Source organism: Pseudoflavonifractor sp. An44 (assembly GCF_002161675.1).
Classification (GTDB): domain Bacteria; phylum Bacillota; class Clostridia; order Oscillospirales; family Oscillospiraceae; genus Enterenecus; species Enterenecus faecium.
Genome location: NZ_NFIH01000003.1, coordinates 114,655 through 172,325, shown reverse-complemented (window position 1 = coordinate 172,325; position 57,671 = coordinate 114,655). Strand labels below are relative to the sequence as shown.

At 59.1% G+C, this 57,671-nt stretch carries 50 protein-coding genes and 1 riboswitch (2 of these 51 only partly in view); of the genes, 11 read left to right on the top strand and 39 right to left on the bottom strand.

Features of this window, described 5'->3' with window-relative positions:
• Together B5F98_RS02710 and B5F98_RS02705 are read right to left on the bottom strand one after the other, a co-directional pair.
• Positions 1-1,356, bottom strand: partial view of a HAMP domain-containing sensor histidine kinase gene (locus B5F98_RS02710; protein ID WP_087369502.1) — the 5' portion only. The gene continues 903 nt to the left of window position 1, outside the view; 1,356 of the gene's 2,259 nt are visible here — the first part of the coding sequence; the start codon lies at positions 1,354-1,356; its stop codon lies beyond the left edge, outside the window.
• Complete coding sequence (locus B5F98_RS02705; RefSeq protein WP_087232287.1) at positions 1,353-2,051, bottom strand: response regulator transcription factor; 699 nt, start codon at positions 2,049-2,051, stop codon at positions 1,353-1,355. The genes B5F98_RS02710 and B5F98_RS02705 overlap by 4 nt, the downstream gene beginning before the upstream one ends.
• 227 nt (positions 2,052-2,278) lie before the next feature.
• Here B5F98_RS02705 and rfbA point away from each other — a divergent pair, with 227 nt between their 5' ends.
• The 3 genes from rfbA to B5F98_RS12900 all read left to right on the top strand — a co-directional run bounded on the left by rfbA (position 2,279) and on the right by B5F98_RS12900 (position 4,691).
• Positions 2,279-3,133, top strand: a complete 855-nt coding sequence (rfbA, locus tag B5F98_RS02700) for a glucose-1-phosphate thymidylyltransferase RfbA (RefSeq protein ID WP_087369501.1) — start codon at positions 2,279-2,281, stop codon at positions 3,131-3,133.
• Positions 3,134-3,350: 217 nt separating this feature from the next.
• The gene (locus B5F98_RS02695) at positions 3,351-4,187 is read left to right on the top strand and encodes an HAD family hydrolase (RefSeq protein WP_087369500.1); all 837 of its coding nucleotides are present in this window, start codon (positions 3,351-3,353) and stop codon (positions 4,185-4,187) included.
• Between the two features lie 348 nt (positions 4,188-4,535).
• Positions 4,536-4,691: a hypothetical protein gene (locus B5F98_RS12900; RefSeq protein WP_158096655.1), complete on the top strand. Its 156-nt coding sequence runs from the start codon at positions 4,536-4,538 to the stop codon at positions 4,689-4,691.
• A 36-nt stretch (positions 4,692-4,727) separates the two neighbouring features.
• Here the strand turns inward: B5F98_RS12900 and B5F98_RS12645 are convergent, their stop codons facing one another.
• The 25 genes from B5F98_RS12645 to B5F98_RS02590 form a co-directional block, all read right to left on the bottom strand.
• The gene (locus tag B5F98_RS12645) at positions 4,728-5,648 is read right to left on the bottom strand and encodes a hypothetical protein (RefSeq protein WP_143482210.1); all 921 of its coding nucleotides are present in this window, start codon (positions 5,646-5,648) and stop codon (positions 4,728-4,730) included.
• A 933-nt stretch (positions 5,649-6,581) separates the two neighbouring features.
• On the bottom strand, positions 6,582-7,922 hold the full coding sequence (locus tag B5F98_RS02690) for an MATE family efflux transporter (RefSeq protein ID WP_087369499.1): 1,341 nt from the start codon (positions 7,920-7,922) through the stop codon (positions 6,582-6,584).
• A gap of 68 nt (positions 7,923-7,990) precedes the next feature.
• Positions 7,991-8,761, bottom strand: a complete 771-nt coding sequence (locus tag B5F98_RS02685) for a polysaccharide deacetylase family protein (RefSeq protein WP_087369498.1) — start codon at positions 8,759-8,761, stop codon at positions 7,991-7,993.
• A gap of 177 nt (positions 8,762-8,938) precedes the next feature.
• Positions 8,939-10,252 (bottom strand): alpha-amylase family glycosyl hydrolase, encoded by a 1,314-nt coding sequence (locus B5F98_RS02680; protein ID WP_087369497.1) that lies wholly within the window; start codon positions 10,250-10,252, stop codon positions 8,939-8,941.
• A 99-nt stretch (positions 10,253-10,351) separates the two neighbouring features.
• Complete coding sequence (locus tag B5F98_RS02675) at positions 10,352-10,879, bottom strand: hypothetical protein (RefSeq protein WP_143482720.1); 528 nt, start codon at positions 10,877-10,879, stop codon at positions 10,352-10,354.
• Positions 10,880-11,065: 186 nt separating this feature from the next.
• Entirely contained in the window at positions 11,066-12,520 is a 1,455-nt protein-coding gene (locus B5F98_RS02670; RefSeq protein ID WP_143482719.1) for a hypothetical protein, read from the bottom strand.
• A gap of 14 nt (positions 12,521-12,534) precedes the next feature.
• Positions 12,535-14,163, bottom strand: a complete 1,629-nt coding sequence (locus tag B5F98_RS02665; RefSeq protein WP_143482718.1) for a hypothetical protein — start codon at positions 14,161-14,163, stop codon at positions 12,535-12,537.
• The gene (locus tag B5F98_RS12640; protein ID WP_143482717.1) at positions 14,138-14,287 is read right to left on the bottom strand and encodes an XkdX family protein; all 150 of its coding nucleotides are present in this window, start codon (positions 14,285-14,287) and stop codon (positions 14,138-14,140) included. Before B5F98_RS12640 ends, B5F98_RS02665 begins: the two co-directional genes overlap by 26 nt.
• Positions 14,284-14,616, bottom strand: a complete 333-nt coding sequence (locus B5F98_RS02660; protein WP_087232259.1) for a hypothetical protein — start codon at positions 14,614-14,616, stop codon at positions 14,284-14,286. The genes B5F98_RS12640 and B5F98_RS02660 overlap by 4 nt, the downstream gene beginning before the upstream one ends.
• Positions 14,617-14,624: 8 nt before the next feature.
• Positions 14,625-16,862, bottom strand: a complete 2,238-nt coding sequence (locus tag B5F98_RS02655; RefSeq protein WP_087369493.1) for a DUF859 family phage minor structural protein — start codon at positions 16,860-16,862, stop codon at positions 14,625-14,627.
• Positions 16,863-16,867: 5 nt separating this feature from the next.
• Positions 16,868-17,569, bottom strand: coding sequence for a hypothetical protein (locus tag B5F98_RS13040; protein ID WP_087232253.1), 702 nt, complete (start codon positions 17,567-17,569; stop codon positions 16,868-16,870).
• Between the two features lie 78 nt (positions 17,570-17,647).
• Entirely contained in the window at positions 17,648-18,637 is a 990-nt protein-coding gene (locus tag B5F98_RS13215) for a LysM peptidoglycan-binding domain-containing protein (protein ID WP_143482716.1), read from the bottom strand.
• The gene (locus B5F98_RS02640; protein WP_087232249.1) at positions 18,624-18,875 is read right to left on the bottom strand and encodes a hypothetical protein; all 252 of its coding nucleotides are present in this window, start codon (positions 18,873-18,875) and stop codon (positions 18,624-18,626) included. Before B5F98_RS02640 ends, B5F98_RS13215 begins: the two co-directional genes overlap by 14 nt.
• A 4-nt stretch (positions 18,876-18,879) precedes the next feature.
• Positions 18,880-19,218, bottom strand: coding sequence for a hypothetical protein (locus B5F98_RS02635; RefSeq protein WP_087369492.1), 339 nt, complete (start codon positions 19,216-19,218; stop codon positions 18,880-18,882).
• Positions 19,219-19,254: 36 nt separating this feature from the next.
• The gene (locus B5F98_RS02630; protein ID WP_087369491.1) at positions 19,255-19,632 is read right to left on the bottom strand and encodes a hypothetical protein; all 378 of its coding nucleotides are present in this window, start codon (positions 19,630-19,632) and stop codon (positions 19,255-19,257) included.
• Between the two features lie 59 nt (positions 19,633-19,691).
• Positions 19,692-20,702, bottom strand: coding sequence for a hypothetical protein (locus B5F98_RS02625; protein ID WP_087369490.1), 1,011 nt, complete (start codon positions 20,700-20,702; stop codon positions 19,692-19,694).
• Between the two features lie 18 nt (positions 20,703-20,720).
• A complete protein-coding gene (locus B5F98_RS02620) occupies positions 20,721-21,107 on the bottom strand; it encodes a hypothetical protein (protein ID WP_087369489.1) in 387 nt (128 codons plus the stop codon).
• Entirely contained in the window at positions 21,108-21,830 is a 723-nt protein-coding gene (locus B5F98_RS02615; RefSeq protein ID WP_087369488.1) for a hypothetical protein, read from the bottom strand.
• Between the two features lie 75 nt (positions 21,831-21,905).
• Positions 21,906-22,040, bottom strand: coding sequence for a hypothetical protein (locus B5F98_RS13430; RefSeq protein WP_275532481.1), 135 nt, complete (start codon positions 22,038-22,040; stop codon positions 21,906-21,908).
• Positions 22,037-24,097 carry a hypothetical protein gene (locus B5F98_RS02610; protein WP_087369487.1) on the bottom strand — a complete coding sequence of 687 codons (2,061 nt, stop codon included), beginning with the start codon at positions 24,095-24,097 and terminating at the stop codon, positions 22,037-22,039. Before B5F98_RS02610 ends, B5F98_RS13430 begins: the two co-directional genes overlap by 4 nt.
• Positions 24,094-25,617: a PBSX family phage terminase large subunit gene (locus B5F98_RS02605; RefSeq protein ID WP_158099760.1), complete on the bottom strand. Its 1,524-nt coding sequence runs from the start codon at positions 25,615-25,617 to the stop codon at positions 24,094-24,096. The genes B5F98_RS02610 and B5F98_RS02605 overlap by 4 nt, the downstream gene beginning before the upstream one ends.
• The gene (locus B5F98_RS12625; protein ID WP_158099759.1) at positions 25,607-26,149 is read right to left on the bottom strand and encodes a terminase small subunit; all 543 of its coding nucleotides are present in this window, start codon (positions 26,147-26,149) and stop codon (positions 25,607-25,609) included. The genes B5F98_RS02605 and B5F98_RS12625 overlap by 11 nt, the downstream gene beginning before the upstream one ends.
• A gap of 92 nt (positions 26,150-26,241) precedes the next feature.
• On the bottom strand, positions 26,242-26,520 hold the full coding sequence (locus B5F98_RS02600; RefSeq protein ID WP_087369485.1) for a hypothetical protein: 279 nt from the start codon (positions 26,518-26,520) through the stop codon (positions 26,242-26,244).
• A complete protein-coding gene (locus tag B5F98_RS02595; protein WP_087369484.1) occupies positions 26,517-26,747 on the bottom strand; it encodes a hypothetical protein in 231 nt (76 codons plus the stop codon). The genes B5F98_RS02600 and B5F98_RS02595 overlap by 4 nt, the downstream gene beginning before the upstream one ends.
• 7 nt (positions 26,748-26,754) lie before the next feature.
• Positions 26,755-27,150, bottom strand: coding sequence for a hypothetical protein (locus B5F98_RS02590; protein ID WP_087369483.1), 396 nt, complete (start codon positions 27,148-27,150; stop codon positions 26,755-26,757).
• Positions 27,151-27,314: 164 nt separating this feature from the next.
• Here B5F98_RS02590 and B5F98_RS02585 point away from each other — a divergent pair, with 164 nt between their 5' ends.
• Entirely contained in the window at positions 27,315-27,695 is a 381-nt protein-coding gene (locus tag B5F98_RS02585) for a helix-turn-helix transcriptional regulator (protein ID WP_087369482.1), read from the top strand.
• A gap of 640 nt (positions 27,696-28,335) precedes the next feature.
• Here B5F98_RS02585 and B5F98_RS02580 read toward each other — a convergent pair.
• Positions 28,336-29,655 (bottom strand): MATE family efflux transporter, encoded by a 1,320-nt coding sequence (locus B5F98_RS02580; RefSeq protein ID WP_087369509.1) that lies wholly within the window; start codon positions 29,653-29,655, stop codon positions 28,336-28,338.
• Between the two features lie 192 nt (positions 29,656-29,847).
• On the opposite strand from B5F98_RS02580, the gene B5F98_RS02575 reads away from it, so the two are divergent.
• The 4 genes from B5F98_RS02575 (at position 29,848) to larC (ending at position 33,607) form a co-directional block, all read left to right on the top strand.
• Positions 29,848-30,531, top strand: coding sequence for a 4Fe-4S binding protein (locus tag B5F98_RS02575; RefSeq protein ID WP_087369481.1), 684 nt, complete (start codon positions 29,848-29,850; stop codon positions 30,529-30,531).
• Between the two features lie 337 nt (positions 30,532-30,868).
• On the top strand, positions 30,869-31,636 hold the full coding sequence (larE, locus tag B5F98_RS02570; protein ID WP_087369480.1) for an ATP-dependent sacrificial sulfur transferase LarE: 768 nt from the start codon (positions 30,869-30,871) through the stop codon (positions 31,634-31,636).
• Positions 31,626-32,387 carry a nickel pincer cofactor biosynthesis protein LarB gene (larB, locus tag B5F98_RS02565; RefSeq protein ID WP_087369479.1) on the top strand — a complete coding sequence of 254 codons (762 nt, stop codon included), beginning with the start codon at positions 31,626-31,628 and terminating at the stop codon, positions 32,385-32,387. The genes larE and larB overlap by 11 nt, the downstream gene beginning before the upstream one ends.
• Positions 32,384-33,607: a nickel pincer cofactor biosynthesis protein LarC gene (larC, locus tag B5F98_RS02560; protein WP_087369478.1), complete on the top strand. Its 1,224-nt coding sequence runs from the start codon at positions 32,384-32,386 to the stop codon at positions 33,605-33,607. Before larB ends, larC begins: the two co-directional genes overlap by 4 nt.
• Positions 33,608-34,329: 722 nt before the next feature.
• Here larC and B5F98_RS02555 read toward each other — a convergent pair.
• From B5F98_RS02555 to nifJ, 9 genes are all read right to left on the bottom strand, one after another.
• Positions 34,330-35,052, bottom strand: a complete 723-nt coding sequence (locus B5F98_RS02555; protein WP_087369477.1) for an ECF transporter S component — start codon at positions 35,050-35,052, stop codon at positions 34,330-34,332.
• A gap of 78 nt (positions 35,053-35,130) precedes the next feature.
• Positions 35,131-35,259, bottom strand: a riboswitch (FMN riboswitch).
• A 423-nt stretch (positions 35,260-35,682) separates the two neighbouring features.
• Positions 35,683-36,390 carry a class C sortase gene (locus B5F98_RS02550; protein WP_143482205.1) on the bottom strand — a complete coding sequence of 236 codons (708 nt, stop codon included), beginning with the start codon at positions 36,388-36,390 and terminating at the stop codon, positions 35,683-35,685.
• On the bottom strand, positions 36,380-37,258 hold the full coding sequence (locus tag B5F98_RS02545; protein WP_087369475.1) for a class C sortase: 879 nt from the start codon (positions 37,256-37,258) through the stop codon (positions 36,380-36,382). The genes B5F98_RS02550 and B5F98_RS02545 overlap by 11 nt, the downstream gene beginning before the upstream one ends.
• Before the next feature lie 84 nt (positions 37,259-37,342).
• Positions 37,343-39,076, bottom strand: coding sequence for a SpaH/EbpB family LPXTG-anchored major pilin (locus tag B5F98_RS02540; protein ID WP_206418061.1), 1,734 nt, complete (start codon positions 39,074-39,076; stop codon positions 37,343-37,345).
• An 87-nt stretch (positions 39,077-39,163) separates the two neighbouring features.
• Positions 39,164-42,544 carry a SpaA isopeptide-forming pilin-related protein gene (locus B5F98_RS02535; RefSeq protein WP_158099757.1) on the bottom strand — a complete coding sequence of 1,127 codons (3,381 nt, stop codon included), beginning with the start codon at positions 42,542-42,544 and terminating at the stop codon, positions 39,164-39,166.
• 765 nt (positions 42,545-43,309) lie between these two features.
• Complete coding sequence (locus tag B5F98_RS02530) at positions 43,310-43,912, bottom strand: recombinase family protein (RefSeq protein WP_087369472.1); 603 nt, start codon at positions 43,910-43,912, stop codon at positions 43,310-43,312.
• A gap of 185 nt (positions 43,913-44,097) precedes the next feature.
• Complete coding sequence (locus tag B5F98_RS02525) at positions 44,098-45,756, bottom strand: ribonuclease J (RefSeq protein WP_087232184.1); 1,659 nt, start codon at positions 45,754-45,756, stop codon at positions 44,098-44,100.
• 576 nt (positions 45,757-46,332) lie between these two features.
• A complete protein-coding gene (locus B5F98_RS02520; protein WP_087369471.1) occupies positions 46,333-46,983 on the bottom strand; it encodes a ComF family protein in 651 nt (216 codons plus the stop codon).
• Positions 46,984-47,081: 98 nt separating this feature from the next.
• Positions 47,082-50,621, bottom strand: a complete 3,540-nt coding sequence (nifJ, locus tag B5F98_RS02515) for a pyruvate:ferredoxin (flavodoxin) oxidoreductase (RefSeq protein ID WP_087232178.1) — start codon at positions 50,619-50,621, stop codon at positions 47,082-47,084.
• A 517-nt stretch (positions 50,622-51,138) separates the two neighbouring features.
• Between nifJ and B5F98_RS02510 the strand changes: the two genes are divergently transcribed.
• The 3 genes from B5F98_RS02510 to B5F98_RS02500 all read left to right on the top strand — a co-directional run bounded on the left by B5F98_RS02510 (position 51,139) and on the right by B5F98_RS02500 (position 55,999).
• Positions 51,139-52,662, top strand: coding sequence for a YifB family Mg chelatase-like AAA ATPase (locus B5F98_RS02510; RefSeq protein WP_087369470.1), 1,524 nt, complete (start codon positions 51,139-51,141; stop codon positions 52,660-52,662).
• A 59-nt stretch (positions 52,663-52,721) separates the two neighbouring features.
• Positions 52,722-54,857 carry a glycogen/starch synthase gene (locus B5F98_RS02505; protein ID WP_242961579.1) on the top strand — a complete coding sequence of 712 codons (2,136 nt, stop codon included), beginning with the start codon at positions 52,722-52,724 and terminating at the stop codon, positions 54,855-54,857.
• A 146-nt stretch (positions 54,858-55,003) separates the two neighbouring features.
• Complete coding sequence (locus B5F98_RS02500; RefSeq protein ID WP_158099756.1) at positions 55,004-55,999, top strand: helix-turn-helix transcriptional regulator; 996 nt, start codon at positions 55,004-55,006, stop codon at positions 55,997-55,999.
• A gap of 757 nt (positions 56,000-56,756) precedes the next feature.
• Here B5F98_RS02500 and secG read toward each other — a convergent pair.
• Together secG and B5F98_RS02490 are read right to left on the bottom strand one after the other, a co-directional pair.
• The gene (secG, locus tag B5F98_RS02495; RefSeq protein ID WP_087233403.1) at positions 56,757-56,993 is read right to left on the bottom strand and encodes a preprotein translocase subunit SecG; all 237 of its coding nucleotides are present in this window, start codon (positions 56,991-56,993) and stop codon (positions 56,757-56,759) included.
• A 60-nt stretch (positions 56,994-57,053) separates the two neighbouring features.
• Positions 57,054-57,671, bottom strand: partial view of a lysylphosphatidylglycerol synthase transmembrane domain-containing protein gene (locus B5F98_RS02490; RefSeq protein ID WP_158099755.1) — the 3' portion only. Its footprint extends 453 nt past the window's final position; 618 of the gene's 1,071 nt are visible here — the last part of the coding sequence; its start codon lies off the right edge, out of view; the stop codon is at positions 57,054-57,056.

Here is a 57,671-nt window from a genome sequence, read left to right as displayed (position 1 = left end):
GATGACCACCCAGAGAAACACGGCATTGCTCATCAGCAACACCAGAGACACCAGCATATAGAGACAACCGCCCATTCCCACACGCCAAACCAGGGGAATGGTACGGCGGGCCATCCCCAGAATCTTTTTTATCCATCCCCAGGCCCACCACAGCAGGGTGCTGCGGACCAGGGTATGGCTCTTAAGGCGGGCGCTTACGGTGGTCAGCAGCCCCGCAGTCATCGCGGTCATGGCCGCCATTCCTCCTCCCACCAGCAGTAGCTGGAGCTTCATGGGCATTATCGTATATGTGATATCCATAATGGCTTCTTCCACCAGCCAGCTCACCGGGTAACTGGCCAGGAGAAACAGAGCCACCAGAATCAACTCCCCGGGCAACCGATGGAACCAATTCAAATAGACGCCCTCGGTACCCTTGCGGCATCCGGCGCCCACGCACAGGAACACCAGCATGGCAATGCCCACCGCCACACACACCAGGTTCAGCACCAGCATGGCCACGTTGTGGTTTTTCCACCAGTCCAGACCCAGATAGGCCTTGGCGTAGGAGTCCCCCTCCACGGCCAGGGAGGTGTTCACCCACAGTACCAGGTCCAAAGCCACGGCACCCTCGGTCCAGCCCTCCTCTGCATTGGTGGTCCAGCCCCCGGCATCCAGGTCGTAATGATAGCCGAAGACGTTGGACCTGATGACGTTTTGCACCGATGGGGCATAGGCAAACACCCCGAACTGGGTGGAGATGCGCAGCATGTCGCCCTTACCTTCCCCGTCTAAGTACACCGCTGTCAAATCCACGCTGCTGGGGTCCTCCCGGTACTGCTGCACCGCCGCACTCAGTTCATAGGCCCAGGTATCGCTCTCCACGCGCTGAGGACTGGCAGGCGGGTTGCGGATGGTATCCACCACATCCGCCCACTTGGTGCCCACGTCATTGCGCACGTCCATCTCCAGGTTGGAGACGTAGTACTCCCCCCAGTAGATGCCCTCCGGCTGGGAGGGACGGGCCTGGGTGGTATTCCCCTGGAGGACACCGCCCTCCGGGTCCAGCAGCTGCCAGCGCAGGTTGGTGTTGTTCCACTGGTACTGCTGCTCCAAATCCGACTTCATCTGCTGCTCATAGCTGCTCAGAGACCCCAGCTCCTGCTCGGTGTAGATGAGGTCCAGCAGGTAGCTGATCTGTTGCAGGTCCTGGTTTTCCAGGTAGCGAATGGTGTAGCCCCCCGCTGCCGAGGTCTGGCCCCAGATCACATTGAGATTTACCATCTGGTAGCAGCCCATCACGGCCGCAATGGCAAAGGTCACCACTGCCAGCAGGAACGCCCCCGCTTTCAGCACCGGGTTTTCCCGTGCTCTCATACCATCTTCTCCATTTTATAACCCAGGCCCCACACCACTTTCAGATAGTGGGGGTTGGCCGGGTCGATTTCGATTTTCTCCCGCAGGTGGCGAATGTGCACCGCTACGGTGTTCTCCGACCCCAAAACCGGGTCGTTCCACACCAGCTGATAGATCTGGGCGGTGGAGTACACCCGCCCGGGGTTCTTCATCAGCAGGTGGAGAATGTTGTACTCAATGGGGGTGAGGTTGATGACCTCGCCGTCCACCCGCACCATCTTGGCCGCGTCGTCCAGCACCAGGGCCCCGTTGCGCAGCACGCCCTGCTCGTCGCCGCTCTGCTTGCCACCCAGGGTGGTGTAGCGGCGCAGTTGGCTCTTGACCCGGGCCAGCACCTCGATGGGGTTGAAGGGTTTGGTGATGTAGTCATCCGCCCCGATGTTCAGCCCCAGCACCTTGTCGCTGTCCTCGCCCTTGGCGGTGAGGAGAATGATGGGGATATTCCCCTCCTCCCGCATCCGGGCGGTGGCGCGAATGCCGTCCATTTTGGGCATCATCACGTCCATGAGCACCAGGTCAATGCCGCCGGCTTCTACGGCCTCCAGGGCCTCCTGTCCGTTGTATGCCTCCACGGTCTGATATCCCTCACTGGTGAGGTAAATTTTTAACGCAGATACAATGTCATGGTCATCATCACAGATTAGAATCTTGTACATCCTTCCATGCCCTCCCGCTGTTTCTGATCTGCTTCTATACTACCAATCTTCCCCTTAAGTTGCAACCACTCAAAGTATTAAGATATGGTTAACACATACTGGGAAATCTTTGCCCTGCGACGTTTCTCCCCCTTCATTGACTTTTTGCCCGGTATTCGGTATACTATATCCGACTCTTGCGACTAGAATTTTACTAAATACGCCCATAGGGCATGGAGGTAGGAATTATGAAGGGTATTATCTTGGCTGCCGGACGGGGCACCCGTCTCTATCCGATGACCCGACCCGTCTGCAAACCCCTGCTGCCTGTCTACGACAAGCCGCTGATCTATTATCCCCTGGCCGTGCTGATGCAGGCCGGCATCCGTGACGTGCTGGTGATTGTGCCCCCCGGAGAGGTGGACACCTTTGCCGCTCTGCTGGGCGACGGCTCCCAGCTGGGCATGAACATCCAGTACACCGTGCAACCCGTGGCCCGTGGCATTGCCGACGCCCTGCTCATTGGCCGTGACTTCGTGGACGGGGACGACGTGTGCCTGGTGCTGGGCGACAACATCTTCTGGTCCCCCAACTTCCAGCAGCTTTTGAAGCAGGCCGCTGACAACAACCAGGGCGCCACCGTCTTCGGCTGCTATGTGGACGACCCCCGCCCCTTCGGCGTGGTGGAGTTCGACCAGGACGGCAAGGCCATCTCCATTGAGGAGAAGCCCCAGAACCCCAAGTCCAACTATATCGTGCCCGGCCTGTACTTCTACGACGGACAGGCCATGGACATCGCCGCCAACCTCACCCCCTCCGCCCGGGGCGAGCTGGAGATCACCGACGTGAATCTGGCCTATCTGCACCAGGGCCAGCTCCAGGTGGTGCCCATGGAGGACAACTACGTGTGGCTGGACGCCGGCAACGCCGGCAGCATGCTCCAGGCCGCCCAGACCATCCACGACCTGCAGGGCCAGGATCACTATGTGGGCGTCATTGAAGAAATCGCCTACCGGGAGGGCTGGATCTCCCACGACCAGCTGCAAAAGCTGGGCCAGGAGCTGTCCATGACCGAGTACGGCCAGCACCTGCTGTCCCTGTAAGCCCAAACTATCAAGATAAAAAATTCCCTTTGGCTCAGGCCAAAGGGAATTTTTTTGACATCTCCACCAGGGCAGGGGTTTGTGGAACTGTGCGAAACCAAGAGTTGGCCGCCGCCCCGTTGACAACCGGAAACATGGGGGCTATTCTGGTGGAAGATACAGGCTATTTTGCCCGGTTTCACCATCGCCCTTTCCCCGTTGTAAGGAGGTTCAACCAATGGATATTCAACTTCTCGCCATGGATTTGGACGGCACGTCCCTGCAAGCCGACCACCTGAGCTTTACCCCCCGTCTCCACCAGGCTCTGGCGGAGGCCCACGCCAAAGGGGTGGCCATCGTGCCCACCACCGGACGGCAGCACTTTCTCCTCCCGCCTCCGGTGCAGACGGGAGCGGCATGGGAAAACCTGTGCATTTTGTGCAACGGCGGCGAGATTCGCCGCATTGCCACCGGAGAGCTGCTGCGTGGCCACTACATCCCCCCCGAAGTAGCTCAGGCGGTGGTGGAGCTGGCGGGAGAATACCACTTCCCCGTGGAGCTGTCCGCTCAGGGCCACATGTACCTGACCCAGGAGAGCTGGGACATGGAGCAGCCCTACCGGGAGTTCATCGGCTACCACTTGGATGTGGTGCTGGGCAAGCGGGGCGTGGTGGTGGACGACCTCATCCGCACCGCCCACACGCCAGAGCTGAATATCGACAAGATCAACCTCCCCCACATCCCCGATCCCCTCCGGGACCAGGTCTGCGCCCGACTGGACACCCTGCCCCTCAATCACTTCTGGTCCGGGCCCCACACCATTGAGATCGCCCACACCCAGAGCACCAAGGGCAACGCCCTGCGGGAGGTGTGCGGGCTGCTGGATATCGACCCCGCCCACGTCATGGCCATCGGGGACAGCGGCAACGACCTGTCCATGCTCCAGGCCGCCGGGTTCTCCGTGGCCATGGGCAACGCTGCCCCGCACATCCAGGCAGCGGCGGACGCCGTCACCCTGCCCTATGACCAGGACGGGGCCGCCATTGCCATTGAGCGGTACATTCTCAACAAGTGAAACCCCTGCATCAAAGGGTCTGTTGCAAAATCAATATCACTTATATTGTGTTGACATCATAAAAGTATAATGTTACAGTAAACATAACATAGGGTGCGATAACGGGGAACGCAGTAGGTTTCCAGCGGATGTGTGAATCATGTTTTTTCACCTAGTTGATGATAATATGCACCCTAGTCTACTCTCTTGGCAGAGCCTATGTGGAAACAGTGTTAGAATGGAAAGCGGATAAGAGAGAAGAAGTTTTTCATATTTTTGCTGTCATATTGGGTAAAAGAAGATTTTTAATACATTTGATGCGAATAAAGTTCATTAAAGATAGAGTTTGATATAGAAAAGAGGAAGAGTATGGAAGTGTTAATTTTTATTTTGACGATTATATTCTCTATTTCAGCTGAGGTGACAGTTGGAATTAGATTTAATCTTCCAGGAATAGGGGGTATTGTGGGAATCGCTTTTATTGGCGCAGTTCTTTTGTACACAATTCGGCATAAGCACAAATAACAAGAGGGGTATCCCCCTCTTGTTATTTTATGCTGTTTAGTATTCGGTTATATGTCCTGTATTACTCATTCTAATAGCCATTTCCACCATTTTTTCTGTTCCAACACTAAATCCGATACCAAACGAAACAGGGAGTGAAAGGGATGGTGATACGCCGACAACTGTATGACCATATGCAAATACAAAGGCAGCTTCTTTGATGTAATCGGTTCCAGTGCGCATTACTTGAACATAAAAATTGCCGGTCTTGGCATAATACGCTCCATATTGGTCCGAGTCTCCAGAGCCAACGGGAACTTTGGCGTATGCATGGTCATAGGGAGAATCGCAAACAATAGTGAGCCGGTTACTGTATTTATATTCTCCTGAGCGGCTATAATAATTTGCGTTTGCATAAGAAGTCGCAGAGTAGAAGGCTAGATTGATTGATTGACCATTGGTATTAGTGCCTTGCCAACGAATAGCCATTAAATCAATAATTGGTTCTCCGGCAAGAAGAGGGACATTTGACCACTCCCAGTACACTCGCACTTTAAGAGTTACTGAACTTGCAACTTCTTTATAAAATTTTGCTGTCATATCAGCAAAAACCCCACGCAGTTCAGGTTTATTTTCAATGGGTTCTCCATTGTAATTCTTTAGAATTGTAATTTGGCTACTACTATATCCCATATCTGAGAGTTCAGAGGCTGGCAAAGAAGCTCGTTCCAGGAGTTCATTCTCAATTGCATCCGATTTAATTAAATTTATATGAGTTTCTGACATTCCTTGATTACTAAGTTCTTTGTTGGAGAGCCTTCTTGAATGAGTGTAAATATCGTACTCATTTGTTGTTACGGAGTATGCCGCAGGTTCGGCTGGCATATCTGGGGCATCATTAGTGGCAAAAGCAACAGTTGACATTGCGAAAAGCATTCCAATGAGAAGAATGGATGATAAAAACCTTTTTCTAGCCACAGTAAACCCTCCTTATGTATTTCAAATCAATATTAATCTCCTGGCCCATTGGAACCCTCTCCTCTGCTTGTGCTTATCCATATTGCACAAAATATAAAAGTATATTCTAACATAAACTACACAACACGTCAATGCTAATAACTGTTGATTCACAAAAATTAGTTTTAACCAACCAGTATCATGCTCATATGAGAGGATAGATATTTGACTTTTTACAGAAGTGGAGACAGGGCAGAGGAATACATACTACTACAGTCAGTATGGCGCGACCTATGAGATCGCCCATGTATGGCTGGGAGGGGGATGTGGTGTGGCTCAAGACCCCGGACCAGGCGTGTAAGCGGGTACGTGACGCCGACGATGAGATGAGGCAGGTGCTGCAAACGCAGTATGAACAGGCTGGGCTTGCGTCAAGTCTAAATTCGGCCTGTCACCCTTGCTGTGGCCCCTGTTTTTTCCACCACACCAGGCCACACTGGGCAGCTAACCCTAAACCTCTGTGGTTTCCACGTCCGGGCCTACCCCGGAAAGGCGGCGTTCCCGCCGCCGGGATCCATTGCCGCACTTCCTTGTTACGCTGTGGTAGGGGCCGTGGCTTGCCCGGCCCGCTGTCTCCCTGGCATTGCCCTGGGAGATTCGGGAGGGGCAAGCCCCTCCCCTACGCCAGCAACCCAAGGGAATTGGCGATTTACATGGCTTTTCCAGACCAAAAAGCCTCCCTCAGGGAGGGAGGTGGCATGGCGTAGCCATGACGGAGGGAGCCTGTAGAAACAGCCAAAGGGCTTTGACGCAATGGGCGGTGCGTACCGATGTGGTCGAAAATCCTGGCAAAGGTCTATGCCGTGTGAAAATTTGGCGGTACAGCCGCCCGCATGCTCCCTCAGTCTGCTCACGCAGACAGCTCCCTCCCGGAGGGAGCCCTGTGACTGGCTCTCAAACGCCTGTGGTACCACCACTCAACGGTCGTAAAATCTGAACCCGCTGGACCAACCCGCCCCCCACCAGGTCGGCCAGCACCCAGCCAATGGGGATGGCCCACCAGATGGCCTCCACCCCAAACCAGGGGGCACAGGAGTAGGCCAGAAGCACCCGGGTGCCCAGGGAGATCACCGTCAGCAGCAGGGAGATACGGGGCTGAGCCACGGCCCGGAAATAGCCGTAGAGCAAAAACAGCACCCCGATGCCCACATAACAGGCCCCCTCAATGCGCAGGTATCCCACCCCCACCGCCAGAGACTGGGCCTCCTGGGGCGGAATGAAGATACCCATGAGCTGCGGGGCCAGCACCCACACCAGGGCGGAGACCAGGGCACAAAAGCCCAGCACCAGGGCCACAGCGCTTTTGGTGCCCGCCCGGATGCGCTCCCCTCGGCCCGCCCCATAATTCTGGGAGATGAAAATGGAATAGGCATTTCCAAACTCCTGGGCAGGCATATAGGCCAGGGTATCAATTTTCACCCCAGCGGCAAAGGCGGCCATGACGGCGGTGCCGAAGCTGTTGACCAGCCCCTGCACCATAAGGATTCCAAAGTTCATCACCGACTGCTGGGCCCCTGTGGTGGAGGCATAGGCGAAAATCTCCGCCACGGCACGCCCTCGCATCCGCAGCCCCTGGCGCAGCAGCGGCTCCCGCAGCAGGGTATAGATGGCGATGCCCACCCCCGCCACCCCCTGGGCGATCACGGTGGCCGCCGCAGCTCCCGCCACGCCGTAGGGGATGACCGCCACCAGCAGCACATCCAGGCCGATGTTCAGCACCGTGCTCACCCCCAAAAACACCAGGGGCACCAGGGAGTTTCCCACCGCCCGCAGGAGGAAGGCAAAATAGTTGTAGAGGAAGATGAAGGGCAGCCCCACCAGAATCACCTGGACGTAGGAATACATCATGGGGTACACGTCCTCCGGCGTGCGCATCCACCACAAAATGGAGGGCAACAGACCGTAGGACACCCCGGTGAGCACCACCGTCAGCCCCACAATGAGCACAAAGGCGGAGGCGATGTACTCCCCCAGCCGACGCAGGTCTTTGCCGCCATAGCTGATGGAGAACAGCGCCCCGGCCCCCATACACATACCCAAAATCAGGGAGGTCAAAAAGGTCATCAGGGTGTAGGCGCTGCCCACAGCCCCCAAAGCGTCGGTGCTGATAAACCGCCCCACAATCCACGTATCCGCCAAGTTGTAGCACTGCTGTAGGATGTTGCCCAAAATCATAGGCAGGGCAAAGAGCAGCATGGTCCGGGTCACCGGGCCCGTGGTCAAATCTTGTCTCATTCTCTCCCGGCTTTCTCTCTCGTTTGCCTACCATTCTACCACAAAGGGCGGGAGTGGCACAACCGCAGTCAGGAGACAGGACACTGCCGCCCGGCGTGGTCGATGGTATAGTCCTCCCCGTACTCCCCTGGGAGGACCAGCTGGGAGATGGGCAGGAAGGTATACCCCTCCTGGAGCAGGGTCTCAATGATGGTGGGCAAAGCCTCGGGGGTGTGGAGGGCGGCATTGTGGAAGAGGACAATGCTCCCCGGCCCCACCCGGCTGGTGACCCGCTGGGTGATCTCCGAGGCGGAGATATCCTTCCAATCCAGGCTGTCCACATCCCACTGTATAGGCTGGATGCCCATGCTACGCACCGTGGTAATCACATGGTCGTCGTACTCCCCGTAGGGACAGCGGAACAGAGTGGGAAATTCCCCGGTGATGGCCTCAATTTTCTCCCCGCAGGTGGTGAGATTCTCCTTGATCTGCTCTGGGGTGAGGCTGTTGAAGTGGGCGTGGTCGTCGGAATGGCTCATGATCTCGTGCCCCGCCTCGTGGAGGGCCTTCACCGACTCCGGGTATTTGTCCACCCACTCCCCCACCACAAAGAAGGTGGCCTTCACCTGGTATTTGTCCAGAATGTCAATGAGGGTCTGGGTATCCTCGTTGCCCCAGGCCGCATCAAAGGACAGGGACACCACCGGATAGTCCGCCTGGACACAGTACACCGGCAGCTGTCGGGTGGTGGCAGAGGCTCCCACCACCTTGGGGTGGCTGACCAGGCGCAGGATGGACACTGCCGCCAGCACCAGACCCACCCCCGCCAGAATGCGGCGGCGTAACACCAAGATTCTCATAAGGCGCTCCCCTTTCCACGGCTGTTTCACCCCAGTGTATGGTCCGCTGTGGAAAAACAGAACCGCCCGGTCTCCCTTTCCAGGGTAGCCCGGGCGGTCATACTGTCAAAAACGAAAATGAATGATTTTACACAAATATAAAGCCCAATGCTTGCATTTTCGAGAAAGGCTTTGCCTTTATCGCTCCATCTTCCAGAAGTAGGCGCAGTAGGGGGGCAGCTGGCTGCCGCCGCCGAAGTCGTGGAGCTGGCCTGTGATGAGGTCCACGGCCTGGCCACACCCGGCGTCAAAGTGGGCGGTGTAGGGCTGGTCGTCGGCGTTGATGGCCACCAGCACCCGCTCTCCCTCCACGGCCCGCTCAAAGATGAGCTGGCGGTTGGTGAGCACCACATTGCGGTAGCCGCCGTAGCACAGTGCCTGACTCTCCCGCTTGGCACGGGCCAGCTTGGAAATCCAGTCGGTGAGGTGGTTCCACTCGGGCTGTTCCAGGGCGGGGCGCAGGGGAGCGTCGCCCCAGGACTCCTTCTTGCCCTCCAGGCCCCACTCGCTGCCGTAGTACACCGCAGGCACCCCGGGCATGCCGAACATCAGGGCATAGGCGGGGGCCAGGTGCTCCTTGTTGGTGAGCTGGCTGGCAATGCGGGTGACGTCGTGGTTGTCCAGGAAGGAGAGCAGATGGGCCCCCTTGTACATGGTCCAGGGCTCGGGTCCAAACTGGCGGGCCAGAGAGTGGCCGATTTCAAAGAGATTCATGGAGTTGAAGCTGGACCACAGCCCCTTGTAACACTCGTAATTGGTCACCGAGTGGCACATGTCCGGGGCCATCCACTGCTTGTAGTCCCCGTGGAGGGTCTCACCCATGAGGGCGAAGTCCGGCTTCAGGGAGGAGGTAAACTCCCGCAGGCGGCGCAGGTAGTGCTGGGGCAGGCAGTAGGCCACGTCCAGGCGCAGCCCGTCAATGTCAAACTGGTCCACCCAGGCGCGGATAGCCTCAAACTGGTGCTCCACCACCGCCGGGTTGTCCAGATTCAGCTTCACCAGTTCCCCGTGGCCCTCCCAGTCAGCGTACCAGAAGCCGTCGTTGTAGTGGGAGTTGCCGTTGAAGTCGATGCGGAACCAGTCCTTATAGGGGCTGTCCCACCGTTTTTCCTGCACGTCCCGGAAGGCCCAGAACCCACGGCCCACGTGGTTGAACACCCCGTCCAGCATCACCCGGATACCGGCCTGATGGAACGCGTCACACACCTGGGCGAAGTCCTCGTTGGTGCCCAGGCGGCAGTCCAACTGGAAATAATCCCGGGTATCATAGCCGTGGCGGTCGCTTTCAAACAGCGGGTTGAAGAGTACGGTGTCCGCCCCCAGCTTTTTGATGTGCTCCACCCAGTCCAGCAGGCGCAAAATTCGGCTTTCCCGCACGCCGTCGTTGTCCTCCGGCGCGCCACACAGCCCCAGCGGGTAGATCTGATAGATGACTGATTGGTCAAACCACATATGGTCGTCCTCCCTGTTCTCTGCCTTGGCAGCAGGTATTCTTACCCTGTTATTATACCCGCCTGCCGGGCACAGGTCAAATAAAACCGCCCACTCCTGTCACCGCTCCATCTTCTCCACCCGGGCGGTCAAACGGGCCACACTGAGCCCAGTTTGGGACAAAAGCAGCTCTTCCACCAGGTCGTCTTCGTACACATCGCCACACAATTGATACCCCTGACGCTCCACCTCGTCCACAAAGTGGTGGAAGGCCACCACCAGGTCCTCCAGCTCTCCCTGGTAATCGTACACCGCATACTCTCCCGCGGGCTTGATGTACAGCCGCTCGTCCTCCACCCGTCCCTGCACCGGATTGAAATAATGGCTCTCCACAAAGCAGCGGCGTCTGGCCCGCTCCGGGGGGATGATCTCCCCCGCCTGCAACCGGGTGCTCAGCTCCTTCTGCTCACAGTACTTCAAATGGTTGCGAAAGGTGCGCAAAAAGGTCTCCTCGTCCGGCATCTTGGTGTACCGGGTGGGGGAGGCAATCAGGTATTCCTCCGGCATCTGGCGGATCTCCAACACGCCGTACTGGCACTTGGCCCCCTCCACGTAGGAACCCACCGACTGCTCCAACGCCATCCGCATATCCGTTCCTGATACAAGCAACTGGATAAATTTACATTGAAATACAGACGGTTTGTCACCATTCGGACAACACTGACAACCAAAAGCCCTGCTTGCCCTGTGCGCCAAGGTACAGCGCCGCGCCTGATGGCATGACAAAGACCTCTTCCAGGTAAATTCGCCTGGAAGAGGTCTTTGTTGTCACGGTTATCGAGTCATGGGGATGTACTGGTCGGGCTTTTTGGCGGTGGCAATGTAGGTGGGCTTTCCGTTCTTGTCGAACCCGGTGCGGCGGAGCAGTCCCGCCTGCACCAGCCGCTCGGCGTCTGCCACGGCCATCTCGCCGTACTGGGGCACCGACACCAGGTTAGACGTATTGGAGTTGGGCCCCGGCTTGGAACCGTTGACCTTTGTGACGGTGGAACTGGAGCTCTTGCTGCTGCCACCGCTGCCGCTGCTGCGGTAGGCCGCAGCGGCCTTCTGGCGGTAGTACTGGAGCATGGCGTTGACATACTCCTGGGTGTACCCGGACTTGGCAATCAGGTCGGAGGAGGGCATCACACCCGCCTGCAAAATGCCGTCCACCTGGGTCTGGGCCGACTTCTGGGCCTGCTGCTGCTGTTCTCGCTCCCAATCCAGCTGGTCCACATATTGCTGGTACTCGGAGTCGTTGGCCTTTTGCAGCCCCTCCAGGTAGCTTTGCAGCTGGTTGTAGTTGTCCAGATACTGCTGGTAGGCAAACTCCTTGTCCACATTGAACTGACCCAGCTTGTCCTTGTACTCCTGGTAGTCCATCTGCTCCTGGCCGTTGACGGCGTCCAGGTAGCTCAAGAGCTTGTTGTAGTCGTCCAGATACTGCTGATAGGCAAAGTTTTTGTCTGTGTTGTACTGTCCCAGCCGGTCCAGATACTCCTTGTAGTCCAGCTGTTGCTGGGTGTTCACCACCCCCAGGTCATTGGCCAGCTGCTCATATTCGCTCAAATACCGCTGGTAGGCCTGGTTGTACAGCTCAGGAATCATGTCGCTGAGCTGGGAGGCGTAGTAGTTTCCCGCCTGGGACGCCGCGGTGGCGGCGTAGCTGGAGGTCTGGCCCCCCGAGGCGGCCGCCGCCTGGGCCAGGGCATTGGCTGTGGCCCGCTCCCCCTCCCGCAGGTACTGCTTCTGGTACTCTCCGAACACCGGGTCGGTGTCGGCGCTCCAGGTGAAGTCCTCCCGGTTGAGCAGCTTGTCCAGCAGCTCCTTTTGCAGCTGCTCATAGGGGTTGGTGTAAGTGGGGGCCTCCTGGTCCCAGGAGAAGTCCGGGTACTTGCCGATCTGGTCCAGAATGGCGTCCTGCTCCTCCTCGTACTTGTTGTCGTACTCCGGAGCCTCCTGGTCATAGGAGAAGTCGGGGTACTTGTCCAGCTGGTCCAGAATGTCGTCGATTTCATCCTGATAACTTCCCGTAAAGCCGTTGTAGCTTGCCTTGAGCTGGGCCGCCGCCTCGTTGGCAATGGCCCGCTGGGCGCTGGTGGTGGCGGAGTTGGCCTCCGCCTTCAAACTGGCCGCCGCAATGCCGTACTCCGGGTAGGGCTCGGCCAGCCGCAGCTCGTCGGGGTCAAAGTCCTTTAAGGTGTTGGTGGCCTGGGCCTTTTTCAAAAAGTCGCTATAGGTGTATGCCATGTTCTCTCCCTCCATTAGGTACGGCCCAGGGTGGCGTTGTACCCTCCGCTGCCGTACCGCTCTCTAGTGATGCTGTAAATGCGGCACCTCCCGGTGCCGGTGAGGCGGAGTCGGTAGTGGTCCCCCCGTCGGGGCACCATGGGCAGCTGGAAGCTGCGCTTGGGGGTGGGGCCGATGGGCTGGCCCATGGGCAGCCAGGTCCCGTCGCTGTCCACCTGCACCCAGGCCTGGACCTTCCCCCCTTCCTCCACCTCCAGGCGGAGGCTCAGACGAAACAGCCCCTTTTTGTCCGGGCTTCCGTCGGTGAAGTCGGCAAATTCCGCCTCCCACTCCACCGCTTCCTCCTGCTGGGCTCCTTCCGAGGGCTGGGCGGTCTCTCCCACCGTCCAAATTTCCCCGGCTTCGTTGAGCAGGTACAGCGCCCCGCCGCTGGCGGCAAAGTGGGTGGCGTGGGTGTCATCCTCCCGGTGCCACAGCTTGGTCTGGGTGTCGTACACCAGCAGACTCCACCCCTCCCCCGCTCCCTGGGCGGAGAGGTAGTAGCGCAGCCCGTCGGCCCCTGCCACGGCGTTGCCCACCGCCAGGTCTCCCAGGGTGCGGCTGATGCACTGGGGCACGCTGCCGGAGTAGGCCATTACCCCGCCCCGGGACAGGTAAAACAGCACTTCCCCCGCCGCAGCCAGGCTCTTGCCGCACCCCTCCATCACCCCCAGGGTCTCGGTGCCCATGACCTGGAAGTTGGAGGGCATGGTGCCGTAGACCTTGTAGATGTGGTCTTCCTTGAAGAAGACGGGGTAGCCCAAATAGGAGATGCACCCGGTGAAGTTCCCCGCCGAGCCGGTGTCCACGGCGTAGGCATCGGTGGCCAGGCCGTCAAACACGTTCCAGTTGAAGGGGTCCCCCAGCTTGGAGCAGTAGATGGTGTTGTCCTTGCACCCCCACACCCGGTTCTCGTTTTCACACACATAGTCCAGGTCGGGGACGGTACGGGTGAGGGTCACCTCTCCCTCCTCCGTGTAGGCCTCGTCCCCCTTCTCCCCGTCCAGGGTGAAGGAGTACTCATAAAACACCAGCTTGTCGTCCTGAATGTCCCGGATGATGAGGCTTTTGTTGTTCTCGGCGTGGGTGGTACAGCCGGAGATGGTCACGGCGTCCCCCTTTTGGAAGTAGTCCGTCCAGGTGACCCCCTGGGCCTGGATGGTGTTGGCCTGGGCCTCCTGCCCATAGAGGGTGCCGTTTTGGAAGGACAGCCCGGCCCCCGTCCATTTAGACTCCAGAGAGCCGAACACCCCGGTCTGGGTGTTGTAGTAGACCTTGTCGGGGAAAATGAGCAGGTAGGAGCCCAGAGCGGCAAAGGTCTTCTCTCCCTCACTCACATCCCCCTTCCGCTCCCCCTGGTACCAAAATCCACCCTGAGCCACCCAACACAGCGCCCCCCGGGCAAAGAGGCCCCCGGGCTGTGTCAGTGTGGCCACCTTCCACCGGGGTGGGCGGCTGGCCAGGAGGGGATAGTCCGCCCCGGTGAGGTTTTTCATCTGATACACCGCCCCGTCTCCCGCTCCCGGGGTGTGGTCCAGGCCACCAAAGGCGGTCTGGCTGGTGGCGGTCATGCCGATGTCATAGGCCATCGCCGGCAGTCTCATGGGCTCCCTCCTTCACTTCCTCCACCTCCTCCTGGGTCAGCTGCCCCGCTGCCACCAGCATATCCAGGCGGCGGTCATCCCACAGCCGGGGGTAGTAGCGCTTGGCCAAATCCAGAATGGTCATAACACCACCCCCTGCAAGGCGGCAAGAAAGTCCACGTCTGCCCGCAGCTGCTCCAGCGGGGTCACGGGTTCCACCATCCCTGCCAGATCCGCCTCCAGCTCCTCGATGGTGCGCTCCACAATGACTCCTTCCACCAGCTTGTAGCGGGGCACACCCTCATCGGTGTACAGGGGGAGCGGCAGATAGTTGCTCTGGGGGTGGTGGCAGCGGTCCCCGGGCCCCCGCTCCACTTCCACCCACCCCTCGGTGTGGGCGAGCAGGGCGGAGGAGGTCAGCGCCACCACGCAGCTGCCCGGATTGACTTGTACATATACAGTATATTCTTCCATAATTCACCTCACAAATTGGCGTCAAATAACAGTTTTCCACTGATGCTGCGCAGGGTACACACGTCATTGGTCACCAGCCCGCTGGTGGTGAAGATGACCCCCACCCCGCCGGGCAGGTTTCGGGTCCCGGCCACAGCCGTGGGGGTATGGGAGGCTCCGTTGTTGAAGATACCGATGCCCGACAAGTTGGAGCCGTTTAAGAAGGTCACGCTGGGGGCCAGACGCATCTTCACCCCGCAGGGGAACACCATACGGGCGGAACTGGTGCTGAAGGCAAAGCCATACCCCAGGGGGTAGCTGGTGTCCCCCTCCACCGGCACGTACTGGTAGCGGTAGCAGCGGAGAATCTCCTCCGGGTTGGGCTGCTGGGTCAACTGCCAAGTGCCGTCTCCCCCCTGGATGGCCAGGGTCTGGTGGTCCCCCACCTCCAGCTTGGCCCCGAAGATGCGGCAGGAGGCCGCCCCCTCGCTGATGAGCTGGCACCACAGCTGGGAGGGGCTGTCCGACAGGGTGGCGGTGAGGGCATACACCTGCAAGCCCTTCTGGGAGAGCACTTCCCCCGCCTGTCCTGTGCCGTCGTTGAGGCCCAGGTGGTAGCTGCCCGAAAGGATATCCACCGCCATGGACAGAGTCACCGTCTCCCCGGCCAGGGCCCCATAGTCCTCCACAAACTGGCCCAGCCCTAAGGTGCCCGAAGTATTGGTGAGCTTGGCGTAGCGCTGGCCCACCACCACCTCCCCGGCTTTGGTGTCCCCGCTGGTCTTCCAGCCGTCCAGGGTGTAGGCAGGCTTGGTGATGGCGTAGGTGGTGCTGCCCCGCTGGTTGACGGTGAACAAGGGGTTGATGAGCAGATTCTGCCCCACGTCTGGGGTGACCTTTACCCCCTGGATGTACACCGGAATGTGGAAGGCGAAGTCATCCTTGCCCCAGTCGAAGCCGGGGCTGGCCTTCACCACCTGCACCTCACTCTCCACCTGTTCCAGGGCGTCGGCGGCCCGGGCCTGGAACTCGTAGGCGGTCTGGTAGTCCAGCCCCTCCACCGTGGCGTGGGCCACATAGGTAAAGCCCATGGGCGTGGTCCGGTCCACTGCCGTCCAAGCCCCCCAGGCTTCCGTCCCCTGGGCTCGGTAGCGGTACTCCACCGTCAGGGTGTTTTCTGCCCCGCCGAAGGAGCCGTAGTAGCAGGCCCCGACCACCTCCAGGTCGTAGCGCCCCGACGCATCCGGGGTCCCCTGGCCCAGGGTACAGGACAGGCGCACATATCCCACCAGCTTGCGCTCCACCGTCTTGGTGGTGGAGTTGCCTCGACTGTCGGTGGCGGAGACCACGATGGTCCCCGACTCCACCCCCTCCAGGGTGCCGTCCCCGGTGAGGGTATGGCTGCCGCAGGTGACGGACTGCCGGACCAGAGAGGCCCCCTTCACCGCCTGGGCCCCGGTTTTCACCGCCACCTGGGAGTGGTACTTCACCAGGTTCCCGCTCTCTCCCGTGAGGGCCAAGGTGGTGGGGTTGACGTCCTCCACCGTGGGGTTCAGGGTGGGGGCGGGATTTTGGATGGTGAGGGTGCGGGTGAGGTAGGTGATAAAGGTCTGACCTCCCACGGTGCTCTTGACGTAAAAGCGCACCTGGGCGGTGTTTTTCGTGGTGTCCACCTTCCGCATGGCCTCCCGCTCCGCCTGGGTCAGGCGGAAGGTGTAGGAGGTGCCGGAGATGGTGCGGTAGTCGGCCAGGGGGGTATAGCCGTCCTTGAAAATGCCCAGCTGCACCGACACCCCGGCGGGATTGCTCACCTTCACCACCGGGTCGTCCTCGTCGGTGAAGTTGGGGGCGCTGGTGATGGTGGCCCCCCGGGGGATTTTGGTCAGGGTCATGGTGCCCGACCCGCTCATGGCCCCGGGTGTGTAGCTGGCCGAGGCCATATCCAGGGAGTAGGCCAGGGACATGGCTTTGGAGCCGTCGCTCTGGTGGGCCACAGTCCGGGTCCCGGACAGCAAGGTCACCTCCGAGTAGGTCCCCAGGGTGATTTTGGGGGCAGACCCCCGGTCCCGCACCGCCACCGTCTGGTTGTCCAGCTTCACTGCCGCCCCCACCCCGTACTGGGCGAAGTTTTTGGTGGTGGACTTGAGCTTGAGGGTGTAGGAGAGGGTGGAGGAGTTCCCAGCGGTGCTGGTGGACTGCTCCACCAGGGTGAGCTCCAGGGTGAAGGTGTTGGAGCTCTGGGTGTAAGTTCTCGTCTGTAGTGCCATGTGTGCTATCCTCCAATCCAGAAGCAGCCCATGCGGTCCGCTCCGTAGGGTTCCAGTCGGGCCTTCCCCGCCAAAATCAGGAAGGTCTTGGCATGGAGATTGGTGGCCTCCACCCCCTGGTTGTCCACCACCAGCACCTGGGTGCCGCTGCGGCTGACCGTCATGCCGTCCTCGGTGACCTGGGTGGTCATCTCGCTGCCCGTCTTGCTCACCGTCAGCCCCTCATCGTCAAAGGTGAACCCAGTTTTGGTGGTGACGCTGTCCACCCCCTGGGCCAGCTTTTTCTCAATGGCGATCTCCACCTGGTCCGAGGTCAGGGCCAACTCCACCCGACTGGAGACCTGGGCCAGGGACTCCTCCAGGCCCTCCACGGTCTCTTGGGTGCCCACTTGGGCGTCCTTCACCTCCTGGACCTGCTGCTGCTGGGACTGCACCAGGGCGGTGAGGCCGTCGGCGGTGACGGACAGCTGGGTCAGCCGCTCCCCCTCCCCCTCCAGCAGCAGATACAGGGGCTTGGTGATGGCCTCCTCCCAGACGTTGAGGGCGGTCTGGTTGAGGTTGGTGGTGTCCAGGTTCTGCATGGTGTAGCGCATCTGTTCCACCAGCAGATAGAGGTAGTTTTGCACCTGGGCCAGCTTGTCCTCTGTGGATATGTCCCCGTCAAAGTCGGGGAATTTGGCGTCCATGTACAGCCAGTTGGCTGGCATGCTTTCCACGCCTCCTTTCTCAAACAGGGCACCACCGGGGAAACGGTGGTGCCCTGTGTTGTGCTCCTGCCGGGGCGGTTACACCTTCTCGGCGTAGTCCAGGCTAATCCAGCCTGCGCCGGACTTCAGCTTGCCCCAGCGCTTGGCCCCGGGGCCATCCGCCTCCTCCACAATGGTGTACACCCCGGGCTCGATGAATCCCTGAGCCTGGGTGTCGGTGCCGGGGCCGCTGCGAATGCGTAGCTCGGTCACCGTCACCTTCACGGTGTAGGGGGTGAACCCGGTGGTGGAACCGGGCAGCTTGAGCACCTGCCCCACCACAATGAGGTTGGGATCCTTGATGCCGTTGAGCTGCACCAGCGTGTCCACGGTGGTTCCATACTTCTGGGCAATCTCGCTGAGGGTGTCCCCCTTCACCACCGTGTAGGTCTTGCCGGACACCGGGGGCTGGGGCTTGACCTGGGCAGGGGTCATAGCCTTGGACACATCGGCCCGGAAGGTGTCCATGGACTTGCCAAACTTGGGGAACCAGTGCATCACGTCGGCGTGGTTGCTGGCCACCCCTCGCTGGTAGCCCTCGGAGTGGCAGATGACCACTCCGTCGGCCAGGGGGTTGAGGTTGTAGGTCTTGCACAGCATGGCAGTGAGCTCCACCGCCTCCTGGTAGACCTTGCGGAAATAGCCCTCGTCGGTGAGGTCGTCCTCACAGATCTCAAAGGCAATGTGGGTGTTGTTGGCGCTGCCCCCGGAGGTGCCGGTGCCGGCGTGCCAGCCCCGGTGGTTCCAGGGCAGGGTCTGGACGGTGCCCACGGAGCCGTCGGCCAGCTTGCCGATAAAGGCGTGGGTGCACACATCCAGCCCCGGATTATTCCAGTCGTTGGCGTTGCGGTTTCCGCCGATCTCCGCCTTCAACTGGGCCTCATTGCTCTGTCCCTCCACCGGCTGCACGTACCGGGCCACCAGGGGGTTGTTGGCCCCGGTGGAATGGACCATGACCCCCTTGGGGGTAATGGTCCGCCCGGCCTTGTAGCAGTCGTTGGCGGTCAACATACACTTAATCAGTCTCAATGGTGGTTACCTCCTCCACAGCTTCCTGCACATCTTCAATGGCTGTTTTGACTGCTGCGGCGTCAATGCGGCCCTCGGTGACGATGTACGTCACCACCGATACCACCGACACCACAGCCCCCGCTGTGCTGGCCACCGCCTCCTGGTCCAGCCCGAAGGCCAGGGCCAGTCCGGCGGCAATGCCCGCCAGAGCAGTCCACAGCTTGCGGCTGGACAGCTTTTGCAACACAGTGTTCACTGCTTCACTCCTTCTCGTACGCAGCCAGGATCTCCCGATCCAGCTTTTTCTTGGCCTCTTCCGCCTGGGTCAGCTCCTCCATGGCCTGGGCCAACTCTCCGTTGGGGGGCGGTTTGGTCACAGCGTGGTTAAGCCAGAATATGCACCGGCCATAGGCGTGGTGCAGCTGGTCCTCCACCTCCTGCCGCCGCTGGCGATGCTCCTGGCGCTGCTGGGCCTCCTGCTCCCCCTGTTCCAGCCGTCGGTCCAGGTACCGCTTGAGGTAGCCCACCGCCAGCCCAGTGATGCCGCTGCCCCCCACCAGGGCAGCCATCACAGCTCCCAGCACTTCCTCCCCGCTCATGTCCTGTCACTCCTGTACATCGGTCGGTCCTGCCCCTCATGCACCCGCTGCATCCGAGGTGTGGGCAGGGTCGTAGGTGCGGATGTACCAGTTGACGTAGTTTTGATAGCTGGTGTTAAAGCTCTCCATGCGGTTTTGGTACAGCTCCAGCTCTCCGTTGGCCTGATGGAGCTTGGCCAGCAGCCAGTGCAGGTACACGTCGCTGTGGGGCCAGCCCACGGTGAGGGTCCCCGGCCAGCTCTGCCACACCTGTTCCAGCTCCTGCTCCGAGGCCAGCTTCACGTCCAGATAGATGCGCCCCTCCAGCTCGCCCAGCCACTGGAGCTTCTGCTCCTGGCTGTACTGGTTGGGGCTGAGCAGGTCCGCCTGGTCCACCACCTCCTGGGCGGTGGGAAACCGGTTGGCGTCTGCCATGGTCAAACCTCCTCTCTCCTCCCCCCGCCCCGGTGCTAGGGCCGGGGCGGGGTCATGCCTTAGTCGGGCAGCTCGGTGCCGCCAGTGATGCCGCCCACAGCGGCAAAGCGCCAGTCGTTGAAGGTGGCGTTGAAGCGGCTGCGGCCACGCCAGACGTTGGCATCGGTGTTCTCGTCCACGGTGGAGCGCACCGCCAGCTGCACCCGGTCATTCCACACGGCGCCGCCGTAGGTCTGGTTGTACTTGCTGTCCAGCAGAATCCAGGGGGCGTTCCCCTCAGACAGGTCCACAAACTGGTTGAGGTAGCTCCAGACGATGACGTTCCAGCGGCCATATTGGTAGTTGAAGGCGTTGTTGGAGGTGGTGGGCTCCTTGTCGGCGCCAATGGCGGCAAAGACCTCCTTTTTCAGGCTGCCCACCTCGGGGATGAGGATGGTGTCGGGGGCCACGTCCAGAATCTCGTCGTTGTCACCCCGGAACAGGTGCATGGCGGTCTCCATCTTGCCCAGGGCGTCGGCGGAGAAGGCGTCGCTGAACTTGTTGGCCTGGGTGTCGCCGGAGACCTTGGCGGGGTGGGCGGTGTGGAACATGGACACGCCGTCGGCGCTCTTGATGTCAAACTCCCGGCCCTTATAGGTGATCTTGTCCTTGCCGGAGATGGCGCCGCCGTACAGGGCCGCGCCGAACAGCTCCCGGGTGCGGTTGTAGCTGGTGATGAAGGCGGCGGGCTGCTTCTTCATGTCCATGACCTTGGAGTCCTCCATCATCTCGGCGGAGATGGAGAAGGAGTCCTTCCAGGTGTCGTACACCAGCAGCTTCTGGTAGCCCTCCTGCATGCCGTCCAGGGGATAGGCGCCGTTTTCGCCCACGGGCTCAAAGCCGCTCATGGCGGTCATGGTGGTCATCAGGTCGCCGTAGTTCTCGCTCTTGCCCATGAGGAACAGGTCCTTGAGCACAGACTGACGCTCAAACTGCTCCCCCCGCTGCTCCAGGAACATACGGATGGGGGCCTGACACTTGCCGTAAATGCTGTCGTTGAGGCCGGAGCCTTCAGAGAAAATGATTTTCATGGGATTGGTTGTCCTCCTTTACACAAATCTGCCCCGGACGGTGTCACCCTTCTGGGTGCCCTCCACGTCCACCAGCTCGAAGTTGCCAGCGCCCTGGGCCACGGTGAGGCCGTCCTCGGCCACCTGTACCTTTGCGCCGGGCTTTGCCTCGGCGGTGACGGCAGACAGGGTGGTCTCGTAGAGGAAGGTCCCCTCCACCCGGGTGACGGGGATGACCTGGCCATCGGCGGCGGTGACGTCCGCCATGCACAGATAGGGGGGCGTGGTGGTGGAGGCTGCGCTGAGCTTGGTCAGCTTGCCGCCGGTAACGGTGAGCATCTGGCCCGCCTGATAGGTGTCGGCGGCTGCGCCCAGGTATTCCCAGGGCAGCATGGCCCCGGTGTTGCTTTTCACGGGTACAAACATTTACTTTCCTCCCTGATATTTGTTGTAGTAGGCCTGAATGGCCGCTTCACTGGCCTGGGGGTTGAAGGCCCGGAACAGGTCCATCTCCGGGGCGGGCACGGTGGCGGCCCCTTTGCCCCGCTGGGCGGCGGCGATGAGGTGGCCCTTGCTGCGTGCCAGGTTCTGGGCCTGCTGGCGGGCGGCGGCGGCTGCCTGCTGGGTGAGCTGGTCGTAGTGGGCCAGCTTGTAGGCGTCCACAAAGGAGTTGCCCCGCTTCACCAGCTGGTAAAACTCCTTCGCCCGGGGCATGGTGAGCAGATCGCCCACCGAGCGGATGTTGGGGTTGAGCTGGCGAATCTGGGCCAGCTCGGCGGCCACCTGGGCCTCCATGGCCGGGTTGGCCTGGGGCCGAGGGGCGGGCTTGGCCTGCTGGGCCTGCTTGAAGGCCCGGTACTGCTCCAGGTTGGTGATGGGGGTGCCGTCGACGGGGCTTCTCAGGGCCGCATCTCGGAGCACCTGCTCCACATCCCGGCGGGTGTGGGTGCGCTCGGCCTCCACCGCCTCCTGGATGGCGGCCCGGGTCTCCGCCCGCCGTCTCCGGGCGGCGTTCTCCCGCCGCTGCTCCAGGCTCATCTCTCCCTGAGGGGGCTGGGCCTGGGGCTGCTGGGTCTCCTGGGGTGCCTGCTCCTGGGTGGGCTGCTCCACCCCCAGAGCCTCATACACTTGCTGCTCGTTGACTTCCATATCTCGTTCCTTCCTGCCCCCGTGGGGCCGTGGGATGTTCCCGCTATCCCTGCGTATTGGTTTGGTTTTGTGGTGTTACTCCTTGCCCTGTCTCAGGTCCTTGCCGGTGTGCACGGTGCCGGTCTTGGTGGCGGTGGTCTGGCAGGGCGCCTTTACCACCTGGGTGCCGGTGTTCTGAATCCGGCCGATGTAGCCCTTCTGCTCCTTCATCTCATTTCCTCCTTTCTCATCTGGTCTGGCATGTTCCCGCTGTCGCCTTGCGTCAGTGGTTGTTGTGCTTGTCCCATCTGGGCCTCCCGCTGGGCCCGCTGTTCCAGGGCCTGCTTGGTGTCCCCCGCCCCGGGGTAGTGCAGCTGCTCCATCTTGGTCCAGAACAGGATGAGGGTCTCGGTGGCCGCCGGGTCGCCGAAGGCCCCGTTTTGCAGGTTCTGCCTCGTCTCCTGCCACATGGCCTCCCGGTTGCTGGCCAGGGTGTCGGTGGTGTCCACCGAGAAGAGAAACTGGTCGTTCCAGTAGTACTGGCCGTCGGAGTCCTGTTCCAGGAAGTCGTAGCGGTTGAACTGCTCGTACTGGGTGTGGCCTTGGGCGTCCTGGTAGGTGACGGGCCGGGGCTCGTCACCGTAGGCCAGCCAGAACTCGAACATCATGCGGAACAGGTCGGCGTAGGCCTTGTTTTTCATCACCCGCTTGCTCTCCAGCCGTCCGGCGGCCTGGGCGGCGGAAAACTCCTTGGCCTTGCCGCTGGTGGCGGTGGAGTCCGCCCGGCCCTGGAAGGAGTCGGTGATGCCCAGAATTTGACGAGCCTCCTCGTAGACGTTGGCCAGGTACAGCAGCTCGTACTCCAAGTCCCCCTTGAAGTCGTATACCCCAATCATGGCCTTGTCCGCCGCCGAGCCGATGTACCACCGCTCCCCGTCCTGGCTGTCCACCCGCAGCGAGGCGTTGTCGGGCAGGGTAATGCGGGTGCCCGCCTTCACCAGTCGGTCAATGATCTTCTGCTCCAGGCGGTTGATGGTGTTTTGCTGGTCGGCGATCATGTCCACATCCGAGTTACCCAGCAGCTGGCCGTACACGGACACGCTGCGCTGCAAGACGATGGGAAACACCCCAGGCTTGTAGAAGGGGATGAGGGTGGGGCGCATCACCGGGTTGCCCTCCTCATCCAGATCGGGGGTGGCACCGGGGATGGACAGCCCCTTCCCGGTGGTGATGGGCAGCAGCACCTGCTCATACTCCTGCACCTGGTCTTCAAACTCCTCACAGCCGCACCAGGGGCAACCGCCCCCCTGGTACTCCCGGGGGGCCTGGCTCTGGTCCGGCTCCACGGGCAGGCTGTCCAGGCCGCCGCCCCCGGCCATGGCCTCCTGGGCCAAGGTCTGGGCCAGCATCTGCCCCGCCTCCTGGCGCAGCAGCTCCCCCTGGTCTTGGTTGGGTGCCGTAGCGGGCTGTTGGATGAGCTGTCCGGGCAGGGGCCGCACCCGGCCGCACTGCTTACACACGGGCTGCCGCCGGGCCTGGTAGTCCTCCAGGTCCTCCAGCGGGGTGTCGTTGACCCAGCAGTACCGATTCACGCCCCCCTGGGCGTTCTTCTCATAGCCCACGTATCGGGTGAGGGCGTCTTCCACAGCGCTCACGCCGTCCACGCCCCGCACGGCGGGCTCGGACTCTCCGTCCTCCTCCACCCAGATGCCGTACTCCCGGAAGATGGCGTCCCGGGTGGTGGGGATTTTCACAATCACCCAGTCCATGTCCTGGATGGAGGTGAACACCCCGGGCTGGGGGGCCAGCTGCTTGGGGTGGAGCATGCGCACCACCTGGGTACCCACGGTGTCATGGGTGCGCTCCCGGTTGTCCCACTCCACCAGGTAGGCCACGCCCCCCTGGATGGGGACGGTGCGCTCGGCCAGGTCGTTGAGCTGGGTAAAGGGCAGCCGCTCCAACTCGTTGCGCAAAAAGTGCTCCAACAGCTGGGCCAGCCCCTCGTCCTCTTTCCGGCGTGGGGTGACCTTGGGCTGGGGAATGGAGCTGGACACCTGGGTCTCCACGTTTTCAAAGACGATGTTGCGCACATGGCTGGTGTTGCGCACGCCCCCGTCCCTTCTCGTATCTCCGGGCACCAGGGGCCTCAGCTGATGGTCTCCGTTGTAGATGCGCTCCCGCTGGTCCATGCGGGCGTACTCGGCGGAGTAGGCGGCGTTGCTCAGGGCCAGCCGCTGCTGCCACAGCTTCAGCTTCTCCCCCGCTTGTTTCTGGTGTTTGGCCTTCATCTTTCTCCTCCTTTGTTGTCACCGGGCCTACCCCACAGCCGCAGCAGCATCTCCCGGTCCCCGGAGCTGGCTCGGTTCCAGTCCTCCCACATGTCCGAGGTCCACCGGGCGGTGCCTCCAGGCTGGGGGGTGGTCAGGCGCATGGACTGCTGGGGGCGCACGTAGTGGGCGATGGCCAGAGCCATGACACAGTCGTCGTGGGCCCCCGGCTCCGCCTCGGGGCGCATCTGCTCATTGCGCACAAAGGTGAGCATCTCCTCCAGGGTGGCCCGGTCGTTCACGCCCCCCAGGTGGTCCCGCATCACCCGCACCAGCTCCGCCAAAATCACCGGGCGGGTGAGGCGGTCGGTGCGGAAGCCGTAGGCGTGGTGGATTTGTCCATCGAAGGAGTCCTCCACCTCCCGGACGTAAATTTTCGGGTAGCCCATGAGCCCCAGCAGCTTCACCGGATAGGTGGAGAAGTTGCACTCGGGGGCCAGCAGGGCACGATTGTAGTGCAGCCCCAGGCAGTACAGCTGCCGGGTGTAGGTGTCCTCGTCGTACTGGTGGCGGAGGGTGCACACCTGCACCCCAGTGACGTTGTCCAGCACCTGGGCCACAAACCAGTCCGAGCCATCCCCGGCGGTGTCCCCGCCGATGACGTAGGGCCGCCCCTGCTGAGGGGGCGTGTAGATGCGAATGGGACCCCCCTTCTCCTCCACCCAGTGGATGTTGGCAAGGTGGATGCCGTCGTCGGCCAGGTCGTACTCGAACAGGCCCTCGCTGGCCGGGGGCTCCAGGTGTTGCAGCCGCTCCCCCACCGCCTTGCCGTTGAACACGGTCTTGCCCGTCACGCCCCACTGGCCCAGGCAGTAGACCATATAGTAGTACTCGTCGGTCTCTTTGAAGCTCTCCAGGGTGGCCACCGCCTCGGGGGTGAGAAAGCGGTTATCTTTATAGGTGCTCTCGTGCACCGTGGCCCGGGGGTCCTTCCGGTCGAAAAACCGCTTTTTCAGCCAGTGGGTGATGCTGATGGGGTTGAAGGTGAGGATCATCTGGAGATACTGGTTGAAATCCGTTCTCAGACGGATGTCCAGCTGGTTGAAGTCCCCCTCCTCCAGCTCGGAGGCCTCCTCAATCCAGATGCCGGTGATGTTGAAGATGGATTTCAGCTTCTCCACATCGTCCAGCCCGGCAAAGAGGATGACGCTTCCATTGGCGAAGGTGATGGTCATGGCGGACTTGTTGGTCTTGGCCCCGGCATCGGGGTAGAAGTCCGAAATCTGGCCCACCAGCTGGGCCCAGCAGCTCTCCCGCAGGGTGCGGGCCACCTTGCGGCACACCAGCCACCGGTGCCCCGGCTCGCTGGTCACCCGCTCCAACACCTTGCGCCCGGCGAAAATGCTCTTGCCGCTGCCGCCGCCCCCTTTCAGCACCAGAAACCGGTGCTTGTCAAAGAAGAGGGGGAGAAAGGTGTCGTTATTGGTCTCCTTCAGGCCCTTGTACCACAGCAGAGCCTCCTCCTGTCGGTCATGGTTCATGGTGTTCCGGCAGCTCCCCCTGCCCCTCCTCCCACAACTCTTGGAGCAGGGCCAGCTTCTCCTGGGTGGTGAGGGACTGGACGGCCCGGGTCTGGGGCCCCGCCTCCACCTCCACCTTCTGGGCATAGCCGTAGTTATTCTGCAGGTGGAACACCACCCCCTTCACATCCTTGCGGGTGAGCAGCTGCTCCTCGCTCCACGCCTGTAACATCCCGGTGACCCACTCGGTGGCCTCCTCCAACTCCGGGTAGGCCTGGTGATCACACCACTGCTTCCACTTCCCCGGGGTGATGCCCAGGTGGAGGCAGATGCCGGTGAGGGTGGGCGGAATCACATATTCCCGGGTGCGGATGATCTCCCCCCGGTCGTTGTACACCGGCTTTTTCTCACAGATGGGATTTCCCTTCTTGTCCACCTCTCCGGTGGGTTGCAGCTCGGTGACATCCACGGTGCGGCTGATGGAGTCCAGGTATTGGCGTACCTGACGCATCAGGGCCTTGGATGTGCTGGTTTGTCGCTGTCTGGCAGCCACAGATTTCCCTCCCTTGTGTTCTTCTTGTCCCATTGTAGCAACCAGACTTCCCTCGTGATTACACATTCCGTGTTCAATCTCCACACTTCCCCTTATAAATCCTGGGGAAAGCGTACATAATAGCGTTTCAGCGCCCGGTACAGAGTGGTGGGGGAGGCGATGTAGTGTCTCTGACACACGGACTTTACCGCCTCCCCGGTGGTGACGTGCTCCAGCAGCGCCTGGCCATTGTTGCCCCCCACGCAGTCGCACAGGCGGCGAATCCGCTCCTGCTCCTTCACGGGCAGGCCAGAAAAGCGCAGAGACTTAAAGTAGATGTACCCTTGTCGGGCATAGGGCACCGGAATGCCCCGCTTATAGCGAAATTTCATCGTGTTTCTCCTTTCAACTGCTCCACCAGCTCCCGAATTTCCTCTTCGGTGTGGGTGGAGACGAATCTTCCATAGGTGGTGTGGTGCTGCCGGGCCAGCCGGGACACCCACACCAGCTGGGGGACGGGGGGCGGCAGCTCCAGGTCCCAATCCGCCTCAAACTCCCGGTCAATCTCGGCGTCCGCCTGGGCCATCTCCTCCAGCTCCTGGGGTGTAAACCCTGTCACGCCCCCGTCACCTCCCCGTTCCCTCCATGTGGCCCCCGCCGGGCACCGTCATCACCGTGGCCAGCACCGCCAGCACATGGTGGGCGGGCACCCCCAGAAACTGCTCATATCCCCGGATGAGGGCCTCCAGGGCATCCATGGCGGCGGCGGTGCTGGAGGCCTCAATGACCTGACAGAACCCGTCGCTGCCCTCCTCTTTGCGCACTTCCAGCTTCACCCGCTCCCCCTGGGTGCGCTTCCCTCCGTGATAGACCATCTCTTCTCGCTGCATCCCGGCTCGTTCCTCCTTTTTCTCCTCTTGATGTCTCCACGCCAGCCCCTGGGCCACGCCCAGCCAAAAGGCCCGCTCACGCCGCCCCAGCCGGGGCAGGCTGACGCACAGTGACCATGCGCTCCATGTCATAGTCTCCCTCCTTTTATTGATTTCTCGATAATATTATATCAGTCGCCGATATTTGTCAAGGCCATTTTATTGATTTGGTCAATCTTCTTTCTTGTGCTTCCCGCTGTGGCGTGGTAAAATACGGAGGTAACCCCCGTATCGTTTCGAGAACTGGAGGATTGACTATGAGTGTTGGACTGCGTATCCGCCAGGTGCGCAAGGCCTATGGGCTGACCCAACAGGCCTTTGCCGACCAACTGGGTTTGAAGCAAAATACCATTGCCACCTATGAGATCGAAAAGACCACCCCCAGCGAGCGCACCCTTTTGGATATCTGCCGGGTGTTCCATGTCAACGAGGACTGGCTGCGTTCTGGCCAGGGAGACATGCTCCTGACGCCCCCCAGCGGCCACACCCCAGACGAGGAGCTGATGGGCTTTTTGGGGGATGTGGCAGGCCGGAATGACTTCCGCTCTCGCCTCATTTCCGTTCTCTCCCGGCTCAGCGAGGAAGACTGGGCGGTTCTGGAGCGGCTGGCCCGGGATCTCAGCGACCCCAAGGCATAAAAAAACCCGGGCATCCAACGGTTTGGATGCCCGGGTTTTTTTAGCGTGTCGAAAACGTTCGACACGCTTCTCAAAAATGCCAGCATGTTTGAGAGGCGTTGCAGTCCGCTGCATGCAGCCTTGGGTCAAAGGGCGACCCAAGGCCACACTGACGGACTGAGAAGTGTTTTTTTCGATGCACATGTCCCCGAAAAAAACGGATTTTAATTTATTTTCCCGCCCCCGGGCGGGAAAACTCTGCCGAGAGCTTTTTCATGCTGCAAGAGAATATATCCTTTTTGCATTGATATGAGGTTTCCGACTGTCTATCGGTTTAAATAATGGGAAATGAACTGAAAAATGGCTCGTAGCTGGGCCTCATCCGCTCGGTCCAGTAAGTCGATGATTGCCGCTTTGATCCAGTTACGCTCCATTTCTCTTCCTCCCTGCGCTGGGGATGGGGGTGCCATCCCATTGGTCCACGATGTCCTGCCCCCATTATAATCGAACATATGTACCATTTCAAGCATCTGACTCCCACAATTTGTCTAAAATTGTCCGTTCTATGGGACTTTTGTATGATAACATAAAAAAATGTCGAATAAGGCCGAAAAAAGTCGAAAGGACGGGAAATTTTCCCGTCCTTTCAAAAATACAGTGTTTATGCCAGATTTCGGTTCCAATCCATGCGCCGATAGTACCACAGGAAGGTCACGGAGCTCAAGAACCAGGTGAGGGGGTAGACCCAGTAGACCATCTGAATGCTGCCGGTGAGGGGCACGGCGATGGCCAGGAAGGACACCCGGATGATGCACCAGCAGATCATCATCACGAACATGGGCACCACGGCCTTGCCTGCACCTCTGAGGATGGAGGCCATGGCGTGGGAGAAGGCCAGAAGGCAGTAGAAGAGCACGGAGGTGCGGGCCTTGTCCACGCCGTAGGCGATGACGTCGGGGGAGGTGTCAAAGGCGGCGATGAGTTGGGGGGCGAAGATAAAGACCGCCACACCGATGAGTTCGGCCAAAATCACCGAGGTGATGGTGCCGAACCGGGCGCCCCGTTTGGTGCGCTCGATCTGGCCCGCACCCAGGTTCTGGCCCACGAAAGTGGTCATGGCCATGGTAAAGCTGGTGATGGGGAGGAAGCCGAAGCCCTCAATCTTGGAGTAGGCGCCCACGCCGGCCATGGCGGCGTCGCCAAAGTGGTTGATGTTGGACTGGACCACCACGTTGGCAATGGCGATGATGGAGTTCTGAACGCCGGAGGGCAGGCCGAAACGCACCACCCGCTTGAGCATATCCCAGTGGAAGCGAATCTTCCGCAGCTCCACCCGGTAGTTGTCCTTGACCCGCAGCAGCCGCCACAAACACATGATGGCACTGACGTACTGGGCAATGATGGTGGCCCAGGCCGCTCCGTCCACCCCCATGCCCAGCACGGCGATGAAGAACAGGTCCAGCACCACGTTGACCACCGAGGAGACAATGAGGTAGTACAGGGGGTGGCGGCTATCGCCCACCGCCTGCATGATACCCACGCACACGTTGTACATCACTGAGCCCAGAGAGCCCATGAGGTAGATGCTCAGATACAGCTGGGAGTTGTACATGACGTTTTCCGGGGTGTCCATCCACCGGAGAATCTGGGGAGACAGGCCCACGCCCACCGCTGTCATCACCACGCCGGCCACCAGACCGAAGGCCACGGTGGTGTGCACTGCCTTGCTCATCTCCTCCAGCTTGTTGCCGCCGAAGTAACGGGAGATGACCACACCGGCGCCGATGGCGATGCCGCTCAAAAAGCCGATGAGCATAAAAATGAGGCTGCCGGTGGAGCTCACCGCAGCCAGGGCATTCTTTCCCAGGAAGTTTCCTACGATCAGGGAGTCGGCGGTGTTGTACATCTGCTGGAACAGGTTGCCCAGAAAAATGGGAAGGGCAAAGTAGGTGATTCGCTTCCAAATGGGCCCTTGTGTCATGGGTTCTGTGGTGTGTGCCATTTTCATTTCCTTTCTCTATCTCTCATTTCGTGTCTGATTAGTATATACCTCCCAGTTCCCCTTGGCAAGCCATTGGGGAGAAAACCTGCGGTTTTGTTGGAACTACAACAGACATTCCCGGCCCATTGTGGTATCCTACCATCAAAATCACCACACCAGGAGGACACATCTATGATTCGACGCATCATCCACATTGACCAGGACAAGTGCAACGGCTGCGGGGCCTGTGCTCAGGCCTGCCACGAGGGGGCCATCGCCATGGTAGACGGCAAGGCCCAACTCATCCGGGACGACTACTGCGACGGCCTGGGGGACTGCCTGCCCACCTGCCCCACCGGGGCCATCACCTTCGTGGAGCGAGAGGCCGCCCCCTATGACGAGGCGGCAGTGAAGGCCAATATGGCCGCCAAAGCTGCCCCCTGCGCCTGCCCCGGCAGCATGGCCCGGGCCCTCAACCCCCAGGCAGATACCGCCGCCCCTGCCCCTTGTGCCTCCCAGCTGCTCCAGTGGCCGGTGCAAATCAAGCTGGCCCCGGTGAATGCCCCCTACTTCCAGGGCGCCCACCTGCTCATCGCCGCCGACTGCACCGCCTACGCCTACGCCAATTTCCACCAGGACTTCATCCGGGGCAAGGTGACCCTCATCGGCTGCCCCAAGCTGGACATGGTGGACTACACCGAAAAGCTCACCGCCATTCTCCAGGATAACGACATCACCGCCCTCACCATTGTGCGCATGGAGGTGCCCTGCTGCGGCGGCATCCAGCACGCCGCCACCCAGGCTTTGCGTGCCAGCGGCAAGTTCATCCCCTGGCAGGTGGTGACCATCTCCACCGACGGGCGGATTTTGGACTGATGGGGGCTTGACTTCTCCCCCCGGTTTGTGTACCATTCACATAGCGGGTTTTTCTCAAAAATGCAAGCATTTTTTCGAGGAGATACAGCCCGCTGCATGCATCCTTGGGTCCAAGGACGACCCAAGGCCACACTGGCGGGCTGAGAAGTGTTTTTTCCGATGCGCATGTCCCCGGAAAAAACGAATTTTCATTTATTTTCCCGCCTGCGGGCGGGAAAACTCTGCCGAGGGCTTGTGTTCCTAACCAAGTACCTCAAACTTCTTGCAGGGACTTTTGCTTTTTTGACAGTCAAAAGGTACGCCCCCAAGGCGTACCTTTTCTTTTTAGGAGAATCCCATGACATTACAGCAATTTTTTACCCAGCACCCCAAGGCCGCCCTGGCCTTCTCCGGGGGCTCCGACTCCGCCTACCTTCTCTGGGCGGGGCGCACCTTTGGCCAGGACGTACGGCCCTACTACGTCTCCACCCCCTTCCAGCCCGCCTGGGAGCGTGAGGACGCCCAGCGTCTGGCCCGTGAGCTGGGAGTACCCCTGACGGTGGTGGAGCTGGACGTGCTGGCCTGCCCCGAGGTGGCCGCCAACCCAGCAAACCGCTGCTATTTCTGCAAAAAAGCCCTTTTTTCCGCCCTGTGGCAGCAGGTCCGGGCGGATGGCTTTTCCCTGCTGCTGGACGGCACCAACGCCTCGGACGACGCCCAGGACCGCCCGGGCATGAGGGCCCTCTCCGAGCTGGAGGTGCGCTCCCCCCTCCGGGAGTGCGGGGTCACCAAGGCCCATCTGCGGGCCCTGAGCCGAGAAGCGGGGCTGTTTACCTGGGACAAGCCCGCCTACGCCTGTCTGGCCACCCGCATTCCCACGGGCACCCCCATCACCGCCCGGGATTTAGCACGGGTGGAGGGGGGCGAGGACGCCCTCTTTGCCCTGGGCTTCACCGATTTTCGCATTCGACTGCGGGGAGACGCCGCCCTTATTCAGCTGCCCCAGGACCAGATGGACCGGGCGGTGGCCCAGTATCAGGCCATTTTGGAGGCCCTCTCCCCCCACTTTTCCCAGGTCTTTCTGGACTTGAACCCCCGGAAAAAGGAGGAATTCCATGGACAGTAAACAAGATGTGCTGGCCCTGCTGCGAGGTGTGGCGGACGGGTCCGTCACACCGGAGCAGGCCGTGCTGGAGCTGAAACGCTCTCCCTTTGACAACCTGGGCTATGCCCGGGTGGACACCCACCGCACCGTGCGCCAGGGGGCCTCGGAGGTCATCTACGGGGCGGGCAAGACCCCCCGGCAAATTGCGGGCATTGCCGCCTCCATGATGAAAAACGGCAGCCGCAACATCCTGGTCACCCGCCTGGACCAGGACAAGGCGGACCTGGTGGCCCAGGAGCTGCCCATGGACTACCACCCCGTCCCCCGCATCGGGGTCATCAACCCCCAGCCCCACCCCCAGGTGGGCTCCATCGTGGTGGCCACCGGGGGCACCAGCGACATGCCGGTGGCGGAGGAGGCCGCCCTCACCGCCGAGGTGCTGGGCAACCGGGTCACCCGCCTCTACGACGTGGGAGTGGCGGGACTTCACCGCCTGCTGGCCTCTCTGGACGAGCTGATGCAAGCCCGGGTGGTCATCGCCGTGGCGGGCATGGAGGGGGCGCTGGCCTCGGTGGTGGGCGGTCTGGTGGACTGCCCTGTCATCGCCGTGCCCACCAGCGTGGGCTATGGGGCCAGCTTCGGCGGCCTGTCCGCCCTGCTGGCCATGCTCAACTCCTGCGCCTCCGGGTGCAGCGTGGTGAACATCGACAACGGCTTTGGGGCCGGATTTTTGGCCAGCCGCATCAATCAAATGGAGGGTCTGCCTCAATGAACACCTTATATCTACAATGTAACATGGGAGCGGCGGGGGACATGCTCACCGCCGCCCTGTATGAGCTGCTCCCCAACCGGGAGGAATTCTTGCACACCCTCAACCACATGGGTCTGCCTGGGGTGGAGTTCCACGCCGTCCCCGCCCAGTCCTGCGGCATCTCCGGCACCCACATGGACGTGGTGGTCCACGGAGAGCGGGAGGAAAGCGTGGATCATCACCATGACCACGACCACCATCATCACCATGATCATGAACATGAGCACGGCCACGAGCATCATCATCATCACCACCACACCACCCTCCACGATGTGGAGCACCTCATCGGCCACCTGAACCTCCCCGCCCCGGTGCTGGAACAGGCCCGGGCGGTGTATCACCGCCTGGCTCAGGCGGAGTCCAAGGCCCACGGGGTGGAGGTGGACCTGGTGCACTTCCACGAGGTGGGTGCCCTGGACGCCGTGGCGGACGTGGCGGCGGCCTGCTATGCCCTGTACCTGCTCCACCCCGACGAAGTGGTGGTCTCCCCCGTCCACGTGGGCAGCGGTATGGTCCACTGCGCCCATGGGCTGGTGCCCGTCCCCGCTCCCGCCACCGCCCTCCTGCTGGAAGGGGTGCCCTGCTACGGCGGCGACATCCAGGGGGAGCTGTGCACCCCCACGGGGGCGGCGCTGCTGACCACCTTTGCCACCCGTTTCGGCCCCATGCCCCCCATGGTACTGGAGAAAACCGGGTACGGCATGGGCAAAAAGGAGTTCCCCGCCGCCAACTGTGTCCGGGCCATGCTGGGGCACACCCAGGAGGCCAAAGGGGAGATTTTGGAGCTGGTGTGCAACCTGGACGACATGACCCCCGAGGCCCTGTCCTTTGCCTGCCAGCGGCTTTTAGAGGAGGGTGCTCTGGACGTGTACACCCTGCCCGGGTGCATGAAGAAGGGCCGCCCCGGCTGGCAGCTGGTGGCCCTGTGTGACCCCGCCCACAAAGACCCGCTCATCCACCAGGTGTTCGCCCTTACCTCCACCACAGGGCTGCGGGTGCGCACCTGTGAAAAGCACGTGCTGGACTACAGCATCACCACCCGGGAAACCCCCTACGGCCCGGTGCGGGTGAAGAAGGCCCAGGGCTACGGCGTGCGCCGCTCCAAGCCGGAGTATGAGGACATGGCCCGCATCGCCCGGGAGCACAAGATTACCCTGAAACAGATATTCCACAGGGACTAACCCATGCCTCTTCCCTCTTCACTGGCAGGGGAGACGCGCTCCGCTGGGCCCCATTTCTCCACGATGAGAAATGGGGGAAAGAATCGCCAAAGGCGGGTCCTTCCCCCGCCTTGTGGAATCCACCCTGCTGGTACTGGCTGCTCCTGCGTCCTTCTCTTTCTGGCCCTTGGACCGGTGGGGTCACATAGATGGCCTGGCAACTCTAAAGGAACTGCTTTCTTCTCTGGTAGATGTGACTTCTACCGCCAGGGCCTTCCTCTGGCGAGCAGCTGTTCCCAGCTGCCGGTGGACTGGCTCCCGGCGGTGGCTACACCGCACCACCAGAGTAGGCCCGGACGGGGGAACCGCCCAGCCATAGGGCTAGCTGCCATGGTGGCCTGGTGTAGTGGCACTATAGGCGCCACCGTAAAGGTGACGGGCCGAAAACGGGCTTGACGCACATCCGGTCCCGTACCCCAAGGGGGGTACTTAGGGGGGAACGCCCTAAGCGGGTTTTGGTTCCTTTTGCCCGAACAAAAGGAACCCCCAGCGGGTAGCGTCCCCGCCAGACTGGCAAGGCTACTCCAGCGAAGAGCAAAGAAGTGTGTTCCTAATCGGAGCACGGGGACTGGAAAAGACACATAAAAACTTGGGAGCGGCTCAAAAAGCCGCTCCCATCTCTCTATTCGGTGCGAAAAAAGGAGAGCAGCGAAACTTTCGTCTCGTTGCTCTCCATATCGATGTCAGCGCATCCGCAGCAGCCGCTCGATGCGCTTGTAGAGCAGGGTGGTGAGCACCGACACAATCAGGCCCTTGAGCAGGTTAAAGGGCACCACGGCAAAGAACACCAGGGTGGACACGCTGTTGATCATGCCATTGACCGCCGTGCCCATGGCCACCAGCTGGTCCAGGGGCAGGCCGTAGAGGGCGGAGAAGGCGGGGAGCAGATACACCGCGTTGAAGAAGCTGCCGAAGGCAGCCATCACCACCGTACCGGTGACCATGCCAGCGATGGCCCCCTTCTTGGTCTTAAAGCGGTGATAGAGGGTGGTGGCGGGGAGAATGAAGGAGCAGCCCACCACAAAGTTGGCAAAGTCGCCCACGAAGGCGGTGGTGGTGCCCTTGAGCAGCAGCTTGAGGATGATCTTCACCAGCTCGCACACCACGCCCGCCACAGGGCCCAGGGAGAAGGAGCAGATGAGCACGGGCACCTCGCTCAGGTCAATTTCATAAAAGCTGGGAGCAAAGGGCAGGGGAAACTCCAGGTACATCAGGATGGCGGCCATGGCGGCAAAGATACCGATGTACGCCGCCCGCCGGGCGCCCTGCTGACGGGGCACCTTCAGCCAAACCCGTTCCACCAGCATGGCCACTACAAACAGGGCCACAAATACCCCCAGGCATACCAGAAGATACACCACATTGTCCTGTGCGCTCGCCCACAGGTCCGTCAGGTTGTTCCACATAATAAAAAAACCTCCAAATGATATTGAGACGCCCAAACGCCAATGCCGTTCAGGCGCAACAACCCACTTGGAGCTCTTGCACATCCTCTTCCATCCGGACTCTAACCGTTGGTCCCGGAGTTTCACCGGGTCAGCCGCAGAACCAAGGCTCTGCGGGTCGCGGACTATACCGCCAGTGGGGAATTTCACCCCGCCCTGAAGACATGGTATTCACTTGTCTCTGCCCGCTATTATAGCACAGTGCTGCTAAAAAGCAAGCTGTTTTTCTCAGCAGCCTTCCCAATACCATTGGATGCAGAATCTGTTCACCGTGCTACCTCGCATTCTCATACTATGCAAAAGCAAAGATCATTCATCCAGCAGCCGGGCGTCAACAACCGCACAAAAAGCAGCTCTTTCCTCCGAATTAACAGAGGAAAGAGCTGTTTTTTGTGTTTTTTACATTTTTAACACGTTTTTTCTGTCAATGTTCCACAATATCACGATTTAAATGGAAATAGAGCCCTTTTGCCGACATTTTGCTCCAAGTATTTCCAGGCGTTTTTCGCCTGTTTTTGACATTTTATACAATGATCCACTTCTATGATAAAAAGATTTCCCTGGGCCAAAATGCCCAGGGAAATCTTTTTATCATACGATTCGGGTACAAATCACTACATAGCGGTAGGTGTTGGTGGGATAGGGGTGGCAGGTGATGAGAGTGAGTAAATCTTCGCCTGAGCGAATAGATAGGCACTCCACCTCGTCGGGATTCACCACCTGGATTTCTGATACTTCATACTGCAGAGTCTCCCGGAAATTCTGGACCTGCACCACGTCCCCCAGCTCCAGCTTCTGAATGTTGCGGAACATGGGAGCCTGGAAATACCCCCGGTGCCCTGCCAACACACAGTTGGTGTTCTCCCCTCCGATGGGATAGGAGGTATTGGTCATGTGGGCAGCACCCAGGGTCATATTTCTGGGGTTGGCCCCCAGATAGATGGGCAGCTCAATCCCCATTTTATCTATGGTGAGATAGCCGATCACACCATCTTCCAGTCCATACTCAGACAGGTCAATGGCGGGCTGTTCATAGGAGAAGGGGTCCACCAGCTGGGGCTGGTGCTCTTCATAGAGCCGCTGATTTTCCTCCGCCAGCTTCTCATACAGCTCTTCCAATCTAGGGTCTGGCTCCTGGGCTTCTTCTGGGGCCACCTGTTCCAAGAAGCTCTCCTTTTGTCTGGAAACCTCTTGGGCATAGCGGAAGGCGGTAAAGCGGGGATAGAGCAGAACACCAGCCCCCACCAGAACCAGTACCAGGCCCAATATGAAGACAATCCGTCTCGCCTTATCCCTCACGGCGTTTTTTCCTCCTTCTCCACACGACGATACCTACAATCAAGCCCACGCCTACCACAGCGCCGGGAATGTAGTACCACAGGTAGGTGAAGTCCAGGGTCCGCAGGGTTACTTCATCCTCCTGCTGCTCCATCTCCGGGTCATACTCCACCCGGGTACCTCGCACCAACAGTCGGTGGGTATTGACCGCATAGGGGGTACAGGTCACCAAGGTCACCAAGTCTTTGTCTGCCTCTGCCACCAGATTTTCCAGCTCATCCGGCTCCACCGTGGTGATCTGGTCCACCTGATAGGCGTGGACCTCGTCCAGCACATGGATATAGAAGTGGTCCCCTATCTCCATCTCGTCCAGCCGGGTGAACAGTTCCGCGCTGGGCAGTCCCCGGTGTCCGGTAAGAACGGTGTGGCGGTTGAGTCCGCCAATGGGCAGAGCGGTGACCTCCATATGCCCGATTCCCTTGGCCAGCACCTCCTCGCTGGTACCGTGGTACACCGGCAGAGATAGGCCAATTTTTGGGATTTCCAGGGTGCACATCACGTCGTCCAGAGCCAACACGTCCTGATAATTGTCCGGGATGGCGTAGCCACTGCCAGGGATAAAGGGGTCATGCACCGGGTCGCCCATCAGGTTTTCATTGTACTCTATGGCCTTCTGCCACTCCTCTTCCAACGTCGCCTCGTCCAAGCTGTTGACCAGATTGGCGTGGGACGTGATCATTTCCCGATGGCTGAGGTCGGCAATGAAGTTGCTGATGGCGGGGTAGAAAAAAATCCCCGCCCCCAGCACCAACAGCACTAACGCCAGAATGAGGGGCACCTTGGCTCCCTTTCTCTCTCTCTGTCGGTTCTCCTGGGGTTGTACACTCATAAATTGGCTTCCTCCGTGATATGGGAAGGGCCGGGGCGTGGGACGCCCCGGCTCCTTGCTTGCGATTTTTGCTTCGAAGAGGAATTAGTCCTCTGCCTTCTTCTTCTTCAGGGTCACCAGCACCAGAGCAGCGCCGCAGGCCATGATGACCAGGCCGCCAGCGGTGAACAGCACGGTGCCCATGCCGCCGGTGGTGGGCAGCTCAAAGCCGGGCTTGGCATTTCCCAGCTTGAAGCTGATGACTTTTCCATTGACCGTGGTGGCATCGGTAACAATCATAGTACCATCAACCTTGGAAGTACCCTGATCCAGCACACCATCTGCACCATCAGGATCGCCGCCGGTGGCATCGGTCATGGTAATTTTGGTGATAGCATCATCCTTGGGCAACTGGTAACCATCGGGGGCCTTGGTTTCCGTGAGGGTATACTCACCCACATCCACACCCCAGAGCTGAAGGGTACCGTCATCGGCCACCACCAAAGTAGTGACGGGAGTCACGGGCTCGACGAACCCCTTCTCACCGTACTTCACATAGATGCCCTCACCAGTCTTTACAAACTGAATTTCCTCTCCATCAGCATCTTTCAGAGTGAACTCTGCTCCAGCCAGCGTAGAATCCGGGTCAGCGGCATCCACCTTGGTGACATTAATACCGTAGGTATACACTTTCTTATCTACAGTCGTCTTCTCGTAGGAATCCTCGTCATAGGGGTTGGTGTTGACACCCACATAAGCGGTATTGCCCACTTCATCAACGGTAAAAGCACCCTCATTTAAGGTACCGGTGTACACAACATGGACATAGGTGGCTTCTTTATCCCCATCCTTCAGAGCTTTCTGCAGGGCATCATAGTCGAAGATCAAATCAAAGCCGTTACCATTTTTAACAACAGTATAAATAATATCCGTAGCAGGTAGCAGATCGTCATCGACATAGGTATCGGCATTGGTGTTAGCATAAACCTTCACGGTGGACACGCCGTCAAAGTCCAAGCCTGCGCCCATAGTATCGCCAATCTTGAAAGTCTTGTAAATGACCTCATTGGGGCCAGCCTCAGGATATACAGGAATCGCCACGTCCAGACGGTAGGTCACGGTGTCGCCCACAGCATAGCCCAGGTCGCTGTTGTCGCCTTTCTCGCCCTCCACGTTCTTATCAATGCCGCCCTTGCTCTTGAGCACCACGGTAGCATCTTCTACATACCAAGTCTCACGGGTAAATTCACTATCAGGAGCACCAGCATCGTGGTCACCCCACTGAGGATATAAGGTGGCGACAGCAGGATTGTAGGTGTTTCCAGCCTTGGAAGCAGTCACCAGGTACTGCCCCATGGCCACGTCGGAGATGGTGGCAGAAGTGCTTTCCAGCTTGACAGTCTTAGCAGCCGTACCGAGCTTGCCGCTGCCTTCCAGATCATGGTAGAATGCGCCCAGAATAGCAGCATCCGCTTCGGAAAACGCCTTAGTCACCTCATACGTATAAGTAGTAGTCGTTCCTTCCTCAGCCTCTGTTTTATGTTCGATAACCTTCGCATATTGAGGATACAGCATGGCTACCCACTTTCCCACTGCTTCCTCCCAGGTATACACAGGGTCCTTGGGCTGAATGGAACCATTGGCATTCACCATGTTCACATTGATGATTTTGTAGAGGCTAACCTCGGCACCTACATCGTTGGCCGAACCGGTAATGGTGATACTACCAGTCTGGGTGGTGCTGGTGATAGGAGCTGCAAAGGCCCCCATAGTGGCCATGGACAGCACCATCGCCACGGTCAGACACAGCGCAAAGAGCCGTGCCATCGTTGATTTCATCGTTTTCATAGGTTTCTCCTTTCTCAACTGCTGGGTATATATTTGTGTACAGGTTTTACACTGCCTGTGTCACACAACATAAAGAAATTAGAGGAATTCGCTTCGCCTGCGGGGAGAACTCCACATCCACCAGCAGGCCAAAACTAGGCCTGTAAACATCAGCAGACCGCCGCCAATGCGGAAGTCCTCGCCTCCGTCACCACCGGTAATGGGAGGATTGATGGGCTTGTAGTTCATAAGATAGTAGGTATTTTCACCACTAGCTTCTTTTGCAATCGCCATGGCCGGGGTATCCATCGTAGCGTCCTCCGTGGACTGGATCACAAAGGTTCCCACTTCGCTGCCTTCATCTCCAGAAATATCCACCGTCAAATTCCATTGACCTGTTGGCAACTGGTACCCTTCTGGGGCCTCTGTCTCTACCAGCCGGTAATGCCCTTCCTGCAAGTTCTCAAACCGAGTCTCACCCTGAGCATCCGAGATAGCAGTGACGGGGTCTTCCCACACATCGGAAAGATTGTTCAGGTCGATCAACTCCTTGGAATCCTCAGCCCAGTTTTCCTCTTTTCCATCATAGTGGTATAGCACAAACTGTGCTCCCGGCAATGCGATAGCCTTGGACAAATCTTCTGAGCTAAAACTCAATCCATCCACTTTTGTAAAGGAATATGGAACCATAGGTACATAGAGTTTATTGGTATAAGCTACCGTCTCCACCCGATCAGCTTGAATAGTTCCTGTGCAAGTATAGACGCTTGTTTCCGCCTCAGCGGTTCCTTCACCATTGTTAGTCGCAGTCTCTCCTCCAGCCGAGGTGGACTGGGTGACACTCACTTTATAGTCCTCGCCATTATAAATGTTCAACTCTGAATCGGGATTGGGGTCTTGCTCAGTCACCACATAGGTATAGCCAGCTGGCAGGTCATGAACGGTAATGCTCTGTCCATGCTTGAGAACCACCTGGGCTTTTCCGTCCACAAATGTTATCTTCTCTTCTCCCGGCTTCAAACTGGGCTCTGTACTGGGTTGCACCACACTTCCACCATTTGCGGATGTTTCATAGGTGCCGTTGAGGTTCGCTCTTGTACCAGAATTTTCATAGAATACGTTGATGTCGAAAACAAACTCTTGGTTCTCCACTTTCTCCAACATATTACCCGTTACAGTCTTAGAGATAGACAAATCACCTGTAAGCACAGGAAGGCTCACTACGCCGTTGTTACCCAAGTATCCTAGGGCATTGCCCGGTTCACCATCGCTGCCATACGGAGGTGGTGCTTCCCTCTGTTCGGCATTCTCTGTTTCAATGTAGATCGGATACCGATAGGTTTCAGCAGTTTCACTGAGATTGTTTTCATCGCCTTTATCCATAACATCGTCACAATCGCTATTATGGTGGTGTTCAGGGTCATCTTTCTCATCCACCGTGCAATCACGGAATTGGTACCTGGATTCTGCTTCCAAATACAGGGGTCCATCTTCTGGATTAGGCTGGACATCCTCCAAATCATAAATGCTGGTCACCGGAACAGCCTTTGTCACGATTTCCGTCCCGTCATAATAGGTTATCTGCACATAGAGATCCCCGTTCTTGTCTTTGGCCGGAATCGTACATTCTTTATCCGCATACACCGGGGTATCCTTTTGGACATAGTAGAAGGGATTGGTATCTGCAGCTTGGAAATAGACATAGGCATTACCTACGGTTTTTCCCACCCCTGCCTGATCTTCCGCGTAGCCAGTGTATAGATTGGGGTTGAACCGAATACTACCATCTTCATTGGTGTGATTTTTGATATATTCACTGCTCAGACGACTGATGTTTGCATATCTTTGATTGTTAATCGTCGTAACGACCTCATCCCGTAGACTGACGGTGTAAAACAACCGTAAAGGTGTGTTATTTTTACAGACATTCTCCTTTACTGTGCCATCCTCGTTCAGGGTCACATAATTTGTTCGCAAAGGAATAAGCGTAGCAGGGACTTTTACTTCCAGAGTCTGGTCATAGGGGTACTCCGTATTTGTGGTAACCGTAATAACTATATCAATGAATTCTTGATAATCATATACGGGACTATCTAGACCTCCATAATATGTATACGTAGTTTTATTCCCGCTGTTTTGAGTATCTTTTATGGTAAAAACGCTCCCTTTGTATACTAGCTCACGCATAGCGGTTATCTGCATATATTGACCAATGTGATCTACATAAGTAACATAACCGCTATGTGCAGGATCCCCTTCTACCTGGGTGGGAACAGCACCAGAAACTACTATCTGATTTAATACCTGCTGAAAAGCTTCAGCAATATTCTCGGAATTCTTAGCCGAAAAATAGGCATCATTGTAAAACAATGAATTTACATCTCCCGTGGGCGGATGAGTGAATGTGTATTTTCTTTCCCCATAACCAACGGTAATATCTGCGCCAGTTTGGTAGAGCTTCCATTGATCCCATACTTCTTTCAGTCCAGAGGTCACTACCTTATCCCATTCTTTAGGATTCAGTGTAACTTTCGCCATTTCCCTGTCTATGGTATTCGTCCAAGACTCCTCACCTACACCTACAGTGTAAACTTTCATGTCCTGCCTATAGTGCTGTGACACACGCTGTTTTTGATAGGCTGCATTCATAACAGCCTTGAAAGCATCCAATCCACTAAAATTTATATCGCCATCGCCGCTTACCCCACTAGGATTCCACCAATCTGTAGCATCGTCACCAGATGCAGTAGGGGCACCATCAGACATCAGCATCAGAACTGGATATCGAGTCTGTCCAGAAATTGTAGTAATATCATCATCAGGAACGCTCAACAACAAATCCATTCCTGCATCAATGCCCATATGAATGTTGGTCCACTGTCCCATTTTTGCAGACGCTTCTATTTGTTGTCCACTGCTGTTCATAACCGCTACATCCAAGCAGTCGCCTGCTTCACTCAAGGTAAAATAATTCTCTGCGTTTTTTACCATTGTATAGTGGTCCAAAAGCAGCAAAACCTGAGCTTCATCACTATAGGTTACTACACCGATTCGGTTGTCTGGATTCCCTGTCATCAGAGTGTGAACAGACTGATTGAGAGCCACCACCGTCTCTTTGATCTTATCTCCCTTCATAGAGTCCGACAAGTCAATGACGAATACCACGTCCAGCGGTACTTGGGACTGGCCCTCTACTACCGTAGTCGATGCTAGCAGGGAATAAGATATGAGAAAATCATCGCCTCCTATCTCAATCGTTTCAGTGTCCTCTCCTTCAGATGAGGAGGAAGATTCAACCGTCGCATCACCAGTATACACTGTTTTATCCGCCCACACTCGGCCGTTAAACCGAGTAGAACTGGGGCTACCCAGAGCATCCTCATAATCCTTTGATGCATTGGTGGGTGGGTCCGAAAAGCGTTCGCCTGCTTTGGCGGCACTGCCTCCCATGGGTTTGATCGCCTCCACCAACAGTCCCATGGCAAACACCAGGACCAGCAGCAAAGCCGGTACCATCCACGGTCTCTTCCGTATACGCTGTCGTATGCGCTGCATCATCCTCAACCAACCCCTTTCTCTTAGGATTTCACAGACGCAGTATATTTGGTTAGTACATTTATTTGTGTATTTTTCAGAAAATTTTTCATGCCATTCATACCATCTTGCCCTATAATCATTCCAGTTTCATATGCGTCCCCAGTCTAATCTGTCGCTGACCTTTTCGACAAACTGCAGACAGCACGTAGAGTATGTCTTTCGACATGCTCTTTTCACCAAACGGCGTGAATACTATACCATACTATGCAAGAATTATCAACGCATCGAAGGTAATTTTTTCTTAAAATTTGAAAACAATAACACTTTTGTCACATTCCATCTTTTATATGTCCGTTTCTCATGGACAAAGTGCTGAAAGTCAGCATTCTATTTCTTGCAAAATCCAAGGAAATATTTTCTTGTTAATTTGCTGTTTCCTACTCACCGTTTTTCTTAAAATTATATAATATCAACTATTAGTTTCTATATAAAACATTTTGTCAATATATAAAAACTTTCATTAACTACAAAAAAATTTTACTCTCTAAAAGTACACCTTTTGGAATAGGCAGGTATTAATAATTATTGCATACAATGGGTAAAAATTCAATCTCTGCAAGCATATTTCATGAAAATTACATAAAATCTACCAGATTTTTCCGATACAATCTAGTCAATCAAAAGGTGTACTTTTTGGTAAGCTAAATTTTATTCCTGTCGGTGGCAATCTCGTCGCCTGCGATAGAACGTAGACTGGCTGATCTGGCACAAATCCAGTACATCGGACAAGGACAGCTGTTCTCGCTCCCAGGCCTGTACCAGCGCCTCAAAATTGTCCGGCAACTCCTTCTCCGGCCTGCCAAATCGTACCCCTCGGGCCTTGGCTGCAGCAATCCCCTCCGCCTGCCTCTGGCGGATATTTTCCCGCTCATTTTCCGCCACAAAGGACAGCACTTGCAGGACGATGTCACTGAGGAACGTCCCCATCAAGTCCTTGCCCCGGCGGGTGTCCAGCAGAGGCATGTCCAGCACCACAATATCAATTCCTTTGCTCTTGGTGAGAATCCGCCATTGCTCCAGAATCTCCGCATAATTGCGCCCCAGGCGATCAATGCTCTTAATGTAGAGCACATCGTCTTTTTTTAGCTTTCGTACCAGCTTTTTGTACTGTGGACGCTGAAAATCCTTCCCGGATTGCTTGTCAATGAAGATATTCTCCTGGGCAATGGACAGCTGCTGAATGGCCAGAAGCTGCCGGTCTTCATTTTGGTCTCGGCTGCTGACTCGTATATATCCATAGATGTGGCTCATTGAACTCTCTCCCGTCTTTCAAGCATTGTAGTATAGTTCTGCTCAAAGGTACGGTAAAAATTCAGTCGTATCTCTGCAATTTCTGGTTAAAAAGGCGCTGAACCAGGCCTATGGCCCGATTCAACGCCTATGCAAAAAATATACAGGGACTGCCCTGCATTTTCCATGCAGGGCAGTCCCAATTGTTACACTTCCATGATCACAGGGAGGATCATGGGATTGCGCTTGGTCTTCTTGTAGAGGTAGCCAGACAGGTTCCCCTTGATCTCAGATTTGATGGTAGACCAGTCCCGAATGTGCCGATCCTGGCAGCTGTCCAGGGCGTCCACCGCCACCTGGCGCAGCTCGTCCATCAGGGCCTCAGACTCCTTGACATACACAAATCCACGGGTAATGATGTCGGGTCCAGAGATGACCTGTCCGTCCTCGGCGGACATCGACACCACCACCACAATCATGCCGTCCTGGGCCAGGTGCTGGCGGTCCCGGAGCACCACAGCGCCCACGTCGCCCACGCCGTAGCCGTCCACAAACACCTTTCCGGAGGGAACGGTGCCGTTGATGCGGGCGTTCTTCTGGGTGATCTCGATGACCTTGCCCACGTCGCTGATGATGATGTTCCGGGGGTCCATGCCCATGCTCCGGGCCAGCTTGGCATGGGTCTTCAGCATGCGCTGCTCGCCGTGGACGGGGATGAAATACTTGGGCCGCACCAGGGCGTGAACGATTTTCAGCTCATCCTGGCAGGCGTGTCCGGAGACGTGGAGGGGCAGCTCCCGCTCATTGACCACCTCGGCATCCCGGCGGTACAGCTCGTTGATGACGTTGCCAATGGCGTTCTCGTTGCCAGGAATGGCGGAGGCGGAGAGAATCACCCGATCCCCAGCCTGAATCTCCACCTGGCGGTGGGTGTTAAAGGCCATGCGGGTGAGGGCAGACATGGTCTCGCCCTGGCTTCCAGTGGTGATGATACACACCTTGTTCTTGGGCAGGCCCTTGATCTGGTTGACGTCCACCACAGTGCCAGCGGGCACCTGCATATAGCCCAGCTCGGTGGACACCCGCATCACATTCTCCATGCTGCGGCCTGTCACCGCCACCTTGCGGCCATACTTGGCGGCCACATTGATGATCTGCTGGATACGGTCCACGTTGGAGGCGAAGGTGGTGACGATGATGCGCTGGTCACAGCCCCGGAACAAGGCCTCAAAGGAGGCCCCAACGCTGGACTCGCTCTTGGTGAAGCCGGGACGCTCCACGTTGGTGGAGTCGGCCAGCAGCGCCAGCACACCCTCCCGGCCCAGCTCGCCCAGGCGGGTCAGGTCAGCCATGCCGCCCTGGATGGGGGTGGGGTCGATCTTGAAGTCGCCGGTGTGAATACACACGCCCAGAGGGCAGCGGATGGCGAAGGCCACTGCGTCGGCGATGGAGTGATTGATGTGGATAAACTCCACGGTGAACTTGCCGGCCCGCACGGTCTCCCCGGCCTCGCAGGTGATGAGCTTCACCTTCTTGTCCAGGCGGTGCTCCTCCAGCTTGAGGCGGATGAGCCCGGCGGACATGCGGGTGGCGTAGATGGGCACGTTCACATCCCGCATCAGATAGGGAATGCCGCCGATGTGGTCCTCGTGGCCGTGGGTGATAAAGATGGCCCGAATGCGGTCCCGATTCTGAATGAGGTAGCTGAAGTCGGGAATGACCACGTCCACCCCGTACATCTCGTCATCAGGAAATCCCATGCCCACATCCACGATGATAATGTCGTTGCCGTACTCATAGGCGGTGATGTTCTTTCCGATCTCGTTGAGACCGCCCAGAGAGATAATTTTCAATTTTTCTGCCATAAATACTCCTTTACCAGTAATAACCTATATTTATCTTGTTGCATGCGTATTTATGGGCCTGTGGGCACACTCCCCCCTGGGGGTCCGGACCGCCCACCTCCCCTTGAGATGAGTGTGCCCGGAATGCACGCTGTGTTACCGCCAAAAGGGCAAATTGTCCCCCTTTTGGGCGCAGGAGAAAAGCGCCGTCGTCCACCCCATCTCTCTGGCCCTGTTTCGCCAGACAGATGAGGGGGCGGCCGCCTCACCCTGCGCTATGCACCGCTGTGTGGTTGTCTCTATCCGAAGCGCGCCCACGAGCCACGCTTTACGCCGTATCAAAACCGCTCAACTCCCTCGATGGGGAGGAGCTTGTTCAAGCAAGTATATCACAGATCACCGTCAAAGTACAGTATTTTTTGTCTGGCAGCCAGTCCCGCCGCTATGCGTGGGTAGGGGCCGGGCTTGCCCGGCCCGCCAGCCCCCTGGCATTTCCCCAAGAAATTCGGGAGGGGCAAGCCCCTCCCCTACGCCACCCCCCAAGAAATGCACAATGTTCAGGGCCTGCATTATTCGTTATTCATTCATCATTATTCATTATTTTGCCCTTGCCACCGTCAGCCCGATGACCTTCTCCGCCCCGGCGATGCGCAGGCAGGCGGCGCACTCGGCCATAGTGGCCCCGCTGGTGACCACGTCGTCCACCAGGACCACCTGTTTCCCCGTGAGGTCGATTCCCTCCCGCGCCGCGTAAGCTCCCGTCACGTTGGCCTGTCGGGCGGATGAGGAGGTAATGCGGGCCTGCTGCTTGGTATCCCGCACCTTCTCCAAGGCGGACACCACTTCCACGCCCAGGTTATTCCCCACCTCCCGGGCCAGCAGCTCACACTGGTCAAAGCCCCGTTCTCCCCGACGCCGACGGGTCGCAGGCACCCAGGTGATACAGTCCACCGCCTCACCCCACTGGTCGTGGAGGCACTGGGCCATGAGGGTGCCAAACAGCCGGGCGTGGATTTGCCCGCCCCGGAACTTAAACTGCTCCATTCCCCGGCGCACACTCCCCCGATACCACAGCGGGGAAAAGCACCGGGCACAGAAGTCCACCTGTTTCCCGACCTCCAGCTGCCAGGGAAGGGTCTTTTGGCACTGGTGGCACAGCCCTTCCTCCTCCCACACCTCCAGCACACGGCCACAGAAGGGACAGCGGGGCGGATAGATCAAATCCAACACCAGCTTCACCAGATTCATCTCTATGCCACCCCGCTATGCGTCGAATTACGTCGAATGGTTTGGTATAAAAAAGGACGCAGCCGGTGGCTGCGTCCTTTTGAATGCTTGGGAGAAACTTACTGAGCGTACAGCTCGATGAGCTTCTGCAGGTGCTCCCAGCGCTCCATAGCGGCCTTCTCGTTCTTCTCGAACAGATCCTTGGCGCGCTCGGGGAAGGAGCGGGTGAGGGAGGAGTAGCGAGCCTCGTTCATCAGGAACTCCTGATAGCCGCCAGCGGGGGCCTTGGAATCCAGAGTGAAGGGGTTCTTGCCCTGCTCCTTCAGAGTGGGATTGTAGCGGAACAGGTTCCAGTAGCCGCACTCCACAGCGCGCTTCATCTCGGTCTGGCAGTTGGTCATGCCGCCCTTGATGGAGTGCATCTCGCAGGGAGCGTAGCCGATGATGAGGGAGGGACCATGATAGGCCTCAGCCTCACGGATGGCAGCCAGGGTCTGGTTGGGGTTGGCACCCATGGCAACCTGAGCCACGTAGACGTAGCCGTACTGCATGGCGATCTCAGACAGGCTCTTCTTGCCCACGGTCTTACCGGCAGCGGCGAACTGAGCCACCTGGCCGATGTTGGTGGACTTGGAAGCCTGTCCGCCGGTGTTGGAGTACACCTCGGTGTCGAAGACGAAGACGTTGACATCCTCGCCGGAAGCCAGGACGTGGTCCAGACCGCCGTAACCGATGTCGTAAGCCCAGCCGTCGCCGCCGAAGATCCACACGGACTTCTTCACCAGCAGATCGGACATCTCCACGACCTGACGGCAAGCGTCGCAGTCGCAGGTCTTAGCCAGCTCCAGCAGCTTGGCGGAAGGCTCCTTGGAACCCTCGCCCTCGTCGCGCTTGGCCAGCCACTCAGCGGCGGCAGCCTTCAGCTCGTCGCTGGCGCAGTCGGCGGTGGTCAGACCGGTGACGACCTCAACCAGCTTCTCACGACGCTGCTTGACACCAACCAGCATACCCAGGCCGTGCTCGGCGTTGTCCTCGAACAGGGAGTTGGCCCAAGCGGGACCCTTGCCCTCGGCGTTGGTGCAGTAGGGAGAGGTAGCAGCGGGGCCGCCCCAGATGGAGGAACAACCGGTGGCGTTGGAGACATACATACGATCGCCGCAGACCTGGGTGACCAGACGGGCATAGGAGGTCTCGGCACAGCCGGCGCAGGAGCCAGAGAACTCCAGCAGGGGCTGCTTGAACTGGCTGTCCTTGACGTTGGCCACGGACTCCATGTCCTTCTTGGGGGCAACCTTGGCGACCATGTAGTCGAAGGCAGGCTGCTTGGACAGCATCTGCTCCATGGGCACCATGGTCAGGCTCTTGGTGGGACACACGCCCACGCACACGGCGCAGCCCATACAATCCAGAGCGGACACGGCCAGGGAGTACTTATACTTGCCCTTGCCAGCGCCAGCCTTGATGTCCACGATCTGGGAACCGGCGGGAGCGGCAGCAGCCTCTTCCTCGGTCAGAGCGAAGGGACGGATGGTGGCGTGGGGGCAGACGTAGGAGCACTGGTTACACTGGACACAGGTGCTCTCGTTCCAGGCGGGCACGGTGACGGCCACGCCGCGCTTCTCGTAAGCGGAAGCGCCCTGCTGGAAGGTGCCGTCCACGCAGTCGACAAACTTGGAGACGGGCAGGGAGTCGCCGTCCATCTTGTTGACGGGCTCCATGATGTTCTCCACCTGAGCCACCAGCTCAGCCTTGCCCTCGTAGTTGTGGGCAGCGGGAGCATCCTCAGCGGTAGCCCAGTCGGCGGGCACGTCCACCTTGACGAAGGCGGTGGCGCCCAGGTCGATGGCCTTGTGGTTCATGTCAACCACGTCCTGGCCCTTCTTCAGGTAGGACTTGGTGGCAGCTTCCTTCATGTAGCGGATGCCGTCCTCCTGGGGCATGACGTTGGCCAGAGCGAAGAAGGCGGACTGGAGAATGGTGTTGGTGCGCTTGCCCATACCGATCTCGATGGCCAGGTCGATGGCGTTGATCATGTACAGCTGGATGTTGTTCTGAGCGATGTAGCGCTTGGAAGCAGCATCCAGGTGGTGGTTGAGCTCGTCGAAGTTCCACTGGCAGTTGACCAGGAACACGCCGCCGGGCTTCACGTCACGGACGATGGGGAAGCCCTTGGTGATGTAGCTGGGCACGTGGCAGGCCACGAAGTCAGCCTTGTTGATGTAGTAGGGGCTGCGGATGGCCTTGTCGCCGAAGCGCAGGTGGGAAATGGTCACGCCGCCAGTCTTCTTGGAGTCGTACTGGAAGTAAGCCTGCACGTTCTTGTCGGTGTGGTCGCCGATGATCTTGATGGAGTTCTTGTTGGCGCCCACGGTACCGTCGCCGCCCAGACCCCAGAACTTGCACTCGATGGTGCCCTCGGCAGCAGTGTTGGGAGAGGGCTTCTCCTCCAGGGACAGGTGGGTCACGTCGTCCTTGATGCCCAGAGTGAACAGACGCTTGGCATCAGCCTTGGTCATCTCCTCATACACAGCGAACACGCTGGCGGGGGGAGTGTCCTTGGAGCCCAGACCATAACGGCCACCGATGACACGGATGTCGTTGCGGCCAGCGTTGGCCAGAGCGGTGACAACGTCCAGGTACAGAGGCTCGCCCTGAGCGCCGGGCTCCTTGGTGCGGTCCAGCACAGCGATCTGCTTGCAGGTGGCGGGGATGGCAGCCAGCAGCTTGTCGGCACGGAAAGGACGATACAGACGGACCTTCACCAGACCCACCTTCTCGCCGTGAGCGTTGAGGTAGTCGATGACTTCCTCGGCCACGTCGCAGATGGAGCCCATGGCGATGATGACGCGGTCAGCGTCGGCAGCGCCGTAGTAGTTGAACAGCTGGTAGTTGGTGCCCAGCTTCTCGTTGACCTTGCCCATGTACTCCTCCACGATCTCGGGAACGGCATCGTAGTAGGGGTTGGAGGCCTCACGGTGCTGGAAGAAGATGTCGCCGTTCTCGTGAGAACCGCGCATCACGGGGTGATCGGGGTTGAGAGCGCGGGCGCGGAACGCGGCCACAGCGTCCATGTCGCACATCTCGGCCAGATCCTCGTAGTCCCAAACGGCGACCTTCTGGATCTCGTGAGAGGTACGGAAGCCATCGAAGAAGTTGATGAAGGGGACGCGGCTCTTCAGGGTGGCCAGGTGAGCCACAGCAGCCAGGTCCATAACCTCCTGGGGGTTGGACTCACACAGCATGGCAAAGCCGGTCTGACGGCAGGCCATAACGTCGGAGTGATCACCAAAGATGTTCAGAGCATGGCTGGCCACAGTACGGGCGGAGACATGGAACACGGTGGGCAGCAGCTCACCGGCAATCTTGTACATGTTGGGGATCATCAGCAGCAGACCCTGAGACGCGGTGTAGGTGGTGGTCAGGGCGCCAGCGGCCAGAGAGCCGTGGACGGTACCGGCAGCGCCGGCCTCGGACTGCATCTCCACAACCTTCACGGTCTGGCCGAAGATATTCTTCCGGCCAGCAGCGGCCCACTGATCCACATTGTCAGCCATGGGGCTGGACGGAGTGATGGGGTAAATACCCGCAACCTCTGTGAATGCGTAGGACACGTGAGCGGCAGCGGTGTTGCCGTCCATAGTTTTGAACTTACGTGCCATTTTCGTTTCCTCCTTTTGCTTCTCAGCAAAGAGCGCTGAGACATCCAAATTCCGAATACACCTCAGTCTACCACATTTCTCCTATAAATTCAATGAATAATTCCATTTTTTCTTGTAAATTCTCACACACCATCCGCCCTCTCCCCTTCCGTTTCAAATCAGATACCTTGCACCGGACAAACCCCGGCACTATCCCATAAAACAAGATTTTTTGTTACTTTTTTATCAAATGCTCTGTCGCCCTCTCACGGACATAGGGTGTGCTTGGAGCCCACGCAGCCGCCAAACTTACCCAACCTTGGGTGGTCATACCGTACAACTATGAAATGACCAAATTCTCCAACCCCACAAGCGCCGTGACCGGCCGTCTCGCCCAAAGTTCACGTTTCGGACCGGATGGAGAACTTTTCCTAAATTTGCCTGATGCCAACAAGTTTCCTTGCGTTCAACAACCCCCCGTGGTATGATAGGTATCAAAGGATTTCGGTTACTTTTTTCTCGAGAGGAGTGGGACCCCATGGTGTGCAATCTGCTCTCCCTGGGCCTCAATGGCATCCATGGATATCCGGTCACGGCAGAATGTGCCCTTTCCGGGGGATTGCCCGCCTTTGATGTGGTGGGTTTGCCCGATGCCGCCGTGAAGGAGTCCCGGGAACGGGTGCGCTCGGCCATTCGCTCCAGTGGCTTTGACTTCCCCGTCTCCCGCATTACCATCAACCTGGCCCCTGCCGACCGGAAAAAGGTGGGCACGGTGTACGATCTGCCCATTTTGCTGGGCATCCTCTCCGCCAGCGGCCAGCTGTCCATGAAGGGGTACGCCGACGCCGCCTTTTTGGGGGAGCTGTCCCTGTCCGGGGCGCTGCGCCCGGTGTCTGGAATCCTTCCCATGGCCCTGGCAGCGGTGCGCTGCGGGGTCCGCCAGTTGTTTGTCCCCGCCGACAACGCCCCCGAGGCCTCCCTGGCCCAGGGGTTGGAGGTCTACGGGGTGGAGACGGTGGCGCAGCTGTGCGCCCACCTCACCGGAGAGGCCCCCCTCTCCCCCACGCCCCCCTGGACCCCGCCGGAGGCGGTGCCCACCGGGCCGGACTTTGCCGACGTGAAGGGCCAGGAGGGCGCCAAGCGGGCCCTGGAAGTGGCCGCCGCCGGCGGACACCATATTTTAATGACGGGCAGCCCCGGGGCGGGCAAGTCCATGATGGCCAAGCGCCTGCCCTCCATTCTCCCCGATCTGACCCGGGAGGAGGCCTTGGCCTGTACGGAGATCTACTCCGTGGTGGGCCTGACCAGCCGGGAGCACCCCATGGTGCTCCGCCGCCCCTTCCGTGCCCCCCACCACACCATCTCAGCCGCCGGCATGGCAGGCGGAGGCACCACCCTGCGCCCCGGGGAGATCTCCCTGGCCCACAACGGGGTGCTGTTCTTAGACGAGCTGCCCGAGTTTCACTCCGACGTGCTGGAGGTGCTGCGCCAGCCCCTGGAGGACGGGAGCACCCAGATCACCCGGGTGTCCGGGACGGTGACCTACCCCAGCCGATTTATGCTGGTGTGTGCCATGAATCCCTGCAAGTGCGGCTGGTACGGCCACCCCTCGGGGCGGTGTACCTGCTCCGAGCAGGCGGTTCGGCGCTACCAAAGCCGCATCTCCGGTCCCATGCTGGACCGCATTGATATCTGTGTGGACGTGCCCGCCCTGGAATACCACGAGCTGGCGGGACAGTCCACCCCCGCCGAGTCCTCGGCGGACATTCGGGCCCGGGTCAACGCCGCCCGCGCCATCCAGCACGCCCGCTTCGGCCCCCACGGCCCCACCTGCAACGCCCATATGGGGCCCCAGGAGCTCAAAGCGTACTGCCAGCTGGACGACGCCTGCCAGGCCATGATTCAAAGCGCCTATGAAAAGCTGGGCCTCACCGCCCGCAGCTATGACCGCATCCTCCGGGTGGCCCGCACCGTGGCAGACCTGGACCAGTCCCAGCACATCCAGCCCCACCACCTGGCGGAGGCCCTCCAATATCGGCCCCCGGAACACTTACAGGTGTGAGCAATCCACCATTTCCGCCCCCCATGCGTGGCGATACATACAGGAAAGGAAGATCCATAATGGTACACAAGAAGGCACGTTCCTCCAAAAAGAAAACCACGGCCAAGAAAGTGGTCAAGAAAGCCCCCACCCCGGCCCGTACCGTTGCCCCGGTGGCAGAGCCTGTGACCGCCGTGCAGCCCACGGAGCCCGCAGTGGTGGAAACTCCCACCGCTGCCAAGCCCGCCGCACCTGCCGCACCCAAGACCCGAACCAGCACCCGCAAGACCACCACCGCCCGGAAGAAGCCCGCCTCTGCCGCCAAGAAGCCCGCTCCTGTCGCTGAGGAGCCCACTCCCGTGGTGGAGGAAGCCACCCCCGTGGTGGAGGAAGCCACTCCCGTGGTGGAAGAGACCGCCCCTGTGGTGGAAGAGGCCACTCCCGTGGTGGAAGAGACCGCCCCTGTCGTGGAGGAAGTCGCTCCCGTGGTCGAAGAGACCGCCCCTGTGGCGGAGGAACCCGCTCCCGTCGTGGAAGAGGCTGCTCCCGTGGTGGAAGAAACCGCCCCTGTCGTGGAGGAGGCTGCCCCTGTGGCGGAAGAGCCCGCTCCCGTCGTCGAAGAAACCACTCCCATGGTGGAGGAAGCCGCTCCTGCGGAAGAAGAACCCGCCCCTGTGGAAGAGGAAACCGCTCCCAGTGTGGAAGAAGATGTATCACCTGTTGTGGAGGAGGTCAAACCTATGTATGAGATGTCCAACCTGCCCCGGAGAAGCATTGCCTTCATCGGCTCGGAATGTCACCCCTTTGTCAAGACTGGCGGTCTGGGCGACGTGATGTACGCCCTGCCCCGTCAGCTGGTGAAGCTCAACTGTGACGTGCGGGTGATTTTGCCCCGCTACGCCTGCATCCCCCAGAAGTTCCAGGAGAAAATGGAGTATCGGGGCGCGTTCTACATGGACCTGGGCAACACCGGGCGCAACTACTATGTGGGAATTATGGAGTATGTCTGTGACGGCGTGGTGTACGACTTCATCGACAACCAGGAGTTCTTCTCCACCGGCAACCCCTACACCAACCTGGTGGACGACATCCCCAAGTACTGCTTCTTCAGCAAGGCCGCTCTGGCTGCTCTGAACTACTTAAACTGGATTCCCGACATTGTCCACTGCCACGACTGGCAGGCAGGTCTGGTGCCTGTCTATCTGCGCACCCTGTTCAAGGACTCCCCCGTGGGCCACGCCCGGTCCATCCTCACCATTCACAACCTGCGCTTCCAGGGCATCTACAACATCCCCACCATCAAGTATTGGTCCGGCCTGCCCAATGAGGTGTTCCAGATGGGCGCTTTGAAGGACGGCTATCAGGACGCCAACATGCTCAAGGGCGGCATCGCCTACGCCGACCGGGTTACCACCGTCTCTGGCACCTATGCCGGGGAGATTCAGACCGCCGAGTACGGCGAGCACCTGGAGGGCCACCTGCGCTACCACAGCGGCAAGCTGCGTGGCATCGTCAACGGCATTGACTACGACATGTGGAACCCCGCCACCGACCCCGCTCTGGCGGAGCACTACGACCTGGGCAACGTGCTGGACCACAAGATGGCCAACAAGCTGGCCCTGCAAAAGGAGCTGGGCCTGGAGCAGAACGAGGGCAAGTTCGTCATCGGCCTCATCTCCCGCCTGACCAACCAGAAGGGTCTGGACCTGGTCAGCTCCATCATTCCCCAGGTGCTGGACGGCAACACCCAGGTGGTGGTGCTGGGCACCGGTGACCGGGAGTACGAGGACACCTTCCGCTACTATGAGAGCATCCACCGCGGCACCTTCTGCGCCTGCATCCAGTACGACGAGGCCCGGGCCCACCGCATCTACGCCGGCGCCGACGCCCTGCTGGTGCCCTCCCGCTTTGAGCCCTGCGGCCTGACCCAGCTCAACGCCATGCACTACGGCACCCTGCCCATCGTCCGGGAGACCGGCGGCTTGAAGGACACCGTGGAGCCCTACAACACCTTCAACGGCGAGGGCAACGGCTTCACCTTCGACCGCTACGACGCCGGGCTGCTGCTGGACGCCATCAACCGGGCCAAGACCCTCTATTTCACCAACCGCTATCACTGGGACGAGGTGGTCCAGCGGGACATGGCCAAGGACGTGTCCTGGGAGAATTCCGCCCGTCAGTACAAGGACCTGTATCTGGAGCTGACCCAGTGGTAAGAGGCCAAATGGCCCCCAATCCCCCAAAAATACGGTGTCATATCCCCGCCGCAACCGGCAGTTGACAGATTTCCAGCCCTGTTTGGTGGCCTGCAACCGTGGGAGGTGCTACCATGAGACCATCCAAAGCGACGGGAGGCACACCTATGATTTTAGGAGATAAGATCACAAATTTGAGAAAAAAGGCCGGGTGGTCCCAGGAGGAGCTGGCCCACCAGCTGGGGGTGTCCCGGCAGGCGGTGTCCAAGTGGGAGAGCGGCAGCTCCATCCCAGACCTGGACAAAATTCTCCGGCTCAGCCAGCTGTTTGAGGTGAGCACCGACTACCTACTACGGGACGAGATGGAGCCGGAGCTGCCCCAGGCAGAGCCGGAACCTGCCCCCATTCTGGATGGGCCCCAAGTCCCGGTCCACCACATCACCCTGGAGCAGGCCAACACCTATCTGGACACGGTGCGGGGAGTGGCCAGTAAAATCGCCCTGGGCGTGTTCCTGTGCATCCTCTCCCCCACCGCCCTCATATACCTGGGCGGCCTGTCCAGCGAAGAGGGCCGCTTCACCCTGTCCGAGCCTCTGGCGGGCGGGGTGGGCATCCTGGTGATGCTGGCCCTGGTATCCGCCGCGGTGGCCCTGTTTCTCTTCTTTGGCAGCCGCCTGACCCCCTACGAGCACCTGGACAACCAGCCTGTGGAATTGGCCTATGGGGTGGACGGCGTGGTGAAAAAGCGTCAAGCTGAATACCGGACCACCCACCTGATGCTGCTGGTGGTGGGCATCACCCTGTGCATTCTCAGTCTGGCCCCGCTGATGGTGGCGGTAGCTATTGACGAGAACGGCATGGCTCCCATCATCGGCCTCATCCTCATGTTTGTGTTGGTGGCGGTGGGGGTGTTCCTGCTGGTGCGCACCTGCATCATCGCCGGAAGCTTCCAGCGGCTATTGGAGACTGGGGACTACACCCGGGAGCACAAGCGGGAGGAAAACAGCCCTCTGACCACCATCTACTGGGGTCTGGTGCTGGCCATCTACCTGGGCTGGAGCTTCTGGACCATGGCCTGGGACCGCACCTGGATTGTGTGGCCGGTGGCGGCGGTGCTGTACGCCCCGGTGCGAAGCATTGCAGGGTTGCTGACCAAAAAATAAGACACATCGGGCAGGAGAAGGCGTTCACGTTCTCCTGCCCGATGATTTTTTGCGTCAATACCGCCCTGTGCAAGGCTGACTGGAAGATTGTTCTTCTAAATGACCTAGGCTCAGGCTTGCCAGCCGGGGTTTGCTCCGCAGGGTGACTTTCTCCCCGATGAGAAAGTCACCAAAGAATCGCCAAAGGCGGGGCCTTCCCCCGCCTTGTGGAATCCACCCCGCGGTACTGGGTGGAGGATGCGTCTTTCTCTTTTCGGCCCTTGGCCTGATTCGTGTCACATGGATGGCGTGGAGATTCTACCAAACATACCCGCTTCTCTGTGTGGGTATCCTTCTATGACCAGGGCCTTACCCTGGTGCGCCGCTGTGCCCAGCTAACGGAGGCCTGGCTCCCGGCGGCGAGGACGCCGCTTCTCCATGGTAGGCCCGGATGTGGAAACCGCCCAGCCATAGGGCCAGCTGCCAGGATAGCCTGATATGGTGGCAGTAACAGGAGCCACAGCAAGAGTGACGGGCCGAACATAGCCTTGACGCAGTTCTAGCCTCGTACCTCAGGGAGGTCCTTAGGGGGGAACGCCCTAAGCGATTCTTTCCCCGATTTCTCATCGGGGAGAAATCGGGCATAAGCGGAGCGTCCCTGGCCGGGGCGCTGGTTTCCGCCTGAGACATTGAGAATCTATTTCATGGTTTGGAGCAGAAAGCAAAATAAAAACCCTCGACCAATGCGGTCGAGGGTTTTTCTCGCTCTTACTATTGTTTAGATCAGAGTCAGAACCATGGTCAGAACCAGGAACACAATGGCAACCCACTTGGTCATCTTGGCCATGCGGGCGTCGGCGGTCTTGGCCTTGTTCTTGGACAGGAAGGTGTCAGCAGCACCGGAGATGGCACCGGACAGACCAGCGCTCTTGCCGGACTGGAGCATCACGATGGCGATCAGGGCCAGAGACACCACGAAGTAAACGATAGACAGAATCAGCTGAGGAGTGGTCATGGAATTCAATCCTTTCAGTCACAGTCTAAAAATGGGCGCAACAGCCCTTACAAGTATTTTCTATGATACCACACCCCTCAGGGGATTGCAAGAGGTTTTCATATTTCTTCCGGCCATGTTCCGCCGCAGGTGCCCCACCAGGGTCACGCCCCCGGTGACCAGCAGCACCAGATAGCAGCTCATGGTCCGGGAGAGAATCATCGCGGGAGCCACCAGCCCCGTGCCAAACACCGCTAGGAAGGTGCGCAGAAACACCCCTTCCGCCGCTCCTGCGGAACCAGGCAGCGGGAGAAAGCCCACCGCCACGGTGCACAGCACCTGGAGGGCGGCCACCTGCAACAGGCTCATGCCGGACAGGCCGAAGGCCCGATACACCAGGTAGGGCACCAGATAGGAGCACCCCAGCTGGGCCCCGCTGAGGGCCACCACCCCCACCAGCACCAGGGGATTGCGGGCAATGACCCGGGCCCCCTGGCGGTACTGAGCCAGCACCCCCTCCAGCTTCTCCTCCAATGCTGCACGGTCCAACCGCTTCACTAGGCGGCAGGCCAGGGCAATCCCGAAGCGGCCCAGGCGGCGGGCAGGTCCGGGGAGGAAGAGCAGCAAAATCATGGCCACATTCAGCACCACAAAGATGGCAAGGCCCACCCCGACGAGCACCCCCACCTGGCCGCCCAG

Coding starts and splice junctions, on each gene's coding strand:
- B5F98_RS13430 (WP_275532481.1), bottom strand. CDS start 22,040: ATGAAGGAGCAGAAGGGCTACATCGGCCGGATTCAGAACACCGGCACC.
- B5F98_RS02580 (WP_087369509.1), bottom strand. CDS start 29,655: ATGACACAAGGGCCCATTTGGAAGCGAATCACCTACTTTGCCCTTCCC.
- B5F98_RS02625 (WP_087369490.1), bottom strand. CDS start 20,702: ATGAAAATCATTTTCTCTGAAGGCTCCGGCCTCAACGACAGCATTTAC.
- B5F98_RS02555 (WP_087369477.1), bottom strand. CDS start 35,052: ATGTGGAACAACCTGACGGACCTGTGGGCGAGCGCACAGGACAATGTG.
- B5F98_RS02695 (WP_087369500.1), top strand. CDS start 3,351: ATGGATATTCAACTTCTCGCCATGGATTTGGACGGCACGTCCCTGCAA.
- B5F98_RS02500 (WP_158099756.1), top strand. CDS start 55,004: ATGATTTTAGGAGATAAGATCACAAATTTGAGAAAAAAGGCCGGGTGG.
- B5F98_RS12640 (WP_143482717.1), bottom strand. CDS start 14,287: ATGACCATTCTGGATTTGGCCAAGCGCTACTACCCCCGGCTGTGGGAT.
- B5F98_RS02575 (WP_087369481.1), top strand. CDS start 29,848: ATGATTCGACGCATCATCCACATTGACCAGGACAAGTGCAACGGCTGC.
- B5F98_RS02540 (WP_206418061.1), bottom strand. CDS start 39,076: ATGAAATCAACGATGGCACGGCTCTTTGCGCTGTGTCTGACCGTGGCG.
- B5F98_RS02590 (WP_087369483.1), bottom strand. CDS start 27,150: ATGACATGGAGCGCATGGTCACTGTGCGTCAGCCTGCCCCGGCTGGGG.
- B5F98_RS12900 (WP_158096655.1), top strand. CDS start 4,536: ATGGAAGTGTTAATTTTTATTTTGACGATTATATTCTCTATTTCAGCT.
- larE (WP_087369480.1), top strand. CDS start 30,869: ATGACATTACAGCAATTTTTTACCCAGCACCCCAAGGCCGCCCTGGCC.
- B5F98_RS02510 (WP_087369470.1), top strand. CDS start 51,139: ATGGTGTGCAATCTGCTCTCCCTGGGCCTCAATGGCATCCATGGATAT.
- B5F98_RS02620 (WP_087369489.1), bottom strand. CDS start 21,107: ATGTTTGTACCCGTGAAAAGCAACACCGGGGCCATGCTGCCCTGGGAA.
- B5F98_RS02680 (WP_087369497.1), bottom strand. CDS start 10,252: ATGTGGTTTGACCAATCAGTCATCTATCAGATCTACCCGCTGGGGCTG.
- B5F98_RS02535 (WP_158099757.1), bottom strand. CDS start 42,544: ATGGGACTGTTGGTGGAGGCGATCAAACCCATGGGAGGCAGTGCCGCC.
- B5F98_RS02585 (WP_087369482.1), top strand. CDS start 27,315: ATGAGTGTTGGACTGCGTATCCGCCAGGTGCGCAAGGCCTATGGGCTG.
- B5F98_RS02525 (WP_087232184.1), bottom strand. CDS start 45,756: ATGGCAGAAAAATTGAAAATTATCTCTCTGGGCGGTCTCAACGAGATC.
- B5F98_RS02675 (WP_143482720.1), bottom strand. CDS start 10,879: ATGCGGATGGCGTTGGAGCAGTCGGTGGGTTCCTACGTGGAGGGGGCC.
- nifJ (WP_087232178.1), bottom strand. CDS start 50,621: ATGGCACGTAAGTTCAAAACTATGGACGGCAACACCGCTGCCGCTCAC.
- B5F98_RS02655 (WP_087369493.1), bottom strand. CDS start 16,862: ATGGCACTACAGACGAGAACTTACACCCAGAGCTCCAACACCTTCACC.
- B5F98_RS02630 (WP_087369491.1), bottom strand. CDS start 19,632: ATGGCAGACGCCAACCGGTTTCCCACCGCCCAGGAGGTGGTGGACCAG.
- secG (WP_087233403.1), bottom strand. CDS start 56,993: ATGACCACTCCTCAGCTGATTCTGTCTATCGTTTACTTCGTGGTGTCT.
- larB (WP_087369479.1), top strand. CDS start 31,626: ATGGACAGTAAACAAGATGTGCTGGCCCTGCTGCGAGGTGTGGCGGAC.
- B5F98_RS02660 (WP_087232259.1), bottom strand. CDS start 14,616: ATGGAAGAATATACTGTATATGTACAAGTCAATCCGGGCAGCTGCGTG.
- B5F98_RS02605 (WP_158099760.1), bottom strand. CDS start 25,617: ATGAACCATGACCGACAGGAGGAGGCTCTGCTGTGGTACAAGGGCCTG.
- B5F98_RS02690 (WP_087369499.1), bottom strand. CDS start 7,922: ATGAGACAAGATTTGACCACGGGCCCGGTGACCCGGACCATGCTGCTC.
- B5F98_RS02615 (WP_087369488.1), bottom strand. CDS start 21,830: ATGGAAGTCAACGAGCAGCAAGTGTATGAGGCTCTGGGGGTGGAGCAG.
- B5F98_RS02600 (WP_087369485.1), bottom strand. CDS start 26,520: ATGAAATTTCGCTATAAGCGGGGCATTCCGGTGCCCTATGCCCGACAA.
- rfbA (WP_087369501.1), top strand. CDS start 2,279: ATGAAGGGTATTATCTTGGCTGCCGGACGGGGCACCCGTCTCTATCCG.
- B5F98_RS02520 (WP_087369471.1), bottom strand. CDS start 46,983: ATGAATCTGGTGAAGCTGGTGTTGGATTTGATCTATCCGCCCCGCTGT.
- B5F98_RS02665 (WP_143482718.1), bottom strand. CDS start 14,163: ATGAGACTGCCGGCGATGGCCTATGACATCGGCATGACCGCCACCAGC.
- B5F98_RS02635 (WP_087369492.1), bottom strand. CDS start 19,218: ATGAGCGGGGAGGAAGTGCTGGGAGCTGTGATGGCTGCCCTGGTGGGG.
- larC (WP_087369478.1), top strand. CDS start 32,384: ATGAACACCTTATATCTACAATGTAACATGGGAGCGGCGGGGGACATG.
- B5F98_RS02705 (WP_087232287.1), bottom strand. CDS start 2,051: ATGTACAAGATTCTAATCTGTGATGATGACCATGACATTGTATCTGCG.
- B5F98_RS02610 (WP_087369487.1), bottom strand. CDS start 24,097: ATGAAGGCCAAACACCAGAAACAAGCGGGGGAGAAGCTGAAGCTGTGG.
- B5F98_RS02545 (WP_087369475.1), bottom strand. CDS start 37,258: ATGAGTGTACAACCCCAGGAGAACCGACAGAGAGAGAGAAAGGGAGCC.
- B5F98_RS13040 (WP_087232253.1), bottom strand. CDS start 17,569: ATGCCAGCCAACTGGCTGTACATGGACGCCAAATTCCCCGACTTTGAC.
- B5F98_RS02505 (WP_242961579.1), top strand. CDS start 52,722: ATGGTACACAAGAAGGCACGTTCCTCCAAAAAGAAAACCACGGCCAAG.
- B5F98_RS02685 (WP_087369498.1), bottom strand. CDS start 8,761: ATGAGAATCTTGGTGTTACGCCGCCGCATTCTGGCGGGGGTGGGTCTG.
- B5F98_RS02670 (WP_143482719.1), bottom strand. CDS start 12,520: ATGGCATACACCTATAGCGACTTTTTGAAAAAGGCCCAGGCCACCAAC.
- B5F98_RS02530 (WP_087369472.1), bottom strand. CDS start 43,912: ATGAGCCACATCTATGGATATATACGAGTCAGCAGCCGAGACCAAAAT.